Raw genomic sequence first — 55435 nt, 5'->3', positions numbered from 1 at the left:
GCACGCTGGTCGCGCCTCCCGTCCCGGCGCGTGGTGCCGATGGACCGTCGGCTCGCGTCGGGCGCTCAGCCTGCGTCGGGCGCGAGGATCGCGTCGTGGGGGAGCAGGGCGTGCACGCCCCAGGTCCGGTTCGCGACCTGGGTCACGCGCATGCTCACCGCGACGCTCGCCATCGCCAGTGCCTGCCCGCGGGTGATCCCGTGCAGCCCGACGATCCAGTCGACCATCCGGTCGAGCGCCGTCGTCGTCGCCGTGTTGAGGTCGGCGTCGAACCCGAACGTGATGCGGCCGGCAGGGGTGTCGGCGTGGACGCCCTCGACCGGGGCGTGGTCGAGCAGGGACAGCGTCATCGTGGTGGTCATGCCGCACTCGACCGCGGTGCCGGAGACCTCGCCGTCGCCCTGTGCGGCGTGCCCGTCCCCGACGGAGAGCAGCGCGTCCGGCACGGTGACGGGCAGGTACAGCGTCGCGCCGGCGACCAGTTCTCGGCAGTCGATGTTGCCCCCGCCGAGCGGACGCGGCGGGATCGTCGAGTGCTCCCCGGTGGGCTCCGGCGGCAGACCGACCACGCCGAGGAACGGCGCGGTCCGGACGCCCAGCCCGAGCTGGTTCCACGCCGTGCCGGCGTCCGCGTCGACGTCCCAGAGCAGCGGCCCGCGCGACGCAGCGTCGACGAGCCCGAGCGCCCGGTTGACCGGGGTGTCGACGCCGCCGGACCCGGTGTAGCCCCAGTCGTCCGGCACCAGCGCGTCGAAGCGCACGGCGAGCACCTGTCCGGGTCGCGCTCCCGCGACCGCGATCGGTCCGACCAGGCAGTGCCCGCGTCGCGGATCGAGGAGCGTCGGCGCGTCCGCCCCCGGCGCGGCCAGCCGTTCGGTGTAGCCCGCGGCGCTCAGCGTCCGGACGGTCACGGTGTCACCGTCCTCGACGCGGAGCACGGGCTCGCGTTCCGCGGTGAGGACGTCGACAGCGGTGTCGGGCGAGGCATCGATGCGGTGGGAGGTCACCGGTCGATCCTCCCAGGCGTGCAGCGTTCCTGGTGGACATGCGCAGGCTCCGAGCCGGCTGCGTGGACGCCGGACGGACACGCCACGGACCGCCTGCGCCGCCTCCACGTCTGCGAGGATCGACCCGTGCCCACCTTCTCCGCCGCTCGAGGGGACTCCTCGTTCACCGACGCCCACGGCGTCGAGATCGTCTACTCGACCTGGCGCGCCGCCAGGCCGAAGGGCATCGTGCAGATCGCGCACGGCGTCGGGGAGCACGGGCTCCGGTACGAGCCGCTGGCGCAGGACCTCGTCCGTGCCGGGTACACCGTGCACGCGAACGACCACCGCGGGCACGGCCGGACCGGTCTGGCGCAGTGGGACGGGGACCACGCGCGGCTCGGACGGCTGGGACCCGGTGGCCTGCGTGCGGCGATCGCGGCCGTGGAGCAGATGACCGCCGTCGCCCGCGCGCAGGACCCCGGCGTCCCGCTCGTGCTCGTCGGGCACTCGTGGGGGTCGCTCATGGCACAGCGGATCGTCAACACCTCGTCGGAGCGGTACGACGGGGTCGTGCTCTCCGCCACGGCGTACCGACTGCCCGGGTGGATGAACAGCGGCGACCTGAACGCCCGGCACGCGGGCTCCGGACCGACGAAGTTCGAGTGGATCACGCGCGACCGGGCCGTCATCGACGCGATCGCCGCCGACCCGCTCGCGGTCGAGGCCGACGTGATCAAGCTCTTCGGTGTCCGTGACGCAGCGCGGCTGCTCGGCGTGCCGCGCCGAGGCATCCCGCACGACCTGCCGATCCTGCTGCAGGTCGGATCGGACGACACCCTCGGCGGCCCCCGTTCCGTGGAGCGGCTCGCCCAGGCGTACCGCCGTCGCGGTCGGCTGTCGGACGTCCAGGTCCACGTCTACGAGGGGGCGCGGCACGAGGTCTACAACGAGACGAACCGCGACGAGGTGGTCGCCGACCTGATCGCGTGGCTCGACCGCCACGTGACGCGCTGACGCGACGGGGTGCCGGACGGGAGGCGCGTGGCAGCGGTGCCCCGTGCCTCCCGTCCGGCCGGTGGCGGGCGTAGGCTCGCCCTGTGCACGGTGAGTACAAGGTCCCCGGAGGCAAGCTGGTCGTCGTCGACCTCGAGGTCGTCGACGGGAGCATCCAGGAGTTCCGGCTGGCGGGCGACTTCTTCCTCGAGCCGGACGACGCGCTGCCGCTGATCGACCAGGCCGTGGACGGCCTGCCCGCGACCACCGACGCGGCCGGCATCGCCGCCGCGGTCCGCACGGCGCTGCCCGAGGGGGCGGTGCTGCTCGGCTTCACACCGGAGTCGGTGGGGGTCGCCGTCCGTCGCGCGCTCTCGCGGGCGTCGACGTGGCAGGAGTACGACTGGGAGATCGTGCACGAGGGGCCGATCAGCCCGAACGAGCACCTCGCACTCGACCAGGTCCTGACCGAGGAGGTCGGTGCCGGCCGTCGCGGTCCGACCCTGCGCATCTGGGAGTGGGACCAGCCCGCGGTCGTGATCGGGTCGTTCCAGTCCTTGAAGAACGAGGTCGACCCGACCGGTGCCGCGAAGTACGGCGTCGAGGTCGTCCGCCGCATCTCCGGCGGTGGCGCCATGTTCATGGACGCCGGCGCGATCATCTCGTACTCGTTGTACGTGCCGACCGACCTCGTGCAGGGCATGACCTTCGCCGACTCGTACGCCTACCTGGACGAGTGGGTGATCGAGGCGCTGAAGTCACTCGGGATCGACGCGTACTACCAGCCGCTCAACGACATCTCCTCGACCAAGGGCAAGATCGGCGGCGCGGCGCAGAAGCGGCTCGGCACCGGCGCCCTGCTGCACCACGCCACGATGAGCTACGACATGGACGGCCAGAAGATGGTCGAGGTGCTCCGCATCGGTCGCGAGAAGATGAGCGACAAGGGGACGACCTCGGCCGCCAAGCGTGTCGACCCGCTGCGTTCGCAGACCGGCCTGACCCGAGCCGAGATCATCGACCGGCTGATCGGCACCTTCACGAAGCTCTACGGCGCGCACGAGGGCCACGTGACCGAGGCGGAGCGGGCCCGCGCGCGGGAGCTGGTCGAGACGAAGTTCGCGACGCGGGAGTGGCTCGAGCGGGTGCCCTGACCGGGCAGTGACGCCCGTACGGAGCGCCCTCTGTGCTCTGCGCATGCGTCGTCCGAGCCGTCTCCTGTCCGCCACGGTCGCAGGACTCGTGGTCCTCGGTGTCGCGACGGCCTGCTCGTCCGCACCTGTCTCCGGACTGCTGTCCGACGATGCCGACGCGACACGGGCGGCAGGACTCGACCGGTGGGGCGACGCGATGAACGCGGCGCTGCTCGACGGGGACCGCGGCTTCGGTTCGTCGAACGGACTCGACCGTGGCGCGGCCGGGACGGAGACGCCCGCCGGCGACTGGGACCTCCTCGTCGCCTGCAACGGCGTCGACGGCAAGCGCCTGCGGGTGTCCGTGGGACCCGGCGGCCGTCACGAGGTCCTGCGCACCGACGTACCGTGCGGCCTGGTCACGAGGGTGCCGGTCACGGTGCCGCGCGGCGGCGGGCTGACGGTCGAGGTGGAGCCGCAGTCGGACGCGAGCGATGCTGTCCGGCACGGCGACGTCGTCTCGTACTGGTACGTCTCCATCGTGCACCGCGGCTTCGAGCCGGAGGCGACGGTCGTCGTCGACTGATCCGCACGACGGACACCGGTGCGGGAGCTCGCGAGCAGTCCGCCGTCGCGGCGGACCGATCGCCAGGATCATCCGCGCGGCGGAGGCCCTGGCCGGTCGACTGACGTAGCGTCGGGACCGTGAACTGGTTGATCCTCCTGGGGGCGGTGGCCGTGGCGGCCGTCGTGATGTGGGTCGCCGATCGCGTGGGGTGGATCGACCTGTCGAACAAGGCCACACGCAGCGGCGGATCCGGCGGTGTCGGCGCGATGATGGACGAGGTGTTCGCCCCGACCCGTCACGAGACGCAGGCCGAGTACGAGCGGCAGTCGCGCCTCCCGGAGGAGGCCCCGACGCCCGCCGACGACGACCACGACCTGCTCAGCGGCACCGTCCTCATCCGTGTGCCTGCGGTCGGACACGGCGGGCGGCACGAGGCGCGACCCGGCACGCTCGACCGCACCTACTGAGCGCGAGCACCTGCCGCGCTAGCGCGTGGTGAGCTCCTGGTAGTCCGGGTGCCGCTCGATCCACGCCTTGACGTAGGTGCAGAGCGGAACGACCCGGAGGGACCCCTCGCGGACGTCGTCGAGCGCGTGCTGGACGAGGATCGACGCGTGGCCACCACCGCGGTGCGCGGGGTCGACCTCGGTGTGGGTGAAGCGGATCTCGTCGCCGTCGACCTCGTACGCCGCGAAGCCGATGACCTCGCCGTCCTCGACCAGGGAGTACTGCTGCGCGTCGGTGTCGTTGCGGACCTCGGGTGATGCCATGCAGGGGACCGTACGCCGTCGGACGGGGTGGGGGCTGGGTGCGGTCGGGCGTCGGTCCGCTCTGCGGGAGGATGGTCCGGTGCGCAGCATCGACGACTCGAGCCCCGACCTCGTCGTGCTCGGCGACAACTCCGACGTCCTGCCGACACTGCCCGACGCGTCGTTCACGGTCGTCTACCTCGATCCGCCCTTCAACACCGGACGGAAGCAGCGGCGCCACGCGGTGACCGCCGAGCGCCGGACCGTCGGCGACGCCGGGACGATCACGGGCTTCCGTGGTCGGACCTACGAGCGGATCCGCGGTGACCTGATGCGCTTCGACGACCGCTTCGAGGACTACTGGGCGTTCCTCGAGCCACGCCTGCTCGAGGCCTGGCGGCTGCTCACCGACGACGGCACGCTGTACCTGCACCTCGACTACCGCGAGGCCCACTACGCCAAGGTGCTGCTCGACGCGCTCTTCGGCCGCGACGCGTTCCTCAACGAGATCATCTGGGCGTACGACTTCGGCGCGAAGTCCCGCACGCGCTGGCCGACCAAGCACGACACGATCCTGGTCTACGTGAAGGACCCGGAGCGCTACTGGTTCGACTCCGAGACGGTCGACCGCGAGCCGTACATGGCGCCGGGACTCGTCACGCCGGAGAAGCGCGAGCGCGGGAAGCTGCCGACGGACGTGTGGTGGCACACCATCGTGTCGCCGACCGGCAGCGAGAAGACCGGCTACCCGACGCAGAAGCCCGAGGGGGTCCTGCGTCGGATGGTGCAGGCGTCGTCGCGCGAGGGGGACTGGGTGCTCGACTTCTTCGCGGGGAGCGGCACGCTCGGTGCGGTCGCTCGTGACCTGGGCCGGCGGTTCGTGCTCGTGGACGACAACCCGGTGGCGGTCGACGTGATGCGGCGCCGGTTGCCGCACGCAGCGGTCGAGTCGGCGGTCGGTTCGGCGGTCGTGTCTCCCGTCGCGCAGGAGGACTGAGCGCCTGCCGCCCGGAGCGGCCAGGATGGATCGGGGCGGACGCGTTGCGCCCGGGGAGACGGGGGCGATGGCGGCGAAGAGGGTCCGCACGGCTGCGGTCGGACTGATGGTCAGTGGACTCGCCCTCACGGCCGGGTGCACGGGCGGGACGGGTTCCCCGTCGTCGCGGCCCGAGGACGCGGAGCGAGCGGTGCAGCAGATCGTGGACGACTCGGCCAGTGCGCTCGGAGGGGACTGGACCGTGGAGGAGGGCCCACGACTCGGGACGTGCACGGACGAACGCGGCAACGGCGAGGGCGTGCACTACACGATCCTGTCCTCGCGAGCCGAGCGCGGCGACATCGAGACCGATGTCAGCACCCTCACCACGCTGTGGAAGCGTGCCGGGCTCGTGACGGAGCGCTTCACCAACCGGGACGGCAGCTACTCCGGACTCAACGGCAGGGGCGCCGGGATCGCGAACATCGCGTTCAACTCGTCCGACCTGGGCGGCGGCGACACGATCAGTGCGACTTCGGAGTGCGCGGCTGGCGACTACGTCGAGCTCCGGGAGCAGGAGCGCGGGCAGCGCTGACGAGCGCGGCGCCCGTCCGGGCGGGACGACGGAGGCGACACCCTCGACGTCGTACGACGTCGACGATGTCGCCTCCCAGCGGCGGCGGGCTACTCCGCCGTGTGTCGCCCGTGGTGCTCGGCCGTGGTACCCGGCGGCGTGGCCCCGTCCGACGAGGCGTGCGCCGGGTGCGTCCGGATGGTCGCGGTCGTGGCCGGAGGCTCGTCCACCGGTGCCGCCGCGGCGTGCGCGCCGTGCGTGGTCGCGTCGGTGAGCGGTGCCCGGGTGCCGCCCTCGGGGTGGTGACCGGCGCGGTCAGCTGCACCCGTGTCGGAGGCGGGCCGGTCGGCGGGGGAGGTGGTGCCTCCGGACCGGTCCTGCGGCTGCTGCACCGTGACGTCGGGCGAGGTCGGGACCGCCCGGACCGACCCCGTGTCCGGGGTGACCAGCGAGCCGGTGTCCGCCGCCGCCTGCTGCGCGTCCGCCGCCAGGCGGTCGGAGTCGCCCTTCGCCGCGTTCGCCTGTTCCTGCAGTGCAGACACCTTGCGGAGCGGCGGGACCCGGAAGAACCAGGTCAGGACGAAGGCGAGCAGGATGACGCCCAGCCCGACGAAGTAGACGACGACGGCCGACTGGCTGAACCCGACCAGGAACGGACGGGTGAGCCGCTGGTCCGCACCGTTGAGGAACGACGTGTCGCTCGTGGCCGAGCCGGCGGACGAGCTGGCCGCCGTGTCGCCGTTCTTCAGCTGGTCGACCAGCTTCGGCGCGACCTCGTCGACCACGGCCTTCCGCTGGTCGGCGTTGCTGTAGTCGATCTGCAGCGTGCCGTCGACGACCTCGGCGTTCGCCTTGGACGCGGCGGTCTCGAGCGCCTGCTGCTCGGCGGCCGACTTGTTCGCGGCGACCTGCTCGGCGATGACCGAGTCGGCGGAGGCGGCGGGGATCCGGCCGGCGGCGACCTGCTGCTGCACCTGCGCGGTGACCTGCTTCGTCACGGCCTGGTCCGCGGCCTGCTTCGCCGCTGCGGCACCCTGGTCGAGACCCTGCTGCACGTTCTGCTGCACCGGGTCGACGATCTTCGACCAGATCTGGTCCATCACGCCCTTGTTCTCGGACGCGCTGGCGACCGAGGGGGTGAGCGCGGCGGTGAGGGCCGGCTTGAGCGTCGACTCGTTCTGCATCGCGCCGGTGATGTTCGTCGGCATGAGCGTGAACAGGACGGACAGGAGCACCGCGGTGCCCATCGTGCCGCCGATCTGGCGGAAGAACGTCGCTGCACTCGTGGCGACGCCGATGTCCCGCGGGGAGACCGAGTTCTGCGCGGCGAGGGTCAGTGTCTGCATGAGCTGCCCGAGCCCGAGACCGATGCCGAACATGCCGAGCATGAGGAACCAGAGGGGGCTGTCGGCGGTCAGGAAGGTGAGGAGCGTGAAGCCGATCGCCGTGAACGCGGTGCCCGTGATCGGGAAGGCGCCGTAGCGGCCGGTGCGCGAGATGATCTGACCCGAGGCGATCGAGGAGATCATCAGACCGAGCACCATCGGCAGCATGGCGAAGCCGGACTCGGTCGGGGTGACGCCCTTGACGATCTGCAGGTAGAGCGGGATCGTCAGCATCGCGCCGAACATCCCGAAGCCGACGAGCACGGACAGGACCGCGGCCATCGAGAACACCCGCGAGCCGAAGAGCTTGAGCGGGAGGATCGCGTCGTCGCCCATGGAGCGCTCGACGATCACGAAGGCGACGAGACCCAGCGCGCCGATCGCGTAGCAGGCGATCGCGCCGGGGGAGTCCCAACCCCACTCGCGACCCTGCTCGGCGATGAGGAGCAGCGGGACGAGGGTGACGATGACCAGCGAGGCGCCCCACCAGTCGATGCGGGGCTTCCCGCGGTCGCCGAACTTCGGCAGGTGCAGGAACGTCGTCACCATGAAGAGCGCGATGATGCCGACGGGCACGTTGACCAGGAAGACCCAGCGCCACCCGCTGACGAACAGGATCTCGGACGCGCCGGCGAACAGGCCGCCGACGAGCGGCCCGATGACCGAGGAGATGCCGAACACGGCGAGGAAGTAGCCCTGGTACTTGGCGCGCTCGCGCGGGGCGAGCATGTCGCCCATGATCGCGAGCGGCAGCGACATCAGGCCGCCGGCGCCGAGGCCCTGCAGCGCGCGGAACCCGGCGAGCATGAGCATCGAGGTCGAGAACGACGCGGCGAGCGACCCGAGGATGAAGATGCCGATCGCGGTGAGGAACAGCGGGCGGCGGCCGAAGATGTCGGAGAGCTTGCCGTAGATCGGCGTCGTGATCGTGGACGCGATCAGGTAGGCCGTGGTCACCCACGCCTGCTGGTCAAGCCCGTGCAGGTCGTCGCCGATCGTGCGGATGGCGGTGCCGACGATGGTCTGGTCGAGCGCGCCGAGGAACATGCCGGCCATCAGTCCGTAGATGACGAGCAGGATCTGTCGGTGGTTCATCACCGCGTTCGAGGACGTGGTGGGGGCCGCGGGTGCGGTCGCCGTCTGGGTCATTCGGTCTCCCGTGCGTACTGGTGCTCGCGCGTCGCTCTCGCCCGGGCGCGGGGGAGCGTTGTTGCGCGCACTGCAAAAATACAACCAGCGCAAACGGATTGTTCCCATCCGCCTCGTTCCTGTGGACATCGGCAGGGTCCTCCGGCGGATGCGGAGGAGCGACAGGGGCGCCACCGGACGGATCCGGTGACGCCCCTGTCGGTCGTCGGGGACTACGCGCCCAGGGCGGCGTCCACGATCTCCTTCGCTTCGCGCTGCACCTGCTCGAGGTGCTCCTGCCCGACGAAGCTCTCCGCGTAGATCTTGTAGACGTCCTCGGTGCCGGAGGGCCGTGCGGCGAACCACGCGTTGTCCGTGACCACCTTGACGCCGCCGACGGCGGCGTCGTTCCCCGGCGCCTTCGAGAGCTTCGCGGTGATCGGGTCGCCGGCCAGGGTGTCGGCGGTGATCGCGTCGCCGTCGAGCTTCGAGAGCCGGGCCTTCTGCTCCTTGCTCGCAGCGGCGTCGACCCGCTGGTAGACCGGCGCACCGAAGCGCTCCGTGAGCTCGGTGTAGAGCTGCGAGGGGGTCTTGCCGGTCACCGCGGTGATCTCGGACGCCAGGAGCGCCAGGATGATGCCGTCCTTGTCGGTCGTCCACGCCGTGCCGTCCTTGCGGAGGAACGAGGCGCCCGCGGACTCCTCGCCGCCGAACGCCACGGAGCCGTCGATGAGACCGGGGACGAACCACTTGAAGCCGACGGGGACCTCCCACAGCCGGCGGCTGAGCGACTCCGCGACGCGGTCGATGATGCTCGACGACACGAGCGTCTTGCCGATCGCCGCGTCGTCGCGCCACTCGGGGCGGTGCGCGTAGAGGTACTCGATCGCCACGGCGAGGTAGTGGTTCGGGTTCATCAGGCCGCCGTCGGGCGTGACGATGCCGTGGCGGTCCGAGTCGGCGTCGTTGCCGGTCAGGACGTCGAAGTCGTCCTTGTGGGCGAGCACCGACGCCATCGCGGACGGGCTCGACGGGTCCATGCGGATCTTGCCGTCCCAGTCGAGGGTCATGAACGCCCAGGTCGGGTCGACCTCGGGGTTCACGACGGTCAGGTCGAGGCCGTAGTGGTCGCGGATGCGCTCCCAGTACGGCAGGGACGCCCCACCCAGGGGGTCGGCGCCGATCTTCACCCCGGCGCGCTTGATCGCGTCGATGTCGATGATGTGCTCGAGGTCCGCGACGTACGTGCCGAGGTAGTCGTAGCCCTCGGCTGCGGTCTCGTCCTGGCGGCGGACGTCGGCGTTCCCGCCGGCGATGATCGCGTTCGCCCGGTCGGCGATCCACGACGTGGCGTCGCTGTCGGCCGGGCCACCGTGCGGCGGGTTGTACTTGAAGCCGCCGTCACGAGGGGGGTTGTGGCTCGGCGTGATGACGATGCCGTCGGCGGTGTCGCCGTGCTCCGCGCGGTTGTACCGGATGATCGCGTGGCTCAGTGCGGGCGTCGGGACGAAGCCGTCCTCGGCGTCGGCGAGCACGCGGACGCCGTTGGCGGCAAGGACTTGGAGCGCGGTCTGCTCCGCCGGCGCGGAGAGCGCGTGCGTGTCCCGGCCGATGAACAGCGGACCGGTGGTGCCCTGCTCGGTGCGGTACTCGACGATCGCCTGCGTGATCGCGGCGATGTGCGTGTCGTTGAAGGCGGTGTCGAGCGACGAGCCGCGGTGGCCGGAGGTGCCGAACACCACCTTCTGCTCGGGGATCGACACGTCGGGGACACGCTCGTGGTACGCGGCCAGGAGGGCGTCGAGGTCGACGAGGTCGTCTGCGGTCGCGGGGATGCCGGCGCGGTCGTTCATGCGCCCATCCTGGCACCAGGACCCTCCGCGCGTCGCCGGGTGTCACGCAGCCGCACGGGTCCGGCAGGAGACCGCCCTGGTACGGCACGAGCGGCCGCCCTGCCGGGGACGTGGGGGGACGTCCCGGGCCGGGCGACCGCTCGCGGTCTGGGGGAGCCGGGGCTCAGGCGGTCCGGAACGACCCGGTCGTCGTCCGCAGCGAGCCGGTCACGGTCCGCGTCGAGGACGTCGCGGTGCCGGGACGGCGGAACTGGGTGTCCACGAAGCGGCCGAGCGCACGGCCCGCCCCGGTGCCGGTGTAGCTGCCGACCGGGCGCCATGCGGCCTCGACCGTGTACGCGCCGAGCTCGTCGCGCTGCTCGAGACCGGAGACGTAGGCGCCGCCGAGGGGGTTCTGTCGGTTCTGCACGGGTGCTCCTCGTCGTCGTGCCGAGGGTCCCGGGTCGTCGGACCGACGACCAGGACGCCGTCGGCTGTTGCCCATGACGCTACCGCGTTGTCTTGAATCATGCAAGACAACGCGACGCGGTCACGCGACGAGTTCGCAGAACGTCCGTCCGTCGGCGGTCCAGCTCTGCCGGGCTCGCAGCCCCGCCGTGGCCGCGTGACGGAGGAGTGCGTCGACGCCGACCTCGGCCCACGGGAAGCCCTCGCTCCGGTTGCCGTCCACGTCGACCACGTGCGCGGTGAACGCACGGTCCGCCGCGCGGTCCACGTGGGTCTCGACGACCACGCGGCCGCCGTCGCGGACGATCTCGCCGCACCGGGCCAGGAGCGCGACCGGGTCGCCGCCGATGCCGATGTTGCCGTCGATCACGAGGGCGGTGTCCCAGCGGCCCTCGTCGGGGATCGGGTCGAACACCGAGCCCTGCACGGCCGTGCCGCCGGAGCGTCGGGCGATCGCGACGGCCTCGGCGGAGACGTCCACGCCGAGCGAGGGGATGCCGAGCGCCCGGGCGGCGACGAGCATGCGACCGGGGCCGCACCCGATGTCGATCACGGGGCCGTCCGCGCCCTCGAGGAGGGAACGGTCGATCCGGTCGGCTGCGGCGCTCCACCGGCCGACGTCCATCGTGACCTCGACGTCGGGACGCTCCGGGTCGGTCAGGCGCAGGTGGCCGTCGGTCTGCAGGGCGCGGGCGTACGGCTCGCCGCCGCCGGCGCCGAACGTGACGGTGTCGTGCATCGTCATCGGGCACCTCCGGTCGTCGTGGTCATGGTCGTGTCGTGCTCTTCGGCGAAGGCCGTGGCGAAGCGCGAGGTCGGCGCGAGGGCGGCGACCTGCTCGGCGTCCGCGACGGTGTCGACGTCGAGCAGCGCGGGCAGGGTGCCGACCGACAGGCCGGCGTCGGTCAGGCGCGCGAGCTGCACGGCGCCCGTGTCGTCCTGCGACATCGGGACGCCGCGGAGCAGGGCGCCGTCGGGCTCGCGCAGGTACAGCGACCAGAAGCCGCCGTCGTCCGCCGGGCCGAACCACGCGTCGCGGTCCGGGTCGTCGAACACGGGTGCGAGGTGCTCGGAGGTGGCCTGCGGGGTGTCCATGCCGACGAGCAGCGTCGGACCGGTCATCGCGTCGAACATCGCCCCGAGGCGCTCGTCGAGGCCGCCGCCGACCTGGTGCAGGACCTCGAAGTCGTCGGTGCCCTCGGGCAGGACGACGCCGTCGTAGAGCAGCACGCGACGCGAGGCGGGCAGGGCACGCACCGTCGCGATCGTGTCGGCCAGCGCGGCCGAGGCGACGCGGGCAGCACCCTCCGGGGTCAGGGCCGGCGTCAGCCGGGTCTTGACCTTGCCGGGCAGGCACTCCTTGGCCACGACGACCACCGTGACGTCCGTCATGAGCGTGCTCCTTCCGTGGTGGACCCGGCCACGTCGCGGGCCGGACCGGGCGCGACCACGCGGGGGCGTGCCTCCCGGCCGTACTCGCGCAGCAGACGGGACATGTCGCGGACGGCGTTGACCGTCCCGCGGAGCGTGCCGGTGACCTTGCTGTCACCGACGCGCTGGGCGTACCCGATGTCGGACTCGTCGACCCGCCACCCGGCCGCGTGTGCCGCCAGGACCATCTCGAGCGGGTAGCCGCTGCGTCGGTCCTGCAGGTCGAGGGCGACCAGGTCGGCGCGGCGCATGACGCGCATCGGACCGAGGTCGCGGAGGCGGTAGCCGGTCGCGCGGCGCATCAGGACCGCGAGCACGCGGTTCGCGAAGCGGGCGTGCGGCGCCCACGCGCCACGGGTGGTCGGCACGCGCCGACCGAGGGCGAGGTCGGTCCGCCCGTCGGCCACGCGGGCGACGAGGTCGGGCAGCTCTGCGGGGTCCATCGAGGCATCGGCGTCGCAGAACGCGACGTACTCCGCGGTCGCGGCGGCGACGCCGGCGGCACACGCCGAGCCGAAGCCCTTGACCGGTTCGGTGACGACCGTCGCGCCGTGGGCGCGGGCGACGTCGGCGGATCCGTCGGTCGAGCCGTTGTCGACGACGATGGCGCGGTACCCCTCGGGCAGGCGGCCGATGACGCGCGGGAGCGCGTCCGCCTCGTCCAGGCAGGGGAGGATCACGTCGACGGTCATGTGGTCCATTCGGTGCGGGTCGCCCTGGCGACGGGGCCGATCTCCGGTCGCGCGCGTCGCGTCCTCGTCGGGCTGGTCGCCGGCGGGTGGGGTTCGGTCCATGCTCACGACGTAACACGATGACACGTCGCGGGGTACAGGATCCTGTCCCCCGGGGCGTGTCGAGCGCGGTGATCGGACCGTCTGGCCCGCGATCGGGGGACGGCCGGGAGGCCCGGGTGCGGTCCCGGGTCCGCGTACGCGGGCGGGTGGTGCGTGCTCGCCCCGCGCTGGTGCGGTGGCGCCCCGCGCTGGCGCGGTGGCGTCCCGCGCTGGTGCGGTGGCGTCCCGCGCTGGTGCGCTGGTGCGGTGGCGCCCCGCGCTGGCGGTGACGGACGCGAGTCTCGCCTGGGCGGACACGGCTCGCGCCCCGAGGCGCGAGCCGTGTCCGCTGAGACGAGTCTCAGGCGGCGTCGTCCGCTGGACGCTGCGTCACCGCTGCACGGCGGCGCGGAGCGGTGCGGTCGCGAAGTCACGCATGCCCTGCTCGAAGTCGACCTGCGCGTGCCAGCCGAGCTCCGAACGGATCCGCTCGGACGACGCCGTGACGTGTCGGACGTCACCGAGTCGGTACTCGCCGGTGACGACCGGCTGCGGGCCGTCCGGCCCGGCGATGGCCGCGGCCATGTCACCGATGGTGTGGACGACGCCCGAGCCCACGTTGTACGCGCGGAAGGTCTCGGCGGGCAGCTCCGCGGTCGCGGCGATCGACGCGGCGTTGGCACCCGCGACGTCGTCCACGTGCACGAAGTCGCGACGCTGGCGGCCGTCCTCGAAGACGCGGGGGGCCTCGCCGCGGGCCAGGGCCGAGCGGAAGAGCGACGCGACGCCGGCGTACGGGGTGTTCGACGGCATGCCCGGCCCGTAGACGTTGTGGTAGCGCAGGGCGATCGCGGTACCGCCGGTCGCGCGGGCCCACGACGAGGCCAGGTGCTCCTGCGCGACCTTCGTCTGCGCGTAGACGTTGCGGGGGTCCAGGGCGGCCGACTCGTCGATCAGCCCGGGCACGAGCGCGCGACCGTCGGGCCCGATCGGGTCGAAGCGTCCGGCGTCGAGGTCCTCGCGTCGTCGTGCCGGTGGCCGCATCGGCTCGCCGTCGGCGGTCTCGTACGCGCCCTCGCCGTAGACCACCATCGAGCTCGCGACGACCAGGCGGCCGATGCCGTGCCGGTCCATGCCGGCGAGCACGTGCGCGGTCCCGGCGTCGTTGGACGACACGTAGTCCGGGGCGTCCTGGAAGTCGACGCCGAGGCCGACCTTGGCCGCCTGGTGGCAGACGACGTCGACGCCGTCGAGCGCCGCCTCGAGGGCGACACGGTCACGGACGTCGCCGTGCACGAACGACAGGCCCTGCTGCTCGTGGGCGCGGACGACCTCGGCCGGGTCGCCGTGCACGTCGTCACGCAGGGAGTCGAGCACGCGGACCTCGTGCCCCTCGGCGAGGGCGCGACGGACGATCGCGGACCCGATGAAGCCCGCGCCGCCGGTGACGAGCAGGCGGCTCACGCCGTCGCCCCGAGGACACTGGCGCTGGCGGCAGCCGGGACGAGCTCGCGCGGGGTGTAGTCGTCGGGCAACGCGGCGACGACGCCGCCGATGGCGCGGACGATGACCTCGTTCGCGCGGGCCAGGCGCTCCATGACGGCGCCGTGGGTGACCGGGGCGTCGGTGGACCGTGCCGCCTCGTCCTCGGTGGGGGCCAGGCCGGCGTCCGCGTCGGTCACGAAGGACAGGTTGACCGTGCCGATGCCGAGCTCGGCAGCGAGCGGCACCTCGGGCGTCATCGTCATGTTGATCGTGTGGCCGCCGGCCTCGCGCATCCAGGTCGACTCCGCGCGGGTCGAGAAGCGCGGGCCCTGGATGACGACGCACGTGCCCGTCGGCCGGAAGGGCACGTCGAGCGCGGCGACGGCGTCGATCGCGGCGCGGCGGAGCACCGGGTCGAAGGGGTCGGCGAAGGACAGGTGCTGCACCTGGTCCTCGAAGAACGTGTCCTTCCGGCCCCAGGTGCGGTCGATCAGCTGGTCGGTCACGACGAAGGTGCCGGGGGCGTAGTCCGGGTGCAGGCCACCGACCGCGCTCGACGAGACGATCGCACGCACGCCGAGGGACCGGAGGGCCCAGACGTTCGCGCGGTGGTTGATCAGGTGCGGGGCGACCGAGTGCTCGCGACCGTGGCGGGTGAGGAACGCGACGCGCTTGCCGGCCATCGTGCCGACCGTGATCGGACTCGACGTCGGGCCGTAGGGCGTGTCCACGGTGATCTCGTCGGCGGTGCCCTCCTCGAAGAGGCGGTAGAGGCCGGAGCCCCCGATCACCCCGATGCGAGCCGTCGTTCCGTCCACAGGTTCGGTCGTGGTCACGTGGTCCTCCACAGGTCCTCCGGATGTCCTCGGCGCGTGGTGCGCCCTGGATACGCTACTGACGCCCCTCCGGCATCGACCGGGAACGGGGCGTCCCCACGAGGTTCGGAGGCATCCGTGCGCACGATCGGTCAGCACCGCGACGAGGTCGCCGCGCTCCTCGCGCCCGTGCTCGCTGCGCGGGCGGAGGAGACCCTGCCGCTCGACGCGCTGGCGGACGGCGCCGGTGCCGGCCGTGGGTACCGGGTGCTCACCCGGGCCGTCTCCGCGCCGGTCCCGCTGCCGGTGTTCGACAACAGCCAGATGGACGGGTTCGCCGTCCGGTCGACCGATGCCGGCAACGACGTCCGCGTGGTCGACCCGATCCCCGCCGGGGCCGTGCCGGCACCGCTCGGCCCGGGCACCGCTGCGCCGATCATGACCGGGGCGCGGATCCCCGAGGGCGCGGACGCCGTCGTGCCGGTGGAGGCGACACCGCCGGGGGCGTTCCCCGCGGCGCTGGGGCTCGACGTGCTGACCGTGCCCGCCGGGACGACCACCGGGACGTTCGTCCGCCGGGTCGGCAGCGACGTCGCCGTCGGCGCCGAGCTCGCCCCGGCCGGGTCCCCGGTGACGCCGGCGCTCCTGGGGGCCCTGGCCTCGGCGGGTGTCCGCGAGGTGTCCGTGGTCCGCCCGGTCCACGTGCTCGTCGTGTCCACCGGCAGCGAACTCGCCGGTGACGCCGCGCCTGACGGGCTGGACGGAACGGGCGCGGTGATCCGCGACGCGAACGGTGTCGCGCTCCGTGCTGCCCTGGCCGAGGTCGGTGCGATCGCCGGTGGCGTCCGGCTCAGCGACGCCCCGGACGCCTTCCTGCCGGGGCTCGAGTCGGCCGTCGGTGACTGGGCCGACGTCGTCCTGACCACCGGTGGGATCAGTGCGGGGGCGTACGAGGTCGTGCGTCAGGTGCTCGAGCCGCGCGGACTCGCCGTGACCCCGGTCGCGATGCAGCCCGGCGGACCCCAGGCCCTCGGACTCGTCGACCTCGCCGGTCGACGAGTGCCGGTCGTGGCGTTCCCGGGCAACCCCGTGTCCGCCCTCGTGTCGTTCGAGGTGTTCCTGCGGCCGGAGCTCGCGGCCCTCGTCGGTGCACCGGACCGCCCGACCGCCGAGCTGCCGGCCGCCGAGTCGGCGAGCTCACCCGTCGGCAAGCACCAGGTCCGCCGCGGCCGGGTCGCCGACGGGCGTGTGCACTTCGTGGGCGGGCCGAGCTCGCACCTGCTCGGGCACCTCGCCGCTGCCACCCACCTCGTCCACGTCCCCCTCGGCACCGACTCCGTCGAACCGGGGGACCCGCTGACCGTCTGGAGCCTCCGATGACCGACGACCACCCGAACGGCGTGCGCGACGCCGAGCTCTCGCACGTCCGCGCCGACGGCACCGCGCACATGGTCGACGTGTCCGACAAGGACGTCACTGCCCGCTCGGCCACGGCCACGGCCACGCTGGTGACCCGCACCGACGTCGTCGAGCGGATCCTCGACGGGTCGCTGCCCAAGGGAGAGGTGATCGGCACCGCCCGGATCGCGGCGATCATGGCCGTCAAGAAGACGTCGGACCTGGTGCCGCTCTGCCACCCGCTGCCCATCGCCGGGGTCGAGGTGGACATCACCGGCGACGGCGACCGCGTGCGGATCGAGGTCTCCGTGCGCACGACCTCCCGCACCGGTGTCGAGATGGAGGCCCTGACCGGCGCGAGCGTCGCGGCACTGACCGTGTACGACATGGTGAAGGCCGTCGACCGCACGGCCGTGATCACGGACGTCCGGGTGCTCGAGAAGCACGGCGGACGCTCGGGCGACTGGAGCAACCGATGAGCCCCGAACCGACCAGGGGCCGCGCGGGCGTCGTCGTGGTCTCCACGCAGGCCTCGACCAACCCCGCGCTCGACCGCACCGGACCCGTCATCGCCGCATGGCTGCGCGAGCGCGGCTTCGCCGTCGCCGAGCCGACGATCGTGCCCGACGGCGGCCTGATCGCCGAGACGGTGTCCGCCGAGCTCCTCGCGGACGCGAAGGTCGTCGTCACCACGGGCGGTACGGGCGTGACCCCGACCGACCGCACGCCCGAGGCCGTCGCACCCCTGATCGACCTCGAGCTGCCGGGCATCACCGAGGAGATCCGCCGGCGCGGACTCGCCGGTGCCGGTCCGACCGCGCTGCTGACCCGCGGGGTCGCGGGCATCGCCGGTGGCCGCACCGTCGTCGTGACCCTGCCCGGGTCGCGCGGGGGCGTCGCCGACGGGCTCGCGGTGCTGGACGGGGTGCTCGACCACGTGCTGGCCCAGCTGCACGGCGAGGGCCACGCACCCCGGAGCGCGTCGTGAGCGGCGACCGTGTCGTCGTGGCCGACGTCGTGGACCGGGTGATCACGGTGGACGAGGTCTCCGCTGCCGTCACGACCGACCGCGACGGCGCCGTCGTGACCTTCGCCGGGGTCGTCCGCGACCACGACGAGGGCAAGGGCGTCACGGCACTCGACTACGAACGGCACCCGAGCGCGGGAGACGTCATCGCCGAGGTCGCCCGGACGATCGCCGTCGACCACCCCGAGGTCCGCATCGCCGTGCTGCACCGCGTCGGCGCGCTCGGCATCGGGGACGTGGCGCTCGCCGCAGCAGTGGCGTCGCCGCACCGTGCCGAGGCCTTCGCAGCCTGCGCCGCGCTCGTCGACCTGGTGAAGGAGCGGACGCCGATCTGGAAGCGCCAGGAGTTCACGGACGGCACGGACGAGTGGGTCGCCGCGCTGTGACGGACGAGGAGACCGCGGCCGGTCACCGGTGGGCACTCGCGCAGGAGCGCGCGGAGGCCGTGCTCGCGGTTGCTGCCCCGGCCGACCGTCAGCGATCGGCGGGTGGCGTTGCATGGGTCCTCGGCGGGTCTGCGGGGATCGTCGCCGTCCTGGTCGCGCTGGCGCTCGCGGTGCCACCCGAGGCACCCGCGAGGACGGTGGTGTCGATCGGCGTCGCCCTCGGCGCGCTCGTCCTCCTGCTCACGCAGATCATCCGAGCGGCCGCGGCACGTCGACGCGCCGGACCGGCGCCAGCACCGGTGGTGGCGATCCTGCAGACGCGCGAGCGGCACGCGGTCCGGCAGGCGTTCCACGGCCGCCGCTTCGTGCCGGACGACCGTCACGACGTCGTGACCGCCGCGGCCGTGCAGGCAGCGTCGGGAACAGAGCTGGTGTGGTTCTGTGCCACAGCGGTGCTCTGGGTGAGCAGCGCTGCCGTCGGTGGCACGCTCTGGCCGATGTACGCCGCGCTCGCCGTGGTGAACATCGCAGCCGTCGTCGTTCCCGCTCGGGACACCCTCGCCGCGCGACGGTGGCTGACGCAGCACCCGCTGGCCGGGGGCGCTCTCGACGTCACCGCGGCCGAGACCTGTGGAACCGCGCAGGAGACCGACGCCCGATCGTGATCCCGGCACTCGTTCAGGGCATGGTCCCGCACTCGGCGGATCCATAGACTCCGGAGCCGTGAGCGTTCTGCTGTACGGCGCGGGGATCGTGCTGCTCGTCTTCGCCCTGATCGACATCGTCACCCGGGGCGAGGACCAGGTCCGCGGACTCCCGAAGTTCGCCTGGGTCCTGATCTGCATCTTCGTGCCCGTGGTCGGCAGCATCGTGTGGTTCGCCGTCGGGCACGACTGGAGCGCGAACGACCGGAACCACGGCCGCTACCTCGAGCCGAACCGTCACGAGGACCGGTACGCCAGCATCGGTCACGCCCGTGCCGCCCACGGTGACAAGCGCGTGAACGGCACCGAGCAGGAGCTCGCCGAGCTCGAACGCGAGATCGAGTACTGGGAGGCGCAGGCGCGCCTCCGGCGTGCCAAGGAGGCCGCGGGCGAGGGCGACCCGACCCCGGGCAGCTGATGCGGCGCAACTCGGGCGACCCGATCTCCGACGCGACGTGGGAGACCGTGGCCGAGACCATCGCCGGACGGCCGCTCCCCGCGGTGCGTCGGCGTCGGCAGCAGTGGCGGGTGGTCCTGGTCGTACTGGTGATGGTCGCCCTCGTCGGTGGTGTCTTCGTCGGCGTGTGGTCCGGACCCGAGATCGATCTCCACGTGGAACAGCGAGGTGGCCTCCAGGGCGCGGTGGGGGCCGTGTTGCTGGTGGCAGCCATCGTTGCCTGGGTCGCCGCGATCGTCTGGCTGCTCCGCCGCAACACGTTCCCACCGCTGGGGAACGACCCGACATCGGGCTTCCGGGCGCGCGAGCGACAAGCGATCGACCGGATGGCACGCGGTGTCTCGGCACGGCCTGCCGGACGGACGGACGTGCTTCGCGCGGTAGCGGAGCGGCGACGGCGGGACACCACACTCAGCGTCGCGTTGGCGCCCGGCTTCCTGCTCCTCTGGAGCGGGAACCTGTTGACGACCACGTGGTCGGCGTTCACTGCGATCCAGGCCGTCGCGCTGGTCTTCTTCGCGGTCGTCCTCGCCCTGGCGCTGCGCTGGCGGGCGCAGTACCGAGCCTTCGTCGAGCGCAACCCGCCCCGCGTCGAACGCGAGCCGGAGCCCGCGGGCTGAGCCGCGCCTCCCGGCCGGGCTGAGGGGGCCGTCCTGCGGTCGCGCACAACGCGGAGCCCGTCGCGCCACGGGACTCCGTGGCGCGACGTGCCGACGGTTGTCCGGGAGCGCACCGCACCACGAGCCGCACACCCACTCCCGCGGTCGCGCAGACGACGCGAGCCTGCGTCAAACCACGTTCCCGACGTCGAACCAGCCGCCCGCCCTGGTTCGATGTCGGAAACCTGGTTCGACACCTACGACCGCCGGACACGCCCGCACCCCGCGGCACCCGCACCCCGCGGCGCCCGCACCCCGCCGCGCCACCTACCCTTGACGGGTGGCTCATCTCCTCGGCGCCGAGAACGTGCATCTCGAGTTCCCCACCCGTGTCGTCTTCGACAGCGTCACCCTCGGCCTCGACGAGGGCGACCGCATCGGCGTCGTCGGCCGCAACGGTGACGGCAAGTCGACCCTGCTCGCCCTGCTCGCGCAGCGCCTCGAGCCGGACGCCGGCCGCGTCACCCACCGGCGCGGCCTGACCGTCGGGTACCTCGACCAGCGCGACGTCCTGCCCGCGGGGGCGACCGTCGGCAGCATCGTCGTCGGCGAGCTCGAGGAACACGAGTGGGCCGGTGACCCGAAGATCCGCGACATCATCGGCGGCCTCGTGTCCGACATCCCGTGGGAGGCCACGGTCGACGACCTGTCCGGTGGGCAGCGACGACGGATCGCGCTCGCGAAGCTGCTCGTGGGTGACTGGGACGTGCTGTTCCTCGACGAGCCGACGAACCACCTCGACGTCGAGGGCATCCAGTGGCTCGCCGACCACATCAACCGCCGGTGGTCGTCGAACCAGGGCGGCATGGTCGTCGTGACGCACGACCGGTGGTTCCTCGACGCGGTGTCGACCGACACGTGGGAGGTCCACGACGGTGTCGTCGAGCCGTTCGAGGGCGGCTACGCGGCGTACATCCTGCAGCGCGTCGAGCGTGACCGGCAGGCAGCCGCGAGCGAGCAGCGGCGGCAGAACCTGGCCCGCAAGGAGCTCGCCTGGCTCCGCCGCGGTGCCCCCGCGCGGACCAGCAAGCCGAAGTTCCGCATCGACGCGGCGAACGCCCTGATCGACGACGTGCCGCCGATCCGTGACACCGTCGGCCTGTCGCAGATGGCGACCGCCCGGCTGGGCAAGGACGTCGTCGACCTGCTCGACATCGGTGTCTCGTTCGGCGACGACGTGATCCTGCGTGACGTCGAGTGGCGGATCGCACCGGGGGAGCGGACCGGCATCCTCGGACCGAACGGTGCGGGCAAGTCCACGCTCCTCAACCTGGTGTCCGGCAAGCTGCAGCCGACCACCGGCCGCGTGAAGACCGGCAAGACCGTGCAGGTCGCGGTGCTCGACCAGCAGCTCGCCGACCTGCAGCAGTTCGCGGACGACCGTGTCCGCGAGGTCGTCGCCCGCAAGAAGACGAGTTACATCGCAGACGGCAAGGAGATGACGCCGTCGCAGCTGCTCGAGCGGCTCGGCTTCACCTCGGAGCAGCTGTCCACGCCGGTCAAGGACCTGTCCGGCGGGCAGAAGCGCCGCCTGCAGCTCATGCTCATCCTGCTCGACGAGCCGAACGTGCTGATCCTCGACGAGCCGACGAACGACCTCGACACCGACATGCTCGCCGCGATGGAGGACCTGCTCGACACCTGGCCGGGCACCCTGCTCGTCGTGTCGCACGACCGGTACCTGCTCGAGCGGGTCACCGACCAGCAGTACGCGGTCCTCGGCGGGCACCTCCGTCACCTGCCCGGCGGCGTCGACGAGTACATGCGGTTGCGCGCGTCCGGCTCCGTCCCGCAGACGGCTGCTGCGGCTGCCGCCGCCTCGGCCGGGAGGCCCGACACGGCTCCGGCAGGCGGCTCTGGCGGTGCCGCGGCCGGGTCCACCACCCCTGCCGCGCCCGGCCTGTCGGGTGCGGACCGTCGCGTCGCGGAGAAGGAGATGTCGGCCCTCGACCGGAAGATCGCGAAGGCGGGGCAGGACCGGCAGAAGCTGCTCGACGCGTTCGCCGCGCACGACCAGTCGGACTACGCGGGGCTCGGGGCGCTGCAGACGAAGCTCGGCGCGCTCGACGCCGAGGTCGAGCAGCTCGAGGAGCGGTGGCTCGAAGTGGCCGAGCAGCTCGGGGTGTAGCGGGGGCCGCGGGTGCTCGACCGACGCAGCGTTGCCGGGTGACCCGGGTCAGGGGCCCTCGCAGCCGAGTTCGGTCGGCTCGAGGCCTCGCCCCGGCCCACACCGTAGGCGGACGGATCCGTGACCGTGCGCAGCTGTCCGAGCCGGTCCTGTTCGGTGACGACGACGGCGCGGACGAACCCGGCGCGCTGGTCCGGGTCGAGCACGAACCGACCGACGACGTCGAGGTGCCTGTGCGGCGGGACGACGACCCCGCTGTCGACCGGTACCGTCCGGCCGTACTCCGCCGGGCGCGCGGCGTCCTCGGTGACGGTGAGCCCGGCAGCGTCGGCGGTCGGGTGCGGCGCGAGCGCGAGGTGTTCGAGCCGCACGCCCTGCACGGTGTCGACCCGGACCGTGCGGACGTGCACGTCGTGGGCGGTGTCGTTGGCGAACTCCGTCAGGAACCAGGCGGCTGCGTCGCTGTCGTCGTCGGGGAAGGTGCCGCTCACGCAGCCACCCAGGATGTCCGTCGACAGTCCCCGGGCGGGTGCGAGCTCGATCGCGAGGCCCGCCGCGAGCACGAGTGCCCCGACGATGCTCGCTCCGACGACGGCCCGTCCTCTGTCCATGTCGCAACCGTAGGGCAGGTCAGGGTCGGGAGACGTTACTCGATCGACTCCGGGTCGACGCTGTCCTGCTCGGGGTCCGCTCCGGCCGGGTCACCGCCACCGGGGTTCGCCACGACCTCCCAGAGGTGGCCGTCCGGGTCCTGGAAGAAGCCGGACCACATGCCCCACGGGCGCGTGTCCGGCGCCGCGAGCATCGTCGCTCCGGCGGCTGCCGCACGGTCGAGGAACGCCTGTGCGGCCTCCTGCGACGGCTCGAAGTGCCCGATGGTGGTGCTCGGTGCCTCGGCGAGTGCGACGCCGGAGTCCTTCCGCATGTCTTCGCGCCCGTAGACGCTGACGATCAGCCCGTCGTCGAGGGTGAACATCGCGGTGGTGCCGCCCGCCGCGGTCTCGGACGCGGGGTACTCGGTGCCGATGATCCCGCTGCCGTCGATGCCGAGCAGTGCGCGGTAGAAGGCTGCCGAGCGTCCGACGTCGGCCACGGCGAGGGTGATGGCGTGCATGCCGCGCACGCTACGCCGGACCGGCCGCCGGCCGCCGGCTGCCGGCTGCCGGCTGCCGGCTGCCGTCAGTCGCCGAGCCCGAGGATGAGTCGTCGGAGCAGCCCGGACAGCTGCGCCTGCTCGTCCTCGGACACCCCGGACAGGATCGCGCGTTCGGCCTGGAGCAGGTCCGCGATCGCAGCGTCCACGGCTGCGCGACCGCTCGCCGTGAGGGACACGAGGATGCCCCGACCGTCCCGCGGGTCCGTCCGCCGGTTCACGAGCCCTCGCGCCGCGAGCCGGTCGACCCGGTTCGTCATCGTGCCGCTCGACACCAGGGTCTGCTGCAGCAGCGCCTTCGGGCTGAGCTCGTACGGTTCGCCCGCACGCCGCAGCGCCGACAGCACGTCGAACTCCCACGGCTCGACGTCGCTCGCGTCGAACGCGGCCCGTCGTGCGCGGTCGAGGTGCCGGGCGAGCCGGTCGACGCGGGACAGGACCTCGAGCGGCCCGAAGTCCAGGTCGCCCCGCTCCCGACCCCACGCCGCGACGATCCGGTCGACCTCGTCCTGCTGCGGCATCCCTCCATCTTGGCCGAACCGGTCGCGCGCGGCCAGCGCCCGGGCCGTGGGAGGATGGACGGGCACCGGACGGGCTCCACCCCGTCCGGTGTGTTCCGCCTTGGTGTAACGGCAGCACGACGGCCTTTGGTGCCGTTAGGTCCGGGTTCGAATCCTGGAGGCGGAGCGCGGGGGTGATCCGAGTTTTCGGCGTTCGGGTTGAGACTTTTTCCGGCTGGGGAGCTCGGGGGCCCCGGAAGCCGGGTTGGGCGCCCCGGGGACGAACTGCGAGACGTCGAACGCGACCGCACCCCTCGGCCAAAGGCGCTCTGCGCCAACGACAGAAACCCCTGCCCGAAAAGCGGGCAGGGGGTACCGCGGCCGGGGCGGCCGTCAGGAGGGTCGATGTTCAGTTCGGAGCGCGCAGTGCGCTACGCAATGAGTCTGAGTAGCTCTATCTCCGCAAGTCGGTTGAACGGGTTGCGACGATCGTGCTCTTCGACCGTGAGGCTTTCGAGGCCGGGCTCGAAGAGCGCGGCGCTCGAGCGGTTCATGCGGTTCATCCCACGGAGAGCGAGGCGGGCCTTGAGCCAGTCGATGATGCGGGAGATGTTGGCGCTCGCTGCTGCCATGGCGCCGGCCATCTCGACGATCCAGGGGCCACGCATGCGTCGCTTCATCGGAACCCCGAGCGCCTCGCGGTCCGCGTCCTTGAGACACGAGTTACCGTTCTCGACGTTGTTGCGCTTGCCGAACCAGGCGCGCCACACGTCGGACTTGTACTCGTACTCCTGACCGTACTTGAGGTGGTTCTGGTTCTTGACGCCGTTCTTGTCGCTGAGAACCCCGGGGACTTTCACGGTCTTGCCCGGGATGACGACGTCGGTCCAGGTGTCGGACTCTGCGTCGTAGACCTTCGGGTCGGTGAACTCCGGGTAGGAGTACTGGCGCGCGCCGGTGGCGTCGTAACCGCTACGGGGGATGAGCCGGTAGCGAGAGCGCTCCTTGCGGCGCTGGCGGAGAAGCGCGTGGGCTTCGTCTCGAAGTTTGGAGCGCTCGGCCTCGGGCTTGTTCGTGATGGTCTTGAGGTAGTCGAGGTATGTCTTCTCGGCGTCGATGAGGGCGGCTGGCATGAACCGCAGGTGCCAGCTACCCGTGACCATGACCAGGTTGTGCCGGCCATCGGTGCTTGCGTAGAACGCTTGCTGACCGAGCTCCTCTTCCTCGTTTTTGTAGTCCATGACGACCTTGACGCCTGCTTGCGCGAGAGGGCGCTGCAAGTCCTCGGGCTTCGCTCCAGGGAAGTAGGCGCGGTCGCCGACAACGGTCTTGATGGCGTGACCGCGTTCAACGGCAGACTGGTAGAGGAACAAGCCGTGCCCCGTGAGCGCGCCAGGCTTGTGACCGCTGGTGGAGAGAAAGAGCAGGGGATAGCTCGCCTCAGTCTCGTTCGGGTCGCGGGTCATAACCGCGTACTCGAGCTCCCATCCGAACGCGTACTTGTCGCCGCCGTCCTGGTCGGGGTCGTGGCTGCCCTGCCGGCCGTACCAACCGCAGTCGTAGTTCGTGGAGACCTTATCGCCCGGCTTGATGTTTTTTGCACTCTTCTGCTTGCCCGAGACTTCCGCGAATGTGGCATCGATGGCAATCGCGCCCTTGAATCGCCGGCGGACTTCACGGTTGAGGAACTGGACGGACCCTTCGATCAGCTGGTTCGTGAGTTCGAGCATGCGGGCTGCGCGCTTCGCCATCTCCACCGGGTCGCGCAGCTCTGCAACGACCGCCGCGCGTTCCGCCTCGGTCATGTTGTTGCGGCGAGGTCCGGGGTGGCGGTCGATGAGCTTCCGAAGTCGTTTGATTGCCTCCCAGATGCGGCGGTAAAGGGTGTCCTGGTGGGGGGTGAACTTCAGGATGCCGATTGCTTCACGCTGTGACGTCGTCAGGGACATCGCGACTTCCGTCATCTGCTGGATGCTGACGCTCCGGCGAGCTCGCATCGTGATGAACATCAGCATGAGCACGGAGGTTTCCGACATCAACGCCTTCCGGCCCCGTTCGGACGTCCGGTCTTCCGCTTTCCAACGCTCGATGCGCGCTCGAATGCACCCCAGGTCGAACAAGCGGACGGTCTCGAACGTCGCCAGCTCAAGGGGGAAGGCCTGACCGATGCGGATGTAGGTCGACATCTTCATACCGAAGTCGTCCTGCATCCACCGTTCGGCGTCGTCGAAGTCGTGATGCTTCGGCTTCGCCGCGGTCATCGTGCAACCTCCGCGCGCAGCTGACGGCAGTAGGAAGCAGTGTCGGGCGCGGGAACGTGGGCGACAAGCTGGTCGAGGTGCTCGAACTTTGTGACACCAGCGGCGGTCATCAGGGAACGCATGTTGGTCCCGGCGATGAGGTGCGTGATGAGCCATGTGTTCCGCATGCGGGTGGTGACGGGGTCGGGCTCGTTGCCACGATCGGTGTCGTAGAGAAACGTGGTGAGCGTGCTGATTCCGTGCTTCACACGCTTCGGAGAGCCGAACACCCAGTGGTCCGGTTCGACATCGGAGATGGAGTCGAGCAGAAGACTCTCGAAGCGCGCGAGGAGCGGGACGGTCCGGGCTCCCGCCGTGACGGTGACGCTGACACCCTCGGCGTCAGCGACGATGTCTCGGCGGCGGACCCGGAGGAGCTCGTTCGCTTTGAGCCCCGCTCCAGCGCAGAGCGCGAGGACGACGCCGGCGCTGCGACGTCGAGCCGCGGTCGACTGGCCCGTCGCCCAGCTCTCAAGGAGGTGCAGGTCGAGGTCGTCGTAGGGGGCTGCGATGTTCTGCGGAGCCGTCGGCGCGAACTCCAGCGGCACCTCGCCGACGAGGACTTCGGACATACGCATCAGAGCGGACCGGTACGTGCGACGCGTGGTGTCCGACCAGGTGACGTCGGTCCTGGTGATGTAGCGCCGGATGATGACGGGGTGGAACACGACGACGGTCTTCGCCGGGTATCCGTTGACGTTGATGACCCAGTCGACGAACGGTGCCGCAACGACGATGAGCCGGTCGGCGGGCCGAGCAATGCATGCTGCCGCGTCGGCCACTGCGCTGACTACGAAGTCCCGGACAACGCTCCATCGGTCGTCCGCGAACGTCGGGACGTACTTCACCGGTGTATCTCCGCGTGCGAGGAACGACACGAGGGCGCGCAGCATCGGGGCGATGTACTGACGCAGCGAGCGGAGGATCTGGCTAGGCATGCCCGGCCTATGCAGGCGCAGTGAGATGAGCCGTGGGAAAGCGCTCCAGATTCTGATCTCGCTGCCTGCCGATCCGCATGCCCGCAGGGATCGGTGGGTACCGCCGCCGATGCGAACGGATGCGTGATGCCGGGCGTGTCGCCGCTTGCTTGCGCACGTGACGGTGACGTCGGCGTCGTACGCGTGACGCTCGCGATGTGCATGCGATCCGGGCGGCTCTCTGCTTCGGGGACTCAGAAAACGTAGTGATCTTCGCGGCCGGATTGGTCCTGTTTGCGGACCCCGCTCGTCCGCGACCCGCGCGTCCTCCAAGATCACGCCCGCTCCGCGCATACCCCCTCCGAGGCCGACCACCGGCCTCGGAGAGGACCACATGCCCACCCCGACCACGGCGCTCGCAGCGCTCCACGCCGAGTACTCCGACCACGCAACGCAGCCAGCCCTGACGCTCACCCTCGACCAACGACGCGGCGTCGCGTTCTACGTCGCCGACACCGATGACGCCGTGGAGGTTGAATCCTTCGTGCGACGCTGGACCGACCGAGTGCACGACCTCGATGACTTTGTCGACGAGCACGGACGGATGCCCCGCGCCGACTCAACCCGGCCTCGCCCTGCGACCGCCGAGCAGACCCTCGTTGACGCACTCACCTACTTCCGGCAGGTCGGCGCTGCGGGTGGCTACTGCTCGTATCAGGTTCGACGACTTGAAGTGGTGCCGGGCTTCGCATGGAACCCCCGTGACGCGCAGTGGTCGTCGATGCTCGCCGCGCACCAGCAGTTCTGGGCTGATCATCAGCGACCGCCGCGTCGTCGCGCGACTGACCCTGCCGAGGTGACGATCGGACGGTGGGTTGCCCAGCAGCGAGCCCAGCACGCCCGCGGCCGCCTGCTGCCCGAACGCGAACAGGAGCTCCGGGCAGCACGGTTCCGGGTCCTCTGATGGCGTTACCGAACTTCGCGTGCTTCGCCGAGGATCCGTCGACGGTGCTCGGAAGCGTCCATCGTCGGAATGTGCCGCAGGGACGTGACCAAGTGCTCCGGCTTGCGCAGTCCGCCGGCAGCCATGAGCTCCCCAGCGTGCGTGCCGCCAGCGAGGTGCGTAGTGATCCACGTAGTGCGCATTCGCGTGGGGACTGGCTTCGGTTCGTTGCCGAAGTCGGTGTGGTTGATGAACGGCGTGACGAAGTTGTAGGTCGTCTTTCTGTCCTCCCCGCCAAGCACCCATGCCTCGTCCGGCACGTCCGCGAGGGAGTCGATGAGGAGCTGTTCCCATCGTTCGACCACAGGCACCGACCTCGGCCTTCCGCCCTGGACGTCGACGAGCGCTCCGTCACGGTCAACGCGCACGTCGCTGCGCCGGAGGTGCTGCATCTCCCACGGGTCAAGCCCAGCACCTGCTCCCAGGGCGAGGACTGCTCCAGCACCTCGACGTCGCAGTGCCGTTGACTGCCCGCGCGCCCAGGACTCGAGCAGGGTCAGTTCGAGGTCGGTGTACGGCGCCGTGACGGACTGCCCGTTCAACGGCGCAAACTCGATCGGCCCCTCGTCGGGGAGGACAACCTCCGAGATTCGGAGCAGGAAGGACCGGTAGTCGCGGAGCGTCTTGTCCTTGAGGTGGAGGTCGTCGCGGGATATGTATCGGCGGATCAGCACCGGGTGGAACACGTTCGCGACCTTCTGCATCCCGTTGACGTGGACGACCCAGTCAACGTACGGCGTCACCGCGACCATCAGCCGCTCAGCAAGGTAGGCACACGCGGGCGCGACGAGCGCGACAGCGTCCAGCACGAACGGCTCGATGTTGGCCCACCGGTCGGCGGGAACCGACTGGTTCCGGTACTTCCGCATCGCGTTGAGGGGCTCTGGGCGAAGCTGCGCGACAAGAGTCCCCTTGTCTGCGTTCGAGCTTCGGGCACCGAGCGTTGAGTGCCCGAGGATGAGCGGCGCGGGTTCCCAACATTGGACGTGCGAGCAGTGCTCGACGGGACCTTGACGTGGGAACGGACGACCGAAGGCGGCGCCCATGGGGCGCCCCAGGGCGGTCGCGGACGTGACGGTCTCCTGGTTCGGCACGACGAGGTGCCCGGTTGAACTCGGTGAGCGGAGCGCGGCTCGAACGGCGGTAGGGAGCGAAGGCATGCCACGGCTATGCCTGACGGCCGGACCCTGACGTGAGGAACGCCGAGAAGTAGACCGACACGGCCTTCAAGGACCGCTCCTAGCCGACTTCCCCAGCTGGAGCGGGCGTGCCGGCATAGCTCCAGGACAACGACTCCTGGAGGACCCCTTGGACTACCCGCCGCTACCCGTGAAGAACGAGCCGCCGAGTTCATCGACTTCGCGACGAAGCTGCACGACGGCCGATACGACTACGCGCACGTTCCGCTCGGCTACGTCAACGGCGACACCAAGGTCACCATCATCTGCCCCGACCACGGGCCCTTCGAGCAAACCCCGCGCGAGCACCGCCGAGTCCGCGAAACGCCCTGGGGGCCGCAGCGCGGCCAGGGATGCCGAAGCTGCAAGGGCTTCCGCAACGCCAACCAGGAGTTGCGCACGCAGCGTTTCATCCAACGAGCCACCAACCGGCACGGCGACAAGTACGACTACGCGAAGGTCGTCTTCATCGACCAGAAGACTTACGTCACCGTGAACTGCCCGCTCCACGGGGACTTCCATGAACGCCCCGACAACCATGTGGCGAAGGGCTCGGTCGGCTGCAAAAACTGCCGTCGCCTGGTCCGAAGGGCAACGCGATCGAGGACGAAGCGGGAGTAGCCCGTCCTCGGCAGGAGCCACTTCCACTTCGAGTGAGCACGGGAGAGCTCGTGGAGCTCAACACCATCACGGTGGCGTTCCACGGGATGTTCTCGCGGTTCGTCAACATGCCGCAGTAGTCGCATGTTGTCGTGTGGGTTCCAAGCCGAAATGTCCACGTCTAGACTTTCGTGTCCACTTTCGGCCCTGCCTGCAGTGTTGTCGTCTGCTAGCTGACTTGTCCGACTGCCATTCAACGCGTCTGAAATACGGATGCGGACACATTGCCTGGCAGCGCGACGCAGCCACGTCGACTAACGCACAGCTCCGCACTCGTGGGTCGGGAGGCGTCCGTATGGCGTGCGTGAACTGAGATAGCTCGCGGACCACCTATGTGAGACAGCGTTCGCTCCTGAGCGGGACCGTCGGAGTCCAAAGGTCCCGGAAGCAAGCCCCGACCCAGTGGCGGACCGGCTATCAGGCGCCGGTCGAATGTCGTTGAGCCCGGAAGCGCAGAACGGCTCGATCAGCGGGCAAGGTCGGCGCGGCACGTTACGATCCCAACATGACGGTGACGATGCCTCGCTTCGCGGACCTCTACTTCGGTAAGAGCGACTCGAAGAACGAGTTGTCTGGCGGACGAGACGATTTCGTCCGCAGCTTTGTCGACCTCAATCGCATCACCGACGCCGTTGTTTCCGGCGAGAAGACCATGGTGCTGGGGCCGAAGGGCACTGGGAAGTCTGCCCTCGCCTGGTACCTCCATGAGTCACAGCACGGCAACAACTACCTCTGCGTCGTGCGCGATGCGTCCGAGCTTCCGCTCGCGGACATCCCACGACTTGACACTGGGCAGCCCGCCGGCACCGACCGCACCGTGTCAGCCTGGAAGTTCATCCTCCTGTGCAACTACTTGGCGCTGCTCCTCGAGGACCAGTCGTGTGACCTCCCGAACCGCGCTGAGGTGACCCGCGTCACACGTCTGCTGCGCCAGTACGGACTCCTCGGCGACACCTCCGGCCGCGCAATCCTCAACGTTTCGAACACGACGATCGAGATACCGATCCCGAAAGTGGGAACGATCTACCGCCGCGAGTCCCGGGCAAAGCTGAACATCTTTTCGCTGCTGCCCTACCTCGAAGAGTGGGCAGCGAACGCCCGATCCGGCAATCGCCACCTGCTTATGCTCGACGGATTGGACTCAATTTTTCTCAATGACGAGAAGTACGACGAAAGTCTCGCCTCCCTCGTACAAGCGGCGTACTCGATCAATCAGAAGCTCTCGAACACGGGTGCGACTGGAACGATCGTACTGCTGCTCCGCAACGACGTCTTCAACCGGGTAGCTCTGACCCTGCCCGACTCACAGAAGATGCGCGACGACTTCTCGGTCGAACTCGACTGGCGTGTTTTGTCTGGGGCAGCCGGTGCCAACGCTCCTCTGATCCGCCTCGTCAATGGCAAAGCTGCCCGCGCCCTTGAAGTGGGCCGAGTTGACGTCCTTGAATACTTTCCGAAGAACATCGAGCTACACGGTAAGAGCCACCGCACGATCAACCGACTGCAGTACCTACTGAACTTCACCCGCCACACCCCTCGCGACCTTCTCCGGCTGCTTGACGCGATCCGAGACGTTGAGGCGTCGCAGGTCTTCCCGCCAAGTGAACGACAACTCCGTCAGGATGTCATCCGGGAAGGAGTTCTGCAGTATGCAACCCGGTACTTCCCCGGCGCGATCCGCAACGAGTTCGCGGGATACGAGTTCGGCCCCGATGAGGCGAGCAAAGCACTCGACACCCTCCAAACTCTGCAGCGGCAGCGGTTCGACCGCGCCGCCTTCGCCCAGCAACTCGAGACACTTGGCGTCACCGAGGCCGCTGTGGTCAATCGGCTACTGAAGCTGCTTTTCTTCGCCGGTGCCATCGGAAATGAAGTGCAAATCCGTGGAGGCAGCTACATGCAGTTCTACCACCGCCGAGACGACGCGCAACTCTACCTACACGGTAGTTTCATCCTCCACAATGCCCTCTGCCACGCGTGGAACATCCCGTTCTCGGTCTAATGAGCGATCGGTGAGTCGACTGCATCCGCCCGGGGGCACGGGACCCTGCGCCAGTGAGCCGATGTGGGTCGCGATCCTGAACTGACACTCGTATCAGCCAAGCACGTTCACGTGTCGTACGGCGATGTCTCCTTCAGTCGACGAGATCGGAGCCCGGCGCTCACAATCCCCGATTGAGGATCGTTGGACGAGTTGGGTTGAAATCAACTGCAGCGAGCACCCTCCATCGCCGCGACCGCACTGTGAGCAGCTTCGCTCTGTTTCGTCGATTTCGCGGGGCCAGTGTCGAGTTTGGTGGTGCCAACAACGAGCACGCTGCGGGAGGCTGCGACGGGAGCAGATTCACTCCGTGTCAGGGGGATCTCGCATACTGGGCTAATGAGCCTGCTTGACGAAATCATCGATGGAGCGACCAATGACTCCGTTTCGACATCCAACCTCCTGCGCAAGGTGCAAGTCGCCGCGGCGAGGCTTGGTGCGCAGGAAGTGGTGACCTGGGTCAGGAACGAGTTAAACGGCTACCCGGCCGTCGACGACCTCCCGACGTACCGAGCGGCAAGAGACATGATCGTTCAGGGAGTTTTCACTGGCCCGATGCGTTCCTCGCTCACGCATGATCTACCTCGACCGCACGTGGACGCCGAAACCTGGAAGCCGTGGTTCCAGTCCGCATTCGTACAGCCGGTCGCGGAGCTAGAGGCCTTCGCTGACGCGGATGGAGACAGCTCCTTCGAGTGGCCAACCGCCATCGTCAGGCGTTATGAAAGCACCGGCACTTTCCGGTTCGAGTACCACTCGCTCTATAGCGTGCATCAAGTTCTCACGACGCAAATGCTCCGAGGTCTCGTTGACAGCATCCGGACGGCTGCACTGGACTTCGCGATCGAACTGCAGCTGGCGAACCCTGACGCCGGTTCGGTAGGAGGTCCGACGATTGAGACGGATCCCAAAGTCGCTTCGGTGGTGTATAACGTGACGAACAACGTCACCGGGCACGGTACGAACATCGCGGCGGGCTCGTCGATGACGCAGACGTCCACCGTCAACGCCGGAGACCGCGATGGTCTTCGTGAGGAGCTGACAAAGGTTGGACTTGATGAGGCCTCGGCCGAAGAGTTCGCAAACGCCCTTGACACGGACCGAAGCGTCGAAGGCCCCCAGGTCAAGTCGTTTCTGGGCCGGGTGAAGTCAGGTGCGGTCAAGGTCTCGACCGACGTTGGGGTCAAGGTCGTTACTGGTCAGCTTGCAGCCCTAGCAATGGAATACCTCGGCACGTTGAACTGATTCGGTCTTGACGTTCAACCCCGGACCGCCTGAGCGCGCGGGGCTCATCGCAGCTGGCGAGGCAGTCCGGTTGACGATCCGCTACCGGTCGGACGGGACACCGTCGAGCGCCGCCGCCACGCGCACCTTCGCGAAACCAAGTGCTATGTCAGCCGCAAGGAGGACCCAATCGAGTGAGTTGCCTCGGGCGAGGAGCCAGACGGCGCCAACGGTCGGAAACAAGCCCAGGAGCACCAGCGCTAGTGAGATCGCCGCTCAACGCAGGTTCCGAAGTTCACGAGACGTGCGTACCCGTCAACTGAGCGGGGGTGCTTCTAGCGGCTGTAGGAGCGTGTATTGGTAGCCGTTGCGTGCCATCGGTCGGTGCAGGCGATGATGCGTGGCTGCCCAAATCCGCCCGTTGTACTGCAACCTTTCCGGGGCGGTTCCCCGGAGGGTCAGGGTGATGTCAGGACCGGCGGGCTCTTGGAGGACGAGGGTCCGCAGCACTCCTGCGGGGTCGAGCGTGATGTGAGTTGCTGAGTCCGACATGGTGTTCTTCTCGATCTCTGCGGTCAGCCGGTTGATGCCAGCGCACGGGGGCGAAGGCAGGTCGACCGATCGGCGTCCCGTGCTGTGTCGGCGGTGAGCATGACTGCTCACGGCGCCTCGGACCTGCGTTCTGCAAGGCTGTCTGGTGCGCCGCCCGCCGCATCGTCGGAGGTGTCGGGGGTGAAGTGGATTCGTTCGGCAGCGCGGGTGATGTTTTGGGCGCGAGCGATCTGAGCATCTTGCGCGGTCTGCGCATCAGCACGTGACTGCCGCATGGCCATCAGGGCATCGGTGCTGATCTCCTGGACCAGGTTCGCGATGGCGGTGGCGAGACCGCGTTCGAGCTGGCCGAGATTGGTGTTGCCGATGATCAAGCGCCGATCGTGGACGGCCAGGGTCACATCCCGGTAGCCGACACGCTCCAGCGAGTGGTGACTCCCTGAGCCTTCCAACGCTGCAATCTCCTGCGGGTTGGGTCGTCGGTTGAAGACGGCGGGAACGTCGTACAACCGTTCGGCTGCGTCGGTGCCGAGAGTCGTTGGGAGGCCGGACGCAACGACGCCCGCCAGTGCGAGGTGCTGGTCAGCAGTGGTGGATGAGCCGGTCATGGTGACTGCTTCCGTCGACGGTGGTGACCGCCAGGGTGCGTGCGCCGCTGCGAGCATCGTGGTCGGAGCCGTCTGACGGCAGTGTCCTCCTCTCCGCTGGTGACGGCGTGCAGGTTCCAAACAGCCGTGACCAGGGACCCTTCTTTGCTCATCATCCGGGTACGAGGAGGGTGGTGACATGAGGACACGACTGCTAGCACGCGGGCGATGGGGCTGGCCCGTCGCCGCGCTCGAGGGGCACTCGATCGGCCGGGTCCGGCCGCAGCGAGACGGGTTCCGAGCGCTGGCGCATCAGCAGGACGGTGTCGTCCGACTGCTCGGCCTGTTCGACAGCAGGAGCCGCGCGCTCCTCGCCATGGAAATGGCAAACGGCGGCTGCACGGCATTCCCAGCCGAACATTCACGGGTGGAACGCATCCGCAGGCTGTAGCGTTGCACCAAGCGCGGATGCGTCAACTCTCCGGATCGGTCGAAGGATCGCTCACCACAGAAGGTCGGTCCTCGATGACGACCACCCCGCTCGCCCCCGGTTACACCCGGACCCGACCCGGTCCGGGCAGCCGCAACGGTACGTCCACCTACTCCGCGCTCCTGGCGCAGGTCAAGGAGAACGGCCTTCTCCGCCGGCGCACCGGTTTCTACTGGTCCCTGTTCGGCAGCCTGGTCGCGGGTCTCGCGCTGGCCTGGGTGGCGTTCGCGTTCCTCGGTGACTCGTGGTTCCAGCTGATCGTCGCGGGAGCGCTCGGGGTCATCTTCACCCAGTTCGCGTTCCTGTCGCACGAGGCCGCGCACCGTCAGGTGTTCGCGTCGCAGAAGTGGAACGACCACGCGGGCCGGTGGCTCGGCACGTTCATGGTCGGCCTGAGCTACTCGTGGTGGATGAACAAGCACACCCGCCACCACGGCAACCCGAACACCGTCGGGAAGGACCCCGACATCGCGCCCGACGGCATCCGCTTCCTGCCCGAGGACGCCGCCGCGGCGAAGGGCCCGCTGATGCGGACCTTCCTGCGCTTCCAGGGCTGGCTGTTCTTCCCGCTGCTCACGCTCGAGGGTCTCAACCTGCACCGCTACGCCGTGACGTCGATCGTGACGGGCTCCGGGACGAAGGCCGACGCACGGCACCGGTGGCTCGAGGGCAGCATGCTCGTCGCCCGGTTCGGCATCTACCTGACGGTCGTGTTCTGGTTCCTGCCGTTCGGCATGGCGTGCGCGTTCCTCGGTGTGCAGCTCGCCGTGTTCGGCGTGATGATGGGCGCCTCGTTCGCCCCGAACCACAAGGGCATGCCGACCATCGCGCACGGCGCCAAGGTCGACTTCTTCTCCCGACAGGTCCGGACCTCGCGGAACATCCGCGGTGGCTGGTGGGTGTCCTTCCTGATGGGCGGCCTGAACTACCAGGTCGAGCACCACCTGTTCCCGTCGATGCCGCGACCGGCGCTGAAGCAGGCCCGCCTGCTGGTCCGCGACCACTGCGAGACGCTCGACGTGCCGTACACCGAGACGACGCTGCTGCGGTCGTACGGCATCGTCGTCCGCTACCTGAACCGGGTCGGTCTCGCCGCACGCGACCCATTCGCCTGCCCGATGGTGACGCAGCTCCGCATCCACTGACCCCCCTCTCGCTCTTCCCACCTCCGACAGGAAGCATCACCATGAAGACCGTCATCGTCCTCCTCACCCTCTGGGTCATCCTCGCGATCGTCGGCTTCGCACTGAAGGGCCTGCTCTGGCTCGCGATCATCGGCATCGTCCTGTTCGTCGGGACCCTGATCTTCGGCGCAGTCCGCCGTGCCGGACGCAAGGCCAGGCGCGTCAACTGAACCCGGCAACACTCTCACACGCATCCGTGCGCACTGCCGCGGTAGTCCTCAACCCGACCAAGACCGACCAACATCGACTGCAGGGGGTACTCGACGCGGCTGCCGTCCGGCACGGGTGGGCATCGACGCGCTGGTACCCGACAGCGGCTGACGACGGCGGCCGCGCCGCCGCACGAGCAGCCGCCGGCAGCGCCCCCGACGTCATCCTCGCCGTCGGCGGCGACGGAACACTGCGAATCGTCGCGGAAGAACTCCGGGGCACCGGAATCCCCGTCGCAGTTCTCCCGACCGGCACCGGGAACCTCTTCGCCCGCAATCTTGGCCTGCCCCGCAACGACGTCGACGCGGTCATTGACACTGTCTTCACCGGCACCGACCGGCAGATCGATCTGGGACTTGCGGAGCTCACTCACGCCGACCATTCGACAAGCGAACACGTGTTCCTCGTCATGGCGGGCATCGGACTCGACGCGAGCATGGCCGCCGACACTAACGCCTGGGTCAAGAAGCGCTTCGGCTGGGTGGCGTACTCCGACCCCATCGCCCGGTCCGTGATCGGCAACCGTCAGATCCCCATTCGCTACAGGCTGGACAACGGCCCAGCACGCTCGATGCGGGCGCACACGATCATCGTCGGCAACTGCGGCACCCTCACCGCCGGCGTCCTGCTTCTGCCGCGCGCGGAACCCGATGACGGCATCCTTGACGCTGTCGCGTTCCGGCCCAACGGCTGGTTTGGGTGGACCAAAATCGGCTACACCCTCACCCTCAACCGGTTCTTCGCCCGCACCGGCTTCGGGCGTGTGCTCGCCAAGGTCCTTCCACGATCACGTGCACTCCCCACCACCCGGGCACGGAACCTCCGCCTCGACCTGGACGCACCGGAACGCGTTCAGCTCGACGGCGACCCATTCGGAACGGTCCGATCGGTGACTCTCACTACCCACCACTGCGGCCTTACCCTGCGCACATCATCGCAACTCGGCGCTCGGTAGCCGCGCAGGTAGTCCCGAGACCCAGCGCAGACAGCCCGCGCTCCACTCCGCGCGAAACGTTTGCCGGAACGTCGAGTCCGTACTTGGCTGCCTGCCGCTCACAAGTGTTCGCCCTGTCATGGTGCCATCCGGGATATACCGGCTCACCCACCCTCGCTGACAGCGGCGCGTCCTGTTGGAAAGCGGCGCCCACGCCCGGGAAATCTGGACACCAGGCGCCGCTCGAGTGCCGTCGTGCGATCAGAGAGCACGACGGAGCTCTTCTCCGGCAACCAGCCAAAGCTTCTTCAGTATGGGCACTCAACGAGCATGGGTCTGTCCTCACTTGAGCCGTCTTGCACGAACCCTCCCGTGCGGGCAGAGTTGGAGATGCGTGATCAGTTCGGGTCTGCTTACGCAACCTGGAGGACCGGCTGTTGCGCAGAGCCGGTCCTTCACACGTTGCGGCGGCAGCCAGCGCAGCGGCATCGACAGGTCAGTCGTCTGTGAAGTCTCCTGCAGCTTCACCGGCCGACGTCAGCGCAAGATCGCCTCTGCAGGAGCCCCACGCCGCCGCACCTCGGGGCGTGCCGAAGCCTCGGGGGTAATCCGAGGAACGCTGCCCGTGGCTGAATGCGCGGCCTCGCCGCTATGCAAGCCCCTTGGCAACAGTGGACCAATCCTCGATTACTGCTCTGGGTCGGGTGTATGTTCCCGGCAACTCGGTTTGAGCATGCTCCTGGGCCAGGGGCCGCCCATAGCGGGGTTCCGCGGCGGCACTGTCGGCTCAGCGGGTCGGCGGTGCCGCCGTCCATCGATTGAGCTCCTGGTGAAGCCAAGACGATCCAGGGCGACGGAGGTGGCTCGCTGTCTGCGCGGAACGCCGCCATCGCAGGGTAAGCCGACGGCCCCCTCCGGTACTCCGGTGGGGGCCGCGCTATGCGCCGACAGAAACTGTCAGCGGGGCAGGACGAGCATCGGACGCTCGTACCTGGGGTCTGGGTTCAGGCTGCGCGGAAGAAGTCGCCGTAGGACGGCTCCGGTGGGGTGTTGCCGTTGGTGCGGGTATAGACCAGCGCGTCGATCTCGGCGGGGTGACGCATGCCGCGGCGGTGCCACTCATGCGGGTGCTCCTGCAGACTCGTCAGCGTCATCGCGCTCACGCTCCGACCGTAACGACAACCGCCGCAGCAGCGGCGACAGTGACCGCGACGATGCCGAAGCTGGTCGCGAGGGCGGCCAGCAGGCGTCCGTGTGCTGCTTCTCGCACCTCCGAGAACTGCGAGTGCGTTGCGTTGATCGTGCTCATTACCGGCCCTTCCCGTGTCCGCTGTCCGACGCTCTGTGGCGTCAGGATCAGCATGCGGCAAAGAACCTAGTTTGTCTAACTACTAGTGTCGATGCGTACGCATCGTGGATACCGGGGCGTTGTCAGCGTCCACGGGGCGACGCCGGCGCTGGGGTTGCCGTACAGCGTGCGTCATCTGCTCGGAGTTCAGCGCTGGTGTCGTCGGCGTGCATGGCGTCGATCATCTCGGTGAAGAAGCCACTCATCTCCTCGACCGTCTGTGGGGAGAGACGGTCGGCGGCGGCGATCATCCGGGCGTGCACGTCCGTGAGGGTGGTGCGGACTTCCTCGTCGGTGTGCCCGGTCGCGGTCAGGAGCACCCCACGACCATCGGACGGGTCCGCGTGACGCTGGACATGGCCGGGTGCGACAAGCCGCTTCACGACTGCCGTCGTGGACGCGGAAGTGATGCCCAGGTGCGCGGCCAGCTCGGAGGAGTTGACCTGCTCGCCGCGCTCACTGGCGCGGAGGAGGTAGCGAACGGCTTCCATGTCGGTCTGGTTCATCCGCGTGCTCTTGCGGGTCCGCTGCCGCATCTCGACCTCGGCGGAGCGGTACTGCCGCATCAGGTTCAACAGCTGAATGCCGGAGCGGGATGCACGGTCTGGGTACCAATACCCGGACTCGTCGTACGTCTGCTCGTGCATCATGAACACCCACCTCACGGGATCAAGCCCGAAGAATACCGAGAGCCCCTAGCAAAACGCGGTACAAACGGTGCTGCCTTGTCGGTCAGGCCCTACTGTCGGTCGAGCTATCCACGCTTGCCCGACCGTCGAATCCGGATCTTTGTTCTCGGTTTGGCGGCGACGTCGTGCGCTCTGCCATGCCCAACGGCGTCGTAGTGCGACGGCGTCGGCTGCGAGACCCGAACTCGCATCCGACCTCCTTGCAGCACGCACCGAGTCACTCTGGAGCGGCTTGGGTTGCTTAGTCACGAAGCGCCATGTGACGGGCGCAACCTGCGCCGCGATTGGCTCGAACGATGTGCGGATGGCTACTTTTCGTCCATGCCCGCCACAGACTCCTGCCCATCGGTCTGGTGGCGATACCGCTGCGAGATGCCGCGCGACCACGACGGCTTTCACCAGGCCAACACCAAGACCACATGCGCGGAGTGGAATGACACCGCAACACGGCGCGGCTTCCCCGAACCGCGCCACTCGAATCCACCATCAGATGCATAACGCCCCGATGCTTATCCGGACGCTTCGCCCCTGATACTGACATACGGGCTGGTCCGAGGTCCTGTCCGAGATTTCTCCAGCAGGACAGAAGATCGGGTCACTGAGCCCGAGCCCGGAACGGGCCAACACCCCGTTTATTCGAGCCCACGCTAATCAGGAGTCGCCAGGAAGCTCGAGATCGTACTTCGCGGCGATCTGCGCACGAGCCTGCTCCCGTGTCAGGCTGCCATCGAGCACACATCGCGCCCGCGCAAATGCGTCGGCATCGACGCTGATCCCGTGCGCGCGAAGTGCACCTTCCAAGATGGTCAACTGATCGTCCACGCGATGCTGACGCTCACTCGGCACTAGCTGCTGGTTGTTTCCACCGTCGGAGGTCACATCGTCGACCGGGACGGTGCAACAGCTCCCGCCGCGAGAACCGCGACGATGCGGGCGCGCAACTCGGCAACGAATGCCCGCTCGTCGGCTTCCAGCACATCATCCGGTGCCGGTTCACTCATCAGCGCGATTCCTGGCGCCAGCAGCATCCGCGACGATGAGGGCAGCCCGCTGAAGTCGGTTGTCGGAACGGTCACGACGTCGCTGAGCCGGCTTTGACTGAGTGCTGCAGCGTACGCAAGGACCACGTCCGCAACGGAATCGCTGACGAGAACGGAGGTATACCCGTAGGTGAGGTGCTGCACGGTGATCCTGACCAGCCAGTGGCTGCGCCGGAGGCTCCGGTATAGCTGACTGCACTGCACTGTAGGCCGCGGCACCTGAACCGCTGTCATCGATGAGCCGCCGCGCAACGCTCCGGCCCGCCCGGACGATGGGCAACACCTGTAGAGGTCGGCTTTGGCGGGTGCCTCAGCGCTGTTCTGGCTGGGCTCTCGTCCGGCGGCGGTAGTCGAGCGCTGATCTTGCGGTGTCGCTGCGAACCGCGACTCGCCCACAACACCATGTAGGTTCCACCGGCCGGTCAACGTGCGGGGTACATCGACCAAACCAGTCGCGCATGTGCACCGAATACCGTGCAACACCAGCCGCGAAATGCGGTGTTCCTGCAGCCGCATGCTGCTTCGCAAGCTCCGTCTCGGAGCTGCTTTGTCGTGCCCACAGCACTGGCCGGCAGCCGACAACAGATTGGTACCCCCATGCGCAAGTCAATGAAGACCTCGATCACCCTCGCCACCACCGGCGCCCTCGTCCTCGGTGGTGCCGCGTTCGGCATCAGCTCGGCAAACGCCGCGACCCCGAACGTCCAGACGGTCTCGTCCTCGTCCGAGGCCTCGAAGATCCCGGCCCCGGTCGCATCCGTGCCGGACGTCCTCGGCGGCGACACCTCCGTCGCGCTCGACAGCAGCTTCACCGACGCGCTGACCTCGCTGGGCCTGACCCCGGGCGTCTCTGGCGACGCGAAGCTCGAGGACGGCTCCGTGTCGTTCCCGATCACCGCCGGCTCGGTCACCTACTGGAGCCCGGACGGCAACTACCGCCCCTACGTGCAGGGCCTGCTGGACCACAACGGTTCGGGCCTGACCCTCAAGGCCGGCGACACCACGGTCACGCTCGAGAACTTCGTCGTGAACCCGGGCTCGTCCAAGCTCTACGGTGACGTCCTCGTCAACGGCGAGGTCGCCGCGTCGAACGCCTACCTGTTCGAGCTCTGGGGTGGTTCGCTCAAGCCGCTGCAGCTCGAGGGTGACAACGCGGTCCTGACCGGCACCACCGTCCACATCTCCGAGGACGCTGCTGGCCTGCTGAACAAGACCTTCAGCACCGACGCCGTCAAGCGCGGCATGCTCGTCGGCACCGCCACGATCACCGCACAGATCAAGTAACACCGGCACACGACACGGAAGGCGCCGCCCCCGACCACGGGGACGGCGCCTTCCGCCGTTTCATGGGACTGCGGCTTAAGTGGTAGGCGGATCCGTCCGGAGCCGCTTGGCCGCGGGTTCCTGCGAGTGCGCGGATGCTGCATCGAGGAAGCGGCCACGACCGACGGCGCCGGTGCGCCGGGTGAGCTCGTTGACGAGGTCGTCGTCTTCCGGCTCGAGCTCGTCGTCAGGAGCGACCTCGATCAACACTTGCGATGCCGGCCCAAGCAGCAGCTCCGTCGTCGTTGCGTAGCCTGCCTCGTCGAAGGTGGGGACTTCGACGATGTCCGTTGTTCCGTTCTCGCCGAGTGCTGCCGCGTAAGCCAGCACCGCTTCGGCGATCGCGTCGCCGGTCGTGATCTTGGTCTCGCCGTACACAACGCTCTTCATCTGACCAGCCAATGCTTGGCAGGCTGAGTCCGCTCCCACTGCGCTTGATGTCGGTGGCGCATGTGACCATCAGACTCGTATGTCTATGGACGAGCCCATCCCAGTACGGCGCGATCATCATGGCACCAATGTTGATGAAGCGATCGCCTTCTACGAGCAGGTCCACTCCAGCCAGGATCTGCACGTCGGCCGTGCCACCCGGGACGGGTTCTCCTGGCGGTACCGGCTTGTCGGGGATAACGACCTGCTCGTTGGCACCTCAGCAGTAGCCGCGACACGGTGGGGAACAATCGGGCAGGGCCAGCACTACGTTCTGGCATGGGCAACGTCTCCAGGGATCACCCTCGACCCGGACTCCCGGGACGCTATCGAGATGGCGCCGCACATGCCCGTGCTGTACCCAGCACGGGACTTCTCCGTTGCGGCACTGCCATCGACACAGCACTTCATCCGCTTCGACACCACGTTTCTCGAGTCAGTCGCCGCGGCAACACACGGCTCCATCCCCGCGGCGCTACAGTTCCGCAGCACGACGACCAATGAGGCGGTCGCGCAACTCCGGGCAGTCATCGCCTCGGCTGCACCGGAGCTACTACAGATTGGGGTGAGCGCCGACGAGCGCCGACGATTGAACATGCTGGTCGCCGACGCCACCATCGAGGCGTTCCGTATCGTGCCGGCGTCCGAGGTGACGGTTGCCGCTGGCCCACGCTCGCTCCGGTTCGCGCAGGAGTGGATGATCGCCCACGCGCGAGAGCCGATCACCTCGATCGACGTCAGCCGCGCAACCGGTATCGCTGCCCGCAGCCTGCAAGCCGCGTTCCAACGCCACACCAACGCGACGCCGATGGAGTTTCTGCGACAGGTGCGGTTGCACCGCAGTCGAGCAGACCTCGTCCGCAGCACCCGGTCCGACTCCACCGTCGCTGCCATCGCGCAGGCCTGAAGCTTCCAACATCTCGGTCGGTTCTCGAAGTACTACGCGGACGCGTTCGGTGAACTTCCGTCCGAAACGCTGCGCGCTCCCACGACTAGGCGTCGTTGATCCCGAGCGCAGACCGACCCCGTGCTGCATCAGCGCGTGCGCCCGCGGTGGCTGTGACAGCGGGGCGCGCCGTTGCGTCCCGCTGCCACGGTCCGGACAGTAGAACCTGCCTGCTGCGTTCCGACTCAGCAGCGAACGGACGGGCTGCAACCCGAATGTAGACCGTCCGCTCTCAACCTAGAGCTAAGGAAGTCCTGATACCTCGGCTCTGCCGGAATGTCGTGCACGCGCGCGAGCACGATGGCTTCAAGTTCATCAGGCGGCGTCAGTCCTCGTCGACGCCACTCGACCCGATCCTGACGCGCCTCCGCCCACGACCGCTGTTGGCCCCCGTTCATCGCAGCGATCCCGGCCGCGACGGGGCGCGCTTGTCCGATCCGAGGACACCACCGACCAGGTGCGACATGTCGATCGGCCGTGTCGGCGGCAGATGCACGTCAGCGGGGTCGACGCGGTGGAGAGTCGGCGAATGCGGCACGGGGCGCGTCCTTCCGATGAGGTGTCAGTGATGTATGAACGGTCACTGTTTTACTCGGGCGGACGCAGCGGTAGAACTGGTGCTGCCTGGTTCGTGGTCAGTGCCATGCTGACGCCATGGATCACGGCATCGTCACCGAGCACGTCGCGTCTCGGGACGGCACCTCGATCGGCTACCTCCGCCAGGGCGCCGGACCGGGCATCGTCCTCGTGCAGGGTGCCATGGCTGACGTCCACGCGTACCGAGAACTCGCCCTCGCCCTGTCCGCCTCATTCACGGTCATCACCGCGGAACGACGCGGCCGCGGTATCAGCCCGCGCCCGTACACCGCCGACCACACCATCGCCCGCGACGTCGAGGACCTCGACGCGATCATGGCTGCAACCGGCGCAACGAAGCTGTTCGGACTCAGCTCCGGCGCGGTGATCGCCCTGGAAGCCACGCGCACCCTGCCCAACGTGGAACAGCTCGCCGTCTACGAGTCCCCGTTCTACCGGGACGGCATCGACCGCGACGGCATCGGCCGGCTCAACGCCGAGATCGAGCGCGGACAGTCGGGGGCTGTACTCATCGACGCGCTCGTCGTTGCAGGGACCGCACCTGCGCTCATGGCGCGAGCCCCGCGGCTCGTCGCCCGAGCCCTGGGCCGTGTCGTCCTCGCGGTCCAGTCCCGGCGGCGGGGGCCGGCGTCATCGCTCCGCGACCTCCTCCCGGGCGTGCGTTACGACTTCCGCGCCGTTGCCGAACGCGACGGTCGCATCCAGGAGTACGCGAGCATCGACCGTCCGGTGCTGCTGCTCAGCGGAACCGCGAGCCCGGCGTTCCTCCGCACCGCAATCCGCGACCTTGACGGGATCATCCCCGACGCGCGACACGTTGAGTTCGACGGGCTCGGCCACGACGGCCCATGGAACAGTGGCGGGCCCGCGCAGATCAGTGCCGCGCTCCACGCCTTCTTCACGCCCTGAACCAGACGTAGCAGCGTCTCGATAGCCAATCGGCTGACGGACGATAGCGCGATAGCGTGCGCTGATGCAGACCGTCGATGGCCTGTGGGTCTGGGGGCCTGACGAGGACGCTTTTCCGCGTCCTCGATGTGGCGATCATCTGACCACTGACCCTTCTCGCCGCAGGAGTGCGGGTTGACCGCTTGTCGGGTGGCTGTCGCCTCGGTGTCGGGTTGCTGTCGTGGGCAGCGGGCGGCGCTTCTCCTACTGTGGCAAACATGAGCCAGACACGAATCCTCGAGCTCCGTACGCAACGAGGATGGACCCAGGAGCGACTCGCGGAAGCCAGCGGCGTCACCGTCCGCACGCTCCAGCGGCTCGAAGCGGGCAACGACGTCAGTCTCGACACGCTCTCTCGTCTGGGCCGGGCGCTCGGAGTGCCGGTGCGGGATCTGTTCGTTCAGATACCGGACACCGACTTCGGCAACGCCGCTTCCGCGCTGGATCAGGATGAGGCCCGCAGATTCTCAGAGGCAGCGCGGGAGGCATGGCACGCAACAGCTCTCGGGGTGGCCTTGTTCGTCGCGTCCCCCGTCCCAGTCGTGCTGCTCATCGCCGGAGCGGACCAGGGAGTCATCCCGACGAGCGTGGAGATCGCCATCGCCCTTGGCCTCGGACTGCTCCTGCTCGTCACCGCGGTCGGAGCCGTTCAGTTGCTCCGGGCATCCGCAGCGTTGACGCCGTTCCGGTTCATCCGTGAGAAGCGGCTGGCTGCCGGGGACGATGCAGCGCACTGGGTGAAGCGCGTTGTGGGTGCACAAGGGCAGCGTCGAGCGGTGTCAGTCACGTTCGCGGTGACAGCCTGGATCCTGTCACCACTGCCACTCATCGTCGTTGCCCTGCTCGGCCCTTCGACGCTCTCCGGGCTGTGGATCGCTGCCGCGACGACGTTTCTTCTCGTCGTTGTTGCCGGTGGAGTCTTCGCGGTCCTTCGCTCCGCATGGCTGCCGTACGTTGCCGAAAAGCTGTCCATCGGGGTGGACCAGGAGGTCGTCCGATAGCCGGTCGTTCAACGGACGGTCCTGGCCTTGGTAGTCCGACCGCCGCGGGAACCGGGACGTCGGTCGCCGCCCTCTGCCGCTACGGCAGAGTGGGCACATGGTCAGTGCAGCACCCAACACGATCCACTTCCATCGCAAGCACCACGAAGCAGTGATGTCGGGCGAGAAGGTCACCACCGTGCGGTGGAACGAGGACGTCCCGGTGGGAGCAGCCGTGTTCGTCTTCGATGAACACCCGACGGCAGGACCGGTCCCCGGCACCGTGATCGCCGTGCACCAATACCGGCTTGACAGCCTCACCGCCGAACAAGCCCACCAGCCGCCGGAGACTGACATGCAGCTCTTCGCGCAGCAGCTGCGCGAGAACTACTACCCGGACATGCCTTCCGACGCTGTCGTCGAGGTCGCCCAGCTCGCGATCGAGACGTCCCGATAGCCGATCGGCTACCGAGACGAGCTTGCGCTGCCCGCCGTCACCTGGAACTGGCGCCGCCGAAACTCTCGGATACAGCTCCAAGTCCGCGGCACTCTCGAGCTCCCCGGGACAGAGTGCTTCGCAGGGCCCCCAGAGCGCGTTGTCTCGCTGAGCCCCTAACTCGCTAGGGTCGACGCATGCTCACCAGAGGCGGGAAGTTCGTGATCACGCTCGCTCTCGGCATCGTGGCGTCAGCCCTCGCAGGCTGCTCGATCACTCCGGATTCGGTCTGCCCTGACTACGACCAGCCAAATCCCGTCTCGATCCATGTCCCGGAGTCATTGGGCGAGGTGGACGCGGTCGCACTGTGTGCGGGCTCTGCATGCACTCCGAAGGTCGGTGACTCGACGAGGACGCGGAACGGCGGAGCTTGGGAGGTGAAACTCGACAGCACGCCCGATGGCCCTGGACGGATCGCGCTCTTCGATGCAGTCGGGACCCGCCTGCACGAAGAACCCATTGACCTGCAATGGACCGACGTCCGCTTCGGAGCAGATCTGCAGTGCCGGTCCGGCGGGCGTGCGGACGTGTGGGTGGAAGGCTGACCCCATCTGCGTCTTCGTCACATTCCGCGCCCGGTTCCGATGACCGATGCGTCACCGGCAGACGGCCAGGTCGTGCGAGTGTCAGCGCCGGAGCGTATTGCGGGGGTACTCGCCGAACCGCTGCAGGTACTCGCCGGAGAAGCGGCCCATGTGGGTGAACCCCCATCGGCTCGCGATGGCGGCGACCGCGTTGGTGGCGTACTCGGCGTGCAGGAGGTCTTCCTGCACCCGGCGTAGCCGGACTTCTCGGAGGTACGCCATCGGCGTGCGGTCGAGGCTTCGTTGGAAGGTCTCCTGGAGTCCACGAACACTGAGGCCAGCGGCTCGAGCGATGTCGGCGACGGTCACCGGCTCCGCGGCGTGTGCGTGGATGAAGTCGACCGCGGCGCGCAGCCGGGAGCTCCGGCGCTCCCCGTACCCGGCGGGCGCGTGCTCACCGCGGAAGCGGTACATCCCGAAGAGCGAGCGGACCACGTCCCGCTGCGCTTCGTGCCAGGCCAGCGACTCGACGCCATCGGCCCGGAGCGCGTTCACAGCAGCCGCCACCGACCCCCGCCACCCCAGGACGGCAGCAGCCGTCGGGGGTGTCGTCCGGTCGAACGCGAGGGTGCCGTCGACGAGGTACTGCTCGGCGGCGACGTCCAGCACGAGCGACCGGTCCAGGTGCACGAGTCGCTGATCCCAGTCCTCGTACTCCATTTCGAACCGCTGCTCGATGGGGAACAGGACGGGAACCCCGGGCTGCATGCGGACCTCGTCACGGCCGACGTCGACGCGGGCGCTCCCGGAGTCGATCCACTGGACCACGACCTGACCCTCGACCGCGACGTCGCCGCGGAGGTGGCCGTGCATCTGCGACCGGCGGATGCTCACCTGGTCGTCGCCCACTGCGACGTACTTGTACCAGTAGGTGGTGTCGACCGGGGACGAGTACCAGGCGCGGCCGGCGTACATGCCCGCGAGGTCTTGGATCGCGCCGCTCGTGTCGGAACCGGCGACCGCGACGATGGGGCGGACCGCCGTCCCGGGTTGGGTGAGCGTCATGACTGCACCGCCTCGACGGTTGCGCAGTGGTATGTGCGGCAGCCGCCGAACGTGAAGGGTCGCGGGCTGCGGGGGGTTCCCTCGTGCAGGAGTGCGGTGGGGAAGAAGAGACCTGTGGCGGTCATGAGCAGACCGGCCTTCCATGAAGCTGTGGACGCCTCGTCGCTACCGGACCGTCTCGCTGCGCCAGCGCTCCGCAGGCCGCGGAGACCGTCGTGACGGCGAGACCCCAATCTGGTCCGGCTTGTCCAAAGTACGTCGGGATCTGACCGAAACCAACCGTCATCCGCATCCCGCGGCCGCTGAACGCGGCTGACACCACCGGTGACGCTCCGGTCCGGCGACCCCGCACCGGCGTCGCACGACGGAAGAGGCATCGATGCGGGACGAGCCCGCTCGCTCCGAGTGCCCACGCCGGGGAAGCGGACTGCCCCCACCGGTTGCCCGGTGGGGGCCGCGTTGTGCGTCGACAGCCTGTGTCGGCGGAACGGGTCGGGATGCTCCGCATCCGGGCCCGGGTCTGTGGAAGGTCAGGTGGTGCGGAAGAAGTCGCCGTACGACGGCTCCGCCGGCACGTTTTCGAGCAGGCGGTGGTGCACCATCATCTCTATCTCGGTCGGGTGCCACATCCCTTGGCGGTGCCATTCGGCGGGCTGGCTGCGCAGCTCCGAAAGGCTCTGACGGGCGGTCATGCGGGCACCGCGATGACGAGGAGCGCAACGGCGAATGACGTGACGCCAGCGATGCCGGTGATGAGAGCGGTCGCAACGAGGACGCGTTGCGAGGCACGCTCCCGAACCTCGCTGAAGGGCGAGGTGAGCGCTCCTGTGGTCTGCATGGTCGGGCCGATCTCTGGACGCTGCTCCGGGCGAGCTGCTGCAGCCCCATTTTCGGTTTGCCTAACTAAATACGTAAGCGCGCGACAAGCGGACATCGGTGGTTCGGACTCGCTGCGTGTCGGATAGCCGATCGGCTACCGGTACGGGCTGCTCGTAGGCTTGCTGGGTGATCGCGCAAGTTCTTGGTTCTGGTCGTCCGCTCGTCGCTCTCCACGGCTTCGGGGTGGACCACCGGATCATGCTGCCGCTGGCGGATGCGGTGCAGGACCTGCCTTGGCGGATGGTGTTCCTCGACCTGCCGTGGGCCGAGGCCGCTGCGGTGACCGCGACCGCGGAGAGCGCGGTCGACGTGGCCGCCGGGGTACTCGCTGAGATCGACGACCACCTCGGGGACGAGCCGTTCGCCGTCATCGGGAACTCCTTCGGCGGCATGATCGCCCGACATGTTGCTCACGAACGCCGAGACCACGTCCTCGGCGTCGCGACCCTGGCGGGTGTGGTGCATGCGGCACACGCAGACAGGGCCGTCCCCGAGCGCACCGTGCTGCACATCGAACCGTCCGTCCTCGACTCCGCCGGCGACGCGCGAGAGGCGTTCGAGGAGGTCAGCGTCATCCAGGACGAGGCCGCATTCGCGGCGTTCGAGCGGTACGTGCTTCCGGGTCTCCGTGGCGCCGACCCTGCTGTGATGGACCGCATCTCAGCCGACTACGCGCTGGACGCGGTGCCAGAGGAGCGGCACCCGGAACCGTTCACCGCTCCGGCTCTGCATGTGTTCGGTCGGCAGGACGACGTCGTCGGGTACGAGGACGGACTCGCACTCCGGGACCACTACCCGCGCGGGAGCTTCGTCGTCCTCGACGGTGCTGGACACAACGTGCACCTCGAGCTCCCCGGGATCACCGCCGCCCTGATCCGCGACTGGCTCGCGCAGATCGACCGCTAGCCGATCGGCCGTCGAGACGCCGTCGGGCGCAGTTCATCGGGCCGGGAGGGCTGCGCTCGGTAGCCCTCCCGGCTCCGGTCAGAGAGTCCGGGCGTAATCGACGGTCAGGTACGGGATGAAGCCGAGGGACTCGTAGAGGGCTCGTGCCGGGGCGTGGAACTCGTCGCCGCCCGTTCCGATGTGCACCACGGTGACCCCAAGCTCTCCGAGCCTGGTCAGCGCCACCGAGCAGAGCGCTCGCGCGACTCCGCGCCGTCGAGCATCAGGGTGAACGGCAACCATCTCGAGTCGTCCGGAGGTCGCACCGGTGGTGTTCCAGCCGACGTAGCCGAGCGGTTCGCCGTGTTCTTCCGCCAGTGTGATGAAGCGACCCTCGTCGGGAGCCAGCAGGGAAGGGACTTCCTGGCGGTAGTCGTCCTCCCAGTGCCCATGGTCGTGCGCGGTGACCTCGGCCCGTAGCTGCGCGAGGGAGCCGGCGAGGAGCGGCCGGAAGGTCTCGATCGTGAGTGCGGTGAGCGCGGGCAGGTCAAGCGGCGTGCAGTCGCGGATGTGCATGGTAGTGCTTCTTTCGTGAGCAGTCCGAAGGCTCCACGCCCGGGGTTGGGGTGGAGGAGAGCGACGGCCTGAGCCGTCCCTTCAGATGCGCGTGCGCCAGCTCGCGAAGCAGTCCATGTGACCACGGTAACCAGGGGATCTCAGCGGGGGAAGAGATGCGTCTTCACTCGCACCGGTCGCCTACCGGAACGTGTGGTTGGTCTGAGGGAATCCGCCAGCGGGAGGACTCGACGATGCGACCACTGCTTCTCTCGGGCGGCCCGGCAGTCGGTGAGACGACCTGCGCTCGGGCTCTCGCAGCCGATCAGGAGCGCGCAGCCTACATCGATGGTGACGACGTTCGTCAGCTCGTCGTCGCGTGCTTCATCGTGCACTCGGCTGTCACCCTCGACGAGGCCCGCAAGCGAGCAACAACCCGTCCGGTCTCCATCACGGATGAGGAGTTCGAGCTGTTGCACCGAATCAGTGCCACTCCGCCGCCGGTAGACCTCGTCCTCGACGTCACGGGAATGACCGTTGACGACCAGATCCAGCGTATCCGTGACGCTTGGGTGAAGGCGGAGTCGGCTGTCCGGTAGTCGATCGGTCAGCGGACCGGGCTCTAGCCGTTGTGACCAATCGCGCAGATGATGTGCGACGTGCTCTCGATTCGACCGCGATCCAGTGATGACTGCAATCTGATCGTGTCGTGGGTGCCGGACGCCGAGGCGCTGTACCTCTTCGCCGGCCCCCGCCTGCAATGGCCACTGACTCTCGACCAGCTCACGATGGACGAACAGAGTCCTGAGCGAACGGCTTGGGTGGCCGTTGACGCGGGTCCGGAACCGATCGGCCAGTTCGAACTCACCTTGCACGACGACCATGCTCACCTCGGACGGGTTCTCCTCGATCCCACCGTGCGAGGCCGCGGCTTGGCCCATGACCTGGTGCGGCTTGCCGTCGCCCGAGCACGTGCACTCGGAGCGACCTCGATCGGCCTCAACGTCGTGACCGGCAACCGTCCGGCCGTACGGACGTACGAACGCGCGGGCTTCGTCGAGGCCAATCGGCAGGATGCTGTCGGGTCTCTCGCGATGACTCTGAACCTGGCGACCCATGTCCGATAGCCGGTCCTTCAACAGGCACGTCCGAGCGGCCTGCTCTCACCGCAACTACTTTTGTCTCAGATGGCTGGTCCGGTGATGTTCTCGCTGAGGGCCCCATGTGCGAACGTCGGTGCGGCCTTCTACTGTCGCGGTCATGGGTCGTCGTCGTTCGGACCGTTGGGTACCCGGCTCGCCGTTCTCGCTTGAGGAGGATGCTCGTGGAACGGAGGTGCGTGAGCTGTCGGAGCCGTTGCCGGTGCATGCGTGGTTTCAGCTGCCCGACCGTCTGATCCGTCGGAGTGACGCCCGGGCGTACCGCCTTACCCGAGACGCAGTTTGGGTGGAAGCGGGTCGAGGCGAGACCAAGCTCGCTGCTTGGGTTTGGCGCAGTTCGGTGAAGCATCGGCGGCAGGTTGGCGCGACTTCGACCTGATGGCTTGCTCGCTGTCAGTCGGGCAGGTCGTGGCGGAGGTCGTAGCCGGTGTCGGCGAGGAACTGCAGCCGGTCCCGTACTTCTTGCAGCGATGCTGCGTCGTCGGCGTTGCGGTAGTCGGCGCGGAGGAGTGTGTTGGCGGTGAGGAAGCGGTCCGTGCGAACCCTTTCGTCGGTCCTGTTGTGGGGTGGAAGGTGCTCCCGCTGCGCGGTTGCCTAGGCAGAGAGCACCGGTCCGTGACCGGGAGCCACCGAACTCTGAAGTACGAGCGCGGCTGCTCCAATCGCTGCGGAGTCGCGCGGGTTCGCGGCAATCTCGATGCGGACGCCGTGCGCTCGGCGAGCGAACGAGGCGCGCTCCATGCGTGTTCGAACGGCTTTGGCGTAGAGCGACCCGGCGATCGCGAAGCTGGGCCCCGCTAGCACAATGCTGTCCAGGTCGAACGCATTGCTGAACGATACGACCGCGGCGGCGAGGCGATCGGCGGAGCGCCCGAGGAGTGCGCCGGCGGCCTCGTGGCCGCCGACTGCAGCACGCGCAAGCCTGTCGAAGTCCTGGCCCGTACTCTCTGCGGTGAACTCCAGATCCAGTCCGAGGAAATCGAACCTGGTGGCAGCCGCCTCGGCGAGGACGGCAGCAGGAGCCGCGTAGCGCTCGACACAGCCCGTGTTGCCGCAACTGCAGGCGACGCCTTCAGCATCAATGGACAGGTGTCCGAGTTCGGCCGCGTTCGAGCTCGCTCCGCGGTACAGGGCGCCATCGATGACGACACCCGCGCCAATCCCAGTGCCCATGTAGATAGTGGCGAACGTATCGGTTCGCGGAACGCGCCGCGTCCAGAACTCTCCGATGGCGGCGGCGGCGGCGTCGTTGTCGAGGACGACGGGCACCGGCAGGAGCTCGCCGAGCGTGGCGGCGAGCGGGAAGCCCTCCCATTGGCGGAGAGTCGGGGACCGGAACATCGTGCCGAGTGGTGGCGACAGCGGTCCCGGCACGACCACGGCCACACCTGCGATGCTGTCGATGGGAATCCCGGCCGTGTCCACGAAGACTCGGAATTGCATGGCGAGACGCTCCACGACTTGCTGTGGATCGTCCAGTGCCGCACCGTCGACGAGTTGTCGCGCGACCGTGCCGCCACCGACGCCTGCGGCGACGAAGGTCATCGCTTCGAAACCGAGTTGCACGCCGACCGCGTAGAGCGCTGTGGGGTTGATCTCGAGGAGTGTGCGAGGTTTCCCGCCCGTGGAAGGTGTCCGTCCGCTTTCGCGGATCACCCCGGAGGCGAGGAGCTGGCGGACGATGTTCGAGATGGTCGGTTGTGTGAGACCTGTTGCTTGGACGAGTTCGACTCGGCTGACGGGGCCGGCTGACCGGATGATGTCGACGATGAGCGCGCGGCTGCCGGGTCCCGATGCGATTGTCTCGGATCGTGCCATCGGTCGTCCTCTCTGCAGCTCGACTACCTGCGGTGCCGACGGGTCCGGCGATGTCACACTAGCTGTGCCGCGGACCCGTGCTGATTGGAGGACCACCAGATGCGAACCGATGAAGGCCATCTGTCCAATGGCGACCTCGGTCAGCCGATCGGGCTCACGCTCGTGCGTGCGAGTGAGATTTACGGCGCGGAGCCCTGGTTCCACGAGTTCACGGCAGGCGTCGACCAGGTTGTTCGACCGTTAGGACACTCGGTGCTCCTGCGAGTCCTCGGTTCCCGTGCTGACGAGCTTGAGTGGCTGCGCGGATGGCAGGACAAGCGAGCCGTCGCCGGTGTGGTGCTCGTCGATCTCATTGAGGACGATCCTCGCGTGCAACTGGTTGCAGATGTCGGGATGCCCGCGGTCGCCGTGTCGTCCCCGCTCGTGTCAGGCGGACTGCCGACGGTGTGGACCAACGACGATGCGGCGATGCGGACCGCCGTGCGCGCCCTCGCCGGTCTCGGGCACAGCGCACTCGGGCTGGTGGGCGGGCCGCCGGAGCTTGCTCACACGATCACCCGTGCGGCAGCGTTCACCGGCGCGTGCGCGGAGCTGCATCTGACGGCGCATTTCGCATCAGGGGACTACTCGTCCGAGTCGGGAGCCCGCGCCTTCGAAAGCTTGACAGGGGGAGACACGCCGCCTTCGGCTGTCGTGTTCGACAACGACCTGATGGCGCTTGGGGGTCTTGATGCGGCTAGACGATCTGGTCTGCGGGTCCCGGAAGACGTATCGATCGTCGCATGGGATGACTCGGCGCTGTGTCAACTCTCGGCTCCGCCTCTCGCATCGTTGAGCCACGACGTCCAGCGCATCGGGCGGCTGGTGGGCGAGACGCTGGCGTCCCTACTTCGCGGGCAGCAGCCGCCAGTCGTCGAGGCGCCGGCGATCCGCTTCGTGCAGCGCGAGAGCGTCGGGCGGCACGGGCGATGAGTCGCTGAGCGCTTCTGACCGGAGGCAGCACCGCTGCCTGCCCTCGTTCTCCTTGCTCAAAAACTTTCATCGATTACTAATCTAAGTCTTGACTTCGACAGCTGTGCCCTGCACGCTGGTGCAACCCGAAGCGCTCGAGCCAGCGACCAGCTCGTGACGGCGCCGATGAACGAAGGAGTTCGCCATGAAGAAGTCCGTGCTCGCCGCGACCGGAGGCGTCGTCGCCGCCGCTCTGGCGCTCTCAGGTTGTTCGGCTGGGTCGTCCAACGACAACGGGAAGCCATCAGGGACCATCACCGTCCTCACCAACCGCACCGATCTGGTCGACACCACGTTCAAGGACTACGCGGCGCAGTTCGAGAAGAAGTACCCGGGCACGAACGTCAAGTTCGAAGCCCTCACCGACTACGAGGGCGACGCGAAGATTCGTTTGAGCTCGAAGGACTACGGCGACGCGCTGCTGATCCCGAGCTCGACGGTGACGAAGGACAAGTACTCGTCCTACTTCGAGCCGCTCGGCAAGACCAGCGACCTGGAGAAGACCTACCGGTTTGCCGGAGACGGGTCCTACGACGGCGAGGTCTACGGCATCTCGACCTTCGGCTCCGCCATGGGCCTCGTCATCAACAAGACCGTGTGGAAGGACGCCGGGATCACGACCCCGCCGACCACGCAAGATGAATACCTCGCCGACCTGAAGGCGATCAAAGACAAGACCGACGCGGTGCCGTACTACACCAACTACAAGGACGGGTGGCCGCTCGCCGGCCTCGAGAACGCCCTCGGCACCACCCAGGGCGCTGACGCCCGCATGAAGCTCGCCGCGGATAAGAGCCCGTGGAAAGCGGGTTCTGATCAGTACAACATCGACGACATGCTCTTCAAGACCGTGTCGGAAGGGTTGAGCGAGTCGGACCCGACGACGACGAACTGGGAGGAGTCGAAGGATCTCCTTGCGCAGGGAAAGATCGGCACGATGGCGCTCGGGTCCTGGGCCGTGTCGCAGATGCAGGACGCCGCGAAGAAGGCCGGGAAGTCGGCCGATGAGATCGGCTTCTGGCCGATGCCGTGGCAGACCGACGGCAAGTTCACCTCGGTCACCACAACGGACAAGCTCCTCGCGGTGAACAAGAACTCGAAGAACAAGGCCACCGCCAAGGCATGGGTGAACTGGTTCATCAACGACTCCGGCTACGCGAAGAGCCAGGGCGCGATCAGCCCGGTGAAGGCAGACCCGGCACCCTCGACCCTCAAGGACTTTGAGCAGATCGGCGTTCAGTACGTCGAGCTGAACGCGGACCCGAAGGGTAAGGAGTCGCTGCTGACCGATATCGCCAACACCAGCGAGGTCGACATCTTTGGCAACACGTACCGGCAGAAGCTCATCGACGTCGCCCGCGGCGCCGCCTCCGGGACCGAGGAGTCGTACTTCGCCACGCTGAACAAGCAGTGGGCTGCGGCGAAGACCCAGGTGGATCAGTGACCCGTCTCGAACCGGGTGCGGCAGCGCCGGGGCAGGCCACCGGCCTCCCCGGCGCCACCGCACCCCTCATCCCAGGCAAGAAGCGTGCCTTCGGGGGATCGCGCGTCACACCGTGGCTGTTCCTCGCGATCCCGCTGGCGTTCTTGATTGTGCTCACCTACGTCCCCGTGGTGAACATGCTCTGGTACAGCGTCACCGACTGGGACGGCCTTTCCCCGGAGAAGGACTTCGTCGGTGTCAAGAACTTCGTTCAGATCTTCACTCAGCCGGCGATCTTCCAGGTCTTCTTCGTCAGCCTCTACTACCT

General features: G+C 68.7%; 62 protein-coding genes and 1 tRNA gene (1 of these 63 only partly in view). 34 read left to right on the top strand and 29 right to left on the bottom strand.

What is annotated here, in order from left to right:
- Positions 1–65: 65 nt before the first annotated feature.
- The gene (locus M3677_RS11540) at positions 66–1007 is read right to left on the bottom strand and encodes an acetamidase/formamidase family protein (protein WP_251160622.1); all 942 of its coding nucleotides are present in this window, start codon (positions 1005–1007) and stop codon (positions 66–68) included.
- A 126-nt stretch (positions 1008–1133) separates the two neighbouring features.
- Here M3677_RS11540 and M3677_RS11535 point away from each other — a divergent pair, with 126 nt between their 5' ends.
- The 4 genes from M3677_RS11535 (at position 1134) to M3677_RS11520 (ending at position 4150) form a co-directional block, all read left to right on the top strand.
- Complete coding sequence (locus tag M3677_RS11535; protein ID WP_251160621.1) at positions 1134–2003, top strand: alpha/beta hydrolase; 870 nt, start codon at positions 1134–1136, stop codon at positions 2001–2003.
- An 83-nt stretch (positions 2004–2086) separates the two neighbouring features.
- Positions 2087–3136 (top strand): biotin/lipoate A/B protein ligase family protein, encoded by a 1050-nt coding sequence (locus tag M3677_RS11530; protein WP_066652234.1) that lies wholly within the window; start codon positions 2087–2089, stop codon positions 3134–3136.
- A 43-nt stretch (positions 3137–3179) separates the two neighbouring features.
- On the top strand, positions 3180–3701 hold the full coding sequence (locus tag M3677_RS11525) for a hypothetical protein (protein WP_251160620.1): 522 nt from the start codon (positions 3180–3182) through the stop codon (positions 3699–3701).
- A 119-nt stretch (positions 3702–3820) separates the two neighbouring features.
- Positions 3821–4150, top strand: a complete 330-nt coding sequence (locus tag M3677_RS11520) for a hypothetical protein (RefSeq protein WP_209683961.1) — start codon at positions 3821–3823, stop codon at positions 4148–4150.
- Positions 4151–4168: 18 nt separating this feature from the next.
- Here the strand turns inward: M3677_RS11520 and M3677_RS11515 are convergent, their stop codons facing one another.
- The gene (locus tag M3677_RS11515) at positions 4169–4453 is read right to left on the bottom strand and encodes a GNAT family N-acetyltransferase (RefSeq protein ID WP_209679875.1); all 285 of its coding nucleotides are present in this window, start codon (positions 4451–4453) and stop codon (positions 4169–4171) included.
- An 88-nt stretch (positions 4454–4541) separates the two neighbouring features.
- Here M3677_RS11515 and M3677_RS11510 point away from each other — a divergent pair, with 88 nt between their 5' ends.
- Complete coding sequence (locus M3677_RS11510) at positions 4542–5429, top strand: site-specific DNA-methyltransferase (protein WP_251160632.1); 888 nt, start codon at positions 4542–4544, stop codon at positions 5427–5429.
- 67 nt (positions 5430–5496) lie between these two features.
- Positions 5497–6003, top strand: coding sequence for a hypothetical protein (locus tag M3677_RS11505; RefSeq protein ID WP_251160619.1), 507 nt, complete (start codon positions 5497–5499; stop codon positions 6001–6003).
- 89 nt (positions 6004–6092) lie between these two features.
- On the opposite strand, the gene M3677_RS11500 is transcribed toward M3677_RS11505, so the two are convergent.
- The 8 genes from M3677_RS11500 to M3677_RS11465 all read right to left on the bottom strand — a co-directional run bounded on the left by M3677_RS11500 (position 6093) and on the right by M3677_RS11465 (position 15320).
- A complete protein-coding gene (locus tag M3677_RS11500; RefSeq protein WP_251155342.1) occupies positions 6093–8516 on the bottom strand; it encodes an MDR family MFS transporter in 2424 nt (807 codons plus the stop codon).
- A gap of 212 nt (positions 8517–8728) precedes the next feature.
- Positions 8729–10348, bottom strand: coding sequence for a phosphoglucomutase (alpha-D-glucose-1,6-bisphosphate-dependent) (gene pgm, locus M3677_RS11495; protein ID WP_251160618.1), 1620 nt, complete (start codon positions 10346–10348; stop codon positions 8729–8731).
- 163 nt (positions 10349–10511) lie between these two features.
- Positions 10512–10757 carry a hypothetical protein gene (locus M3677_RS11490; RefSeq protein WP_209683951.1) on the bottom strand — a complete coding sequence of 82 codons (246 nt, stop codon included), beginning with the start codon at positions 10755–10757 and terminating at the stop codon, positions 10512–10514.
- Positions 10758–10877: 120 nt separating this feature from the next.
- Entirely contained in the window at positions 10878–11540 is a 663-nt protein-coding gene (locus M3677_RS11485; protein WP_066652249.1) for a class I SAM-dependent methyltransferase, read from the bottom strand.
- The gene (locus tag M3677_RS11480) at positions 11537–12187 is read right to left on the bottom strand and encodes a DUF2064 domain-containing protein (RefSeq protein ID WP_251160617.1); all 651 of its coding nucleotides are present in this window, start codon (positions 12185–12187) and stop codon (positions 11537–11539) included. Before M3677_RS11480 ends, M3677_RS11485 begins: the two co-directional genes overlap by 4 nt.
- Positions 12184–12927, bottom strand: a complete 744-nt coding sequence (locus M3677_RS11475) for a glycosyltransferase family 2 protein (RefSeq protein ID WP_058728516.1) — start codon at positions 12925–12927, stop codon at positions 12184–12186. Before M3677_RS11475 ends, M3677_RS11480 begins: the two co-directional genes overlap by 4 nt.
- A gap of 462 nt (positions 12928–13389) precedes the next feature.
- Entirely contained in the window at positions 13390–14463 is a 1074-nt protein-coding gene (locus M3677_RS11470; RefSeq protein WP_066652257.1) for an NAD(P)-dependent oxidoreductase, read from the bottom strand.
- Positions 14460–15320, bottom strand: a complete 861-nt coding sequence (locus tag M3677_RS11465; RefSeq protein WP_251160616.1) for an MTAP family purine nucleoside phosphorylase — start codon at positions 15318–15320, stop codon at positions 14460–14462. Before M3677_RS11465 ends, M3677_RS11470 begins: the two co-directional genes overlap by 4 nt.
- 117 nt (positions 15321–15437) lie before the next feature.
- On the opposite strand from M3677_RS11465, the gene M3677_RS18460 reads away from it, so the two are divergent.
- From M3677_RS18460 to M3677_RS11425, 8 genes are all read left to right on the top strand, one after another.
- Complete coding sequence (locus M3677_RS18460; protein WP_251160615.1) at positions 15438–16679, top strand: molybdopterin molybdotransferase MoeA; 1242 nt, start codon at positions 15438–15440, stop codon at positions 16677–16679.
- Positions 16676–17176, top strand: a complete 501-nt coding sequence (gene moaC, locus M3677_RS11455) for a cyclic pyranopterin monophosphate synthase MoaC (RefSeq protein WP_066652259.1) — start codon at positions 16676–16678, stop codon at positions 17174–17176. The genes M3677_RS18460 and moaC overlap by 4 nt, the downstream gene beginning before the upstream one ends.
- Positions 17173–17685 carry a molybdenum cofactor biosynthesis protein B gene (locus M3677_RS11450; RefSeq protein ID WP_251160614.1) on the top strand — a complete coding sequence of 171 codons (513 nt, stop codon included), beginning with the start codon at positions 17173–17175 and terminating at the stop codon, positions 17683–17685. Before moaC ends, M3677_RS11450 begins: the two co-directional genes overlap by 4 nt.
- Complete coding sequence (locus M3677_RS11445) at positions 17682–18110, top strand: molybdenum cofactor biosynthesis protein MoaE (protein ID WP_251160613.1); 429 nt, start codon at positions 17682–17684, stop codon at positions 18108–18110. The genes M3677_RS11450 and M3677_RS11445 overlap by 4 nt, the downstream gene beginning before the upstream one ends.
- Positions 18107–18775 (top strand): hypothetical protein, encoded by a 669-nt coding sequence (locus tag M3677_RS11440; protein ID WP_251160612.1) that lies wholly within the window; start codon positions 18107–18109, stop codon positions 18773–18775. Before M3677_RS11445 ends, M3677_RS11440 begins: the two co-directional genes overlap by 4 nt.
- Positions 18776–18833: 58 nt before the next feature.
- A complete protein-coding gene (locus M3677_RS11435; protein ID WP_251160611.1) occupies positions 18834–19232 on the top strand; it encodes a PLD nuclease N-terminal domain-containing protein in 399 nt (132 codons plus the stop codon).
- Positions 19232–19891 carry a hypothetical protein gene (locus tag M3677_RS11430; RefSeq protein ID WP_251160610.1) on the top strand — a complete coding sequence of 220 codons (660 nt, stop codon included), beginning with the start codon at positions 19232–19234 and terminating at the stop codon, positions 19889–19891. Before M3677_RS11435 ends, M3677_RS11430 begins: the two co-directional genes overlap by 1 nt.
- A 319-nt stretch (positions 19892–20210) precedes the next feature.
- Positions 20211–22058: an ABC-F family ATP-binding cassette domain-containing protein gene (locus tag M3677_RS11425; protein WP_251160609.1), complete on the top strand. Its 1848-nt coding sequence runs from the start codon at positions 20211–20213 to the stop codon at positions 22056–22058.
- Here the strand turns inward: M3677_RS11425 and M3677_RS11420 are convergent.
- The 3 genes from M3677_RS11420 to M3677_RS11410 all read right to left on the bottom strand — a co-directional run bounded on the left by M3677_RS11420 (position 21953) and on the right by M3677_RS11410 (position 23732).
- Positions 21953–22669 (bottom strand): hypothetical protein, encoded by a 717-nt coding sequence (locus tag M3677_RS11420; protein ID WP_251160608.1) that lies wholly within the window; start codon positions 22667–22669, stop codon positions 21953–21955. The two genes, M3677_RS11425 and M3677_RS11420, sit on opposite strands and share 106 nt — an antisense overlap.
- A gap of 35 nt (positions 22670–22704) precedes the next feature.
- Positions 22705–23172, bottom strand: a complete 468-nt coding sequence (locus tag M3677_RS11415) for a VOC family protein (RefSeq protein WP_251160607.1) — start codon at positions 23170–23172, stop codon at positions 22705–22707.
- 65 nt (positions 23173–23237) lie between these two features.
- Complete coding sequence (locus M3677_RS11410) at positions 23238–23732, bottom strand: MarR family winged helix-turn-helix transcriptional regulator (RefSeq protein ID WP_066652288.1); 495 nt, start codon at positions 23730–23732, stop codon at positions 23238–23240.
- Positions 23733–23826: 94 nt separating this feature from the next.
- Between M3677_RS11410 and M3677_RS11405 the strand changes: the two genes are divergently transcribed.
- A tRNA-Gln gene (locus M3677_RS11405) sits at positions 23827–23898 on the top strand.
- Between the two features lie 244 nt (positions 23899–24142).
- Here M3677_RS11405 and M3677_RS11400 read toward each other — a convergent pair.
- Together M3677_RS11400 and M3677_RS11395 are read right to left on the bottom strand one after the other, a co-directional pair.
- Positions 24143–25972 (bottom strand): hypothetical protein, encoded by a 1830-nt coding sequence (locus M3677_RS11400; protein ID WP_251160606.1) that lies wholly within the window; start codon positions 25970–25972, stop codon positions 24143–24145.
- Positions 25969–27267, bottom strand: coding sequence for a hypothetical protein (locus tag M3677_RS11395; RefSeq protein WP_251160605.1), 1299 nt, complete (start codon positions 27265–27267; stop codon positions 25969–25971). The genes M3677_RS11400 and M3677_RS11395 overlap by 4 nt, the downstream gene beginning before the upstream one ends.
- A 55-nt stretch (positions 27268–27322) precedes the next feature.
- Between M3677_RS11395 and M3677_RS11390 the strand changes: the two genes are divergently transcribed.
- Entirely contained in the window at positions 27323–27892 is a 570-nt protein-coding gene (locus M3677_RS11390) for a helicase associated domain-containing protein (RefSeq protein ID WP_251160604.1), read from the top strand.
- Between the two features lie 5 nt (positions 27893–27897).
- Here M3677_RS11390 and M3677_RS11385 read toward each other — a convergent pair whose 3' ends face one another.
- Positions 27898–28800 carry a hypothetical protein gene (locus tag M3677_RS11385; protein WP_251160603.1) on the bottom strand — a complete coding sequence of 301 codons (903 nt, stop codon included), beginning with the start codon at positions 28798–28800 and terminating at the stop codon, positions 27898–27900.
- Between the two features lie 444 nt (positions 28801–29244).
- A complete protein-coding gene (locus tag M3677_RS11380; protein WP_251160602.1) occupies positions 29245–29631 on the bottom strand; it encodes a hypothetical protein in 387 nt (128 codons plus the stop codon).
- Between the two features lie 643 nt (positions 29632–30274).
- On the opposite strand from M3677_RS11380, the gene M3677_RS11375 reads away from it, so the two are divergent.
- Both M3677_RS11375 and M3677_RS11370 read left to right on the top strand, forming a co-directional pair.
- Positions 30275–31771, top strand: coding sequence for a hypothetical protein (locus M3677_RS11375; RefSeq protein WP_251160601.1), 1497 nt, complete (start codon positions 30275–30277; stop codon positions 31769–31771).
- A gap of 378 nt (positions 31772–32149) precedes the next feature.
- Entirely contained in the window at positions 32150–33055 is a 906-nt protein-coding gene (locus M3677_RS11370; protein ID WP_251160600.1) for a hypothetical protein, read from the top strand.
- 638 nt (positions 33056–33693) lie between these two features.
- On the opposite strand, the gene M3677_RS11365 is transcribed toward M3677_RS11370, so the two are convergent.
- Entirely contained in the window at positions 33694–34194 is a 501-nt protein-coding gene (locus M3677_RS11365) for a hypothetical protein (RefSeq protein ID WP_251160599.1), read from the bottom strand.
- 178 nt (positions 34195–34372) lie between these two features.
- Between M3677_RS11365 and M3677_RS11360 the strand changes: the two genes are divergently transcribed.
- The 4 genes from M3677_RS11360 (at position 34373) to M3677_RS11345 (ending at position 37012) form a co-directional block, all read left to right on the top strand.
- Positions 34373–34624, top strand: coding sequence for a hypothetical protein (locus M3677_RS11360; protein ID WP_251160598.1), 252 nt, complete (start codon positions 34373–34375; stop codon positions 34622–34624).
- 74 nt (positions 34625–34698) lie between these two features.
- Positions 34699–35808: an acyl-CoA desaturase gene (locus M3677_RS11355; protein ID WP_251160597.1), complete on the top strand. Its 1110-nt coding sequence runs from the start codon at positions 34699–34701 to the stop codon at positions 35806–35808.
- A 41-nt stretch (positions 35809–35849) separates the two neighbouring features.
- On the top strand, positions 35850–36017 hold the full coding sequence (locus M3677_RS11350; RefSeq protein WP_224442027.1) for a hypothetical protein: 168 nt from the start codon (positions 35850–35852) through the stop codon (positions 36015–36017).
- Between the two features lie 26 nt (positions 36018–36043).
- Positions 36044–37012, top strand: coding sequence for a diacylglycerol kinase family protein (locus M3677_RS11345; RefSeq protein WP_251160596.1), 969 nt, complete (start codon positions 36044–36046; stop codon positions 37010–37012).
- Positions 37013–37995: 983 nt separating this feature from the next.
- Here the strand turns inward: M3677_RS11345 and M3677_RS11340 are convergent.
- From M3677_RS11340 to M3677_RS11320, 5 genes are all read right to left on the bottom strand, one after another.
- Positions 37996–38154, bottom strand: coding sequence for a hypothetical protein (locus M3677_RS11340; RefSeq protein ID WP_251160595.1), 159 nt, complete (start codon positions 38152–38154; stop codon positions 37996–37998).
- On the bottom strand, positions 38151–38300 hold the full coding sequence (locus M3677_RS11335; protein ID WP_251160594.1) for a hypothetical protein: 150 nt from the start codon (positions 38298–38300) through the stop codon (positions 38151–38153). The genes M3677_RS11340 and M3677_RS11335 overlap by 4 nt, the downstream gene beginning before the upstream one ends.
- Positions 38301–38422: 122 nt before the next feature.
- A complete protein-coding gene (locus M3677_RS11330) occupies positions 38423–38989 on the bottom strand; it encodes a MarR family winged helix-turn-helix transcriptional regulator (RefSeq protein WP_251160631.1) in 567 nt (188 codons plus the stop codon).
- 690 nt (positions 38990–39679) lie between these two features.
- On the bottom strand, positions 39680–39850 hold the full coding sequence (locus tag M3677_RS11325; RefSeq protein WP_224442032.1) for a hypothetical protein: 171 nt from the start codon (positions 39848–39850) through the stop codon (positions 39680–39682).
- Between the two features lie 53 nt (positions 39851–39903).
- Positions 39904–40212, bottom strand: coding sequence for a hypothetical protein (locus M3677_RS11320; RefSeq protein WP_251160593.1), 309 nt, complete (start codon positions 40210–40212; stop codon positions 39904–39906).
- A gap of 453 nt (positions 40213–40665) precedes the next feature.
- On the opposite strand from M3677_RS11320, the gene M3677_RS11315 reads away from it, so the two are divergent.
- The gene (locus M3677_RS11315; protein ID WP_251160592.1) at positions 40666–41352 is read left to right on the top strand and encodes a hypothetical protein; all 687 of its coding nucleotides are present in this window, start codon (positions 40666–40668) and stop codon (positions 41350–41352) included.
- Positions 41353–41427: 75 nt separating this feature from the next.
- Here M3677_RS11315 and M3677_RS11310 read toward each other — a convergent pair whose 3' ends face one another.
- Positions 41428–41781: a hypothetical protein gene (locus M3677_RS11310; RefSeq protein WP_251160591.1), complete on the bottom strand. Its 354-nt coding sequence runs from the start codon at positions 41779–41781 to the stop codon at positions 41428–41430.
- An 85-nt stretch (positions 41782–41866) separates the two neighbouring features.
- Between M3677_RS11310 and M3677_RS11305 the strand changes: the two genes are divergently transcribed.
- The 5 genes from M3677_RS11305 to M3677_RS11285 all read left to right on the top strand — a co-directional run bounded on the left by M3677_RS11305 (position 41867) and on the right by M3677_RS11285 (position 46332).
- A complete protein-coding gene (locus M3677_RS11305; protein WP_251160590.1) occupies positions 41867–42727 on the top strand; it encodes a helix-turn-helix domain-containing protein in 861 nt (286 codons plus the stop codon).
- Positions 42728–43420: 693 nt separating this feature from the next.
- Entirely contained in the window at positions 43421–44272 is an 852-nt protein-coding gene (locus M3677_RS11300) for an alpha/beta fold hydrolase (RefSeq protein WP_251160589.1), read from the top strand.
- Between the two features lie 257 nt (positions 44273–44529).
- Positions 44530–45312 (top strand): helix-turn-helix transcriptional regulator, encoded by a 783-nt coding sequence (locus M3677_RS11295; RefSeq protein ID WP_251160588.1) that lies wholly within the window; start codon positions 44530–44532, stop codon positions 45310–45312.
- Positions 45313–45409: 97 nt separating this feature from the next.
- Positions 45410–45748, top strand: a complete 339-nt coding sequence (locus M3677_RS11290; RefSeq protein ID WP_251160587.1) for an ASCH domain-containing protein — start codon at positions 45410–45412, stop codon at positions 45746–45748.
- Positions 45749–45924: 176 nt separating this feature from the next.
- Positions 45925–46332 carry a hypothetical protein gene (locus tag M3677_RS11285; protein ID WP_251160586.1) on the top strand — a complete coding sequence of 136 codons (408 nt, stop codon included), beginning with the start codon at positions 45925–45927 and terminating at the stop codon, positions 46330–46332.
- Positions 46333–46413: 81 nt separating this feature from the next.
- On the opposite strand, the gene M3677_RS11280 is transcribed toward M3677_RS11285, so the two are convergent.
- The 3 genes from M3677_RS11280 to M3677_RS11270 form a co-directional block, all read right to left on the bottom strand.
- Positions 46414–47376 carry an AraC family transcriptional regulator gene (locus tag M3677_RS11280; protein WP_251160585.1) on the bottom strand — a complete coding sequence of 321 codons (963 nt, stop codon included), beginning with the start codon at positions 47374–47376 and terminating at the stop codon, positions 46414–46416.
- A 530-nt stretch (positions 47377–47906) separates the two neighbouring features.
- Entirely contained in the window at positions 47907–48068 is a 162-nt protein-coding gene (locus M3677_RS11275) for a hypothetical protein (RefSeq protein WP_251160584.1), read from the bottom strand.
- Entirely contained in the window at positions 48065–48214 is a 150-nt protein-coding gene (locus tag M3677_RS11270; RefSeq protein WP_251160583.1) for a hypothetical protein, read from the bottom strand. Before M3677_RS11270 ends, M3677_RS11275 begins: the two co-directional genes overlap by 4 nt.
- Before the next feature lie 167 nt (positions 48215–48381).
- On the opposite strand from M3677_RS11270, the gene M3677_RS11265 reads away from it, so the two are divergent.
- Positions 48382–49161, top strand: a complete 780-nt coding sequence (locus M3677_RS11265; protein WP_271826781.1) for an alpha/beta fold hydrolase — start codon at positions 48382–48384, stop codon at positions 49159–49161.
- A gap of 78 nt (positions 49162–49239) precedes the next feature.
- Here M3677_RS11265 and M3677_RS11260 read toward each other — a convergent pair whose 3' ends face one another.
- Positions 49240–49716, bottom strand: coding sequence for a GNAT family N-acetyltransferase (locus M3677_RS11260; protein ID WP_251160581.1), 477 nt, complete (start codon positions 49714–49716; stop codon positions 49240–49242).
- A gap of 233 nt (positions 49717–49949) precedes the next feature.
- Here M3677_RS11260 and M3677_RS11255 point away from each other — a divergent pair, with 233 nt between their 5' ends.
- Both M3677_RS11255 and M3677_RS11250 read left to right on the top strand, forming a co-directional pair.
- Positions 49950–50294, top strand: coding sequence for a hypothetical protein (locus M3677_RS11255; RefSeq protein WP_251160580.1), 345 nt, complete (start codon positions 49950–49952; stop codon positions 50292–50294).
- A gap of 60 nt (positions 50295–50354) precedes the next feature.
- Entirely contained in the window at positions 50355–50822 is a 468-nt protein-coding gene (locus tag M3677_RS11250) for an N-acetyltransferase (protein ID WP_251160579.1), read from the top strand.
- A gap of 627 nt (positions 50823–51449) precedes the next feature.
- Here M3677_RS11250 and M3677_RS11245 read toward each other — a convergent pair.
- Positions 51450–52673 carry an ROK family transcriptional regulator gene (locus M3677_RS11245; protein ID WP_251160578.1) on the bottom strand — a complete coding sequence of 408 codons (1224 nt, stop codon included), beginning with the start codon at positions 52671–52673 and terminating at the stop codon, positions 51450–51452.
- Between the two features lie 99 nt (positions 52674–52772).
- Between M3677_RS11245 and M3677_RS11240 the strand changes: the two genes are divergently transcribed.
- From M3677_RS11240 to M3677_RS11230, 3 genes are all read left to right on the top strand, one after another.
- A complete protein-coding gene (locus M3677_RS11240) occupies positions 52773–53645 on the top strand; it encodes a LacI family DNA-binding transcriptional regulator (protein ID WP_251160577.1) in 873 nt (290 codons plus the stop codon).
- A gap of 184 nt (positions 53646–53829) precedes the next feature.
- Positions 53830–55128, top strand: a complete 1299-nt coding sequence (locus tag M3677_RS11235) for an ABC transporter substrate-binding protein (protein WP_251160576.1) — start codon at positions 53830–53832, stop codon at positions 55126–55128.
- A 68-nt stretch (positions 55129–55196) separates the two neighbouring features.
- Positions 55197–55435, top strand: the 5' end (the start) of a protein-coding gene (locus M3677_RS11230; RefSeq protein WP_251160630.1) for a carbohydrate ABC transporter permease. It continues 649 nt past the right edge of the window; 239 of the gene's 888 nt are visible here — the first part of the coding sequence; its start codon is at positions 55197–55199; its stop codon lies beyond the right edge, outside the window.

This window comes from Curtobacterium sp. P97 (assembly GCF_023712445.1).
Classification (GTDB): Bacteria; Actinomycetota; Actinomycetes; order Actinomycetales; family Microbacteriaceae; genus Curtobacterium.
This window is presented reverse-complemented; position numbering and strand designations above follow the sequence as displayed.

Bases quoted from the DNA above. Each gene is read 5' to 3' on its own strand.
- moaC (WP_066652259.1), top strand. From the start codon at position 16,676: ATGACCGACGACCACCCGAACGGCGTGCGCGACGCCGAGCTCTCGCAC.
- M3677_RS11295 (WP_251160588.1), top strand. From the start codon at position 44,530: ATGAGCCAGACACGAATCCTCGAGCTCCGTACGCAACGAGGATGGACC.
- M3677_RS11505 (WP_251160619.1), top strand. From the start codon at position 5,497: ATGGCGGCGAAGAGGGTCCGCACGGCTGCGGTCGGACTGATGGTCAGT.
- M3677_RS11290 (WP_251160587.1), top strand. From the start codon at position 45,410: ATGGTCAGTGCAGCACCCAACACGATCCACTTCCATCGCAAGCACCAC.
- M3677_RS11430 (WP_251160610.1), top strand. From the start codon at position 19,232: ATGCGGCGCAACTCGGGCGACCCGATCTCCGACGCGACGTGGGAGACC.
- M3677_RS11400 (WP_251160606.1), bottom strand. From the start codon at position 25,972: ATGACCGCGGCGAAGCCGAAGCATCACGACTTCGACGACGCCGAACGG.
- M3677_RS11410 (WP_066652288.1), bottom strand. From the start codon at position 23,732: ATGCCGCAGCAGGACGAGGTCGACCGGATCGTCGCGGCGTGGGGTCGG.
- M3677_RS11485 (WP_066652249.1), bottom strand. From the start codon at position 11,540: ATGACGATGCACGACACCGTCACGTTCGGCGCCGGCGGCGGCGAGCCG.
- M3677_RS11260 (WP_251160581.1), bottom strand. From the start codon at position 49,716: ATGCACATCCGCGACTGCACGCCGCTTGACCTGCCCGCGCTCACCGCA.
- M3677_RS11285 (WP_251160586.1), top strand. From the start codon at position 45,925: ATGCTCACCAGAGGCGGGAAGTTCGTGATCACGCTCGCTCTCGGCATC.
- M3677_RS11515 (WP_209679875.1), bottom strand. From the start codon at position 4,453: ATGGCATCACCCGAGGTCCGCAACGACACCGACGCGCAGCAGTACTCC.
- M3677_RS11355 (WP_251160597.1), top strand. From the start codon at position 34,699: ATGACGACCACCCCGCTCGCCCCCGGTTACACCCGGACCCGACCCGGT.
- M3677_RS11305 (WP_251160590.1), top strand. From the start codon at position 41,867: ATGGACGAGCCCATCCCAGTACGGCGCGATCATCATGGCACCAATGTT.
- M3677_RS11300 (WP_251160589.1), top strand. From the start codon at position 43,421: ATGGATCACGGCATCGTCACCGAGCACGTCGCGTCTCGGGACGGCACC.
- M3677_RS11370 (WP_251160600.1), top strand. From the start codon at position 32,150: ATGAGCCTGCTTGACGAAATCATCGATGGAGCGACCAATGACTCCGTT.
- M3677_RS11245 (WP_251160578.1), bottom strand. From the start codon at position 52,673: ATGGCACGATCCGAGACAATCGCATCGGGACCCGGCAGCCGCGCGCTC.
- M3677_RS11375 (WP_251160601.1), top strand. From the start codon at position 30,275: ATGACGGTGACGATGCCTCGCTTCGCGGACCTCTACTTCGGTAAGAGC.
- M3677_RS11315 (WP_251160592.1), top strand. From the start codon at position 40,666: ATGCGCAAGTCAATGAAGACCTCGATCACCCTCGCCACCACCGGCGCC.
- M3677_RS11270 (WP_251160583.1), bottom strand. From the start codon at position 48,214: ATGCAGACCACAGGAGCGCTCACCTCGCCCTTCAGCGAGGTTCGGGAG.
- M3677_RS11420 (WP_251160608.1), bottom strand. From the start codon at position 22,669: ATGGACAGAGGACGGGCCGTCGTCGGAGCGAGCATCGTCGGGGCACTC.
- M3677_RS11280 (WP_251160585.1), bottom strand. From the start codon at position 47,376: ATGACGCTCACCCAACCCGGGACGGCGGTCCGCCCCATCGTCGCGGTC.
- M3677_RS11235 (WP_251160576.1), top strand. From the start codon at position 53,830: ATGAAGAAGTCCGTGCTCGCCGCGACCGGAGGCGTCGTCGCCGCCGCT.
- M3677_RS11255 (WP_251160580.1), top strand. From the start codon at position 49,950: ATGCGACCACTGCTTCTCTCGGGCGGCCCGGCAGTCGGTGAGACGACC.
- M3677_RS11350 (WP_224442027.1), top strand. From the start codon at position 35,850: ATGAAGACCGTCATCGTCCTCCTCACCCTCTGGGTCATCCTCGCGATC.
- M3677_RS11475 (WP_058728516.1), bottom strand. From the start codon at position 12,927: ATGGACCACATGACCGTCGACGTGATCCTCCCCTGCCTGGACGAGGCG.
- M3677_RS11365 (WP_251160599.1), bottom strand. From the start codon at position 34,194: ATGACCGGCTCATCCACCACTGCTGACCAGCACCTCGCACTGGCGGGC.
- M3677_RS11390 (WP_251160604.1), top strand. From the start codon at position 27,323: ATGCCCACCCCGACCACGGCGCTCGCAGCGCTCCACGCCGAGTACTCC.
- M3677_RS11380 (WP_251160602.1), bottom strand. From the start codon at position 29,631: ATGGAAGTCCCCGTGGAGCGGGCAGTTCACGGTGACGTAAGTCTTCTG.
- M3677_RS11335 (WP_251160594.1), bottom strand. From the start codon at position 38,300: ATGAGCACGATCAACGCAACGCACTCGCAGTTCTCGGAGGTGCGAGAA.
- M3677_RS11415 (WP_251160607.1), bottom strand. From the start codon at position 23,172: ATGCACGCCATCACCCTCGCCGTGGCCGACGTCGGACGCTCGGCAGCC.
- M3677_RS11275 (WP_251160584.1), bottom strand. From the start codon at position 48,068: ATGACCGCCCGTCAGAGCCTTTCGGAGCTGCGCAGCCAGCCCGCCGAA.
- M3677_RS11360 (WP_251160598.1), top strand. From the start codon at position 34,373: ATGAGGACACGACTGCTAGCACGCGGGCGATGGGGCTGGCCCGTCGCC.
- pgm (WP_251160618.1), bottom strand. From the start codon at position 10,348: ATGAACGACCGCGCCGGCATCCCCGCGACCGCAGACGACCTCGTCGAC.
- M3677_RS11240 (WP_251160577.1), top strand. From the start codon at position 52,773: ATGCGAACCGATGAAGGCCATCTGTCCAATGGCGACCTCGGTCAGCCG.
- M3677_RS11310 (WP_251160591.1), bottom strand. From the start codon at position 41,781: ATGAAGAGCGTTGTGTACGGCGAGACCAAGATCACGACCGGCGACGCG.
- M3677_RS11450 (WP_251160614.1), top strand. From the start codon at position 17,173: ATGAGCCCCGAACCGACCAGGGGCCGCGCGGGCGTCGTCGTGGTCTCC.
- M3677_RS11500 (WP_251155342.1), bottom strand. From the start codon at position 8,516: ATGACCCAGACGGCGACCGCACCCGCGGCCCCCACCACGTCCTCGAAC.
- M3677_RS11385 (WP_251160603.1), bottom strand. From the start codon at position 28,800: ATGCGGAAGTACCGGAACCAGTCGGTTCCCGCCGACCGGTGGGCCAAC.
- M3677_RS11480 (WP_251160617.1), bottom strand. From the start codon at position 12,187: ATGACGGACGTCACGGTGGTCGTCGTGGCCAAGGAGTGCCTGCCCGGC.
- M3677_RS11525 (WP_251160620.1), top strand. From the start codon at position 3,180: ATGCGTCGTCCGAGCCGTCTCCTGTCCGCCACGGTCGCAGGACTCGTG.
- M3677_RS11330 (WP_251160631.1), bottom strand. From the start codon at position 38,989: ATGATGCACGAGCAGACGTACGACGAGTCCGGGTATTGGTACCCAGAC.